This is a genomic window from Microbacterium indicum DSM 19969 (assembly GCF_000422385.1).
GTDB classification, from domain to species: domain Bacteria; phylum Actinomycetota; class Actinomycetes; order Actinomycetales; family Microbacteriaceae; genus Microbacterium; species Microbacterium indicum.
Genome location: NZ_AULR01000016.1, coordinates 1 through 56,137 on the forward strand (window position 1 = coordinate 1; position 56,137 = coordinate 56,137).

Here is a 56,137-nt window from a genome sequence, read left to right on the forward strand (position 1 = left end):
GACAGATACGCCGCCGCGCGGCGGAGGACCTCGTTCTCCTGCTCGAGCAGACGGTTCCGCTTCTTCAGCTCACGGATCTCCGCCGCCTCGGTCCGCGACTGGCCGGGCTTCGGACCTTCATCGATGTCAGCGCGACGTATCCACTTCTGCAGCGTCATTGGGTGAACACCGAAGTCTTTCGCGATCTGCTCGATCGTCACTCCGGGCTCACGGTTCCGCGCGACGCGCACAACGTCGTCACGGAACTCGGACGGGTAGGGCTTGGGCACAGCAACATCCTTCCAGGCCCACCCCGCGGGCAAGCCAAATCAGATGTCACCTATCCGTGCAGCAGTCCCGGTACCTACGAATACTTCATCTGCACCTCCAAGCAGCGACGGCTCTGCAGCACCCCGCGATCCGCATGGAGACCGTCGAGGCGCATGTCGCTGCCGAGGTCGCGAGGGAGAGCTACGACCCGAAGATGATCGACGGCATGAGCGAGCTGGTGAGCGGCGCCGTCGACGATCTTCTCGCCGCTGACCGAGAAGCCAAGGCGCAGATGCGCAAGCAGCTCGACACACTCGAAGCCCAAGAAGAGCGCCTGATCGACCTCGCAGCATCAGGCGCGATCGATGTCCCGAAGGTCAGAGAGAGGATCGAGAAGACGACACTCCAGAAAGCAGCACTGAAGGAGAAGCTTGCGCAGGCCAGCGACCGCCTCAAGTACGGAGCCGAGCAGGCGCTCGCCTACCTCGATCTCCTCCGCATTCCCGGCGAGCTGTACCAGCGCGCGCCGGTGGCTGCGCGTCGCGATCTTCTGACGGCGTTCTTCGAGAAGCTGTACATCCACGTCGAAGGTGATGCCATTCGCGTGAAGAGCGTACGGAGCAGCGCCAACGGCGCCATCCGTGAGTTCATGGAGCAACTCGAGGCGAGCGCCGACGAACGTGCAGAGAAAACAAGAACTCCCCGTGTACCGACGGGGAGTTCTTCAATTGCTAGCTCTAGTTCTCTCATCTCTGGTTTGAGGAAGAACGCTATGGCTGGGGTACCTGGACTCGAACCAAGAACAACTGAACCAGAATCAGCCGTGTTGCCAATTACACCATACCCCAAGGGCGTTCCGGCCTGTCGCCGTCACAAGGGACTACTTTACGCGAGACAGGCCGGTACGCCAAACCGGAACGGGATCCGGGGCGTGTCGCGCTACTCCCCCGCGGGCTGAGCGGCCGCGAAGGCGGCGAGGCGCGCGATCGTGCGCTCCTTGCCGAGCAGCTCCATCGACTCGAACAGCGGCGGCGAGACGCGGCGACCCGAGATCGCGACGCGCGGTGCGCCGTAGGCGACGCGCGGCTTGAGCTCCAGCCCGTCGATCAGGGCGGCCGCGAGGGCCTCCTGGATCGGCTCGGCGCGGAAGTCGGAGACGCCCTCGAGGGCCACGACGGAGGCCGCGAGGATCGCGGCGGTGTCGCCCTTGAGCCCCGACACCGCGTCGTCGTCGTACGCGATCTCGTCGGTGAAGAGGAAGCCCAGCATGCCCGGGGCGTCGCCCAGGAGCTGGAGGCGCGGCTGCACGAGCGGCGCGGCCGCCGCGACGAGCGCGAGGTCCTCGGCGCTCGGCGTCTCTCCCAGCACGCCGCCCTTCTGCAGGTACGGCACGAGGCGCGACGCGAAGTCGTCGGCCTCCAGCAGGCGGATGTGGTCGCCGTTGATCGACTCGGCCTTCTTCTGGTCGAAGCGGGCCGGGTTCGGGTTCACCTTCTCGATGTCGAAGGCCGCGACGAGCTCGTCGAGCGAGAACACGTCGCGGTCGGGGCCGATCGACCAGCCCAGCAGCGCGAGGTAGTTGAGCAGGCCCTCGTGGACGAAGCCCTTGTCGCGCTGCAGGAAGAGGTCGGCGCGGGGGTCGCGCTTCGAGAGCTTCTTGTTGCCGTCGCCGAGGACGAGCGGCATGTGGCCGAAGCGCGGGATGAACGTCGCGACGCCCGCCTCGATGAGCGCGCGGTAGAGCACGATCTGCCGGCCCGTCGAGGGCATGAGGTCCTCGCCGCGCAGAACGTGGGTGATCCCCATGAGCGCGTCGTCGACGGGGTTCACGAACGTGTACAGCGGGATCCCGTTGGGGCGCACGATCACGAAGTCGGGGAACGAGCCGGCGGGGAACGTGACCTCGCCGCGGATCAGGTCGACGTAGGTGATGTCCTCGTCGGGCACGCGCAGGCGCAGCGCGGGCTGGCGGCCCTCGGCACGGAACGCCGCGCGCTCGTCGTCGCTCAGGTCGCGGTCGAAGTTGTCGTAGCCCTGCTCCTTGGGGCGCCCGGCGGCCTCGTTGCGCGCGTCGATCTCCTCGCTCGTCGAGAACGACTCGTAGACGAGCCCCTTCTCGATGAGTGTGTCGAGCACCTCGCGGTGCAGCCCGTGGCGCTCCGACTGGCGGTACGGCTCGTGCGGGCCGCCGACCTCGACGCCCTCGTCCCAATCGATGTGCAGCCAGCGCAACGCCTCGAGGATCTGCTCGTAGCTCTCCTGGCTGTCGCGGTTCGCGTCGGTGTCCTCGATGCGGAACACGAGCTTGCCGCCGTTGTGGCGGGCGTACGCCCAGTTGAACAGCGCCGTGCGGATCAGGCCGACGTGCGGCAGGCCGGTGGGCGACGGGCAGAAGCGGACGCGGACGTCGCTTCCCGTGGCCGTCGTGGTGCGGGGATCGGGTGCAGAAGACATCACCCCGATCCTAGTCGCCCGACCTGCCCGATCCCCGGGGACCGCCGGCGCCGGGGTCAGGCGTCGCGCGCGGGGTTGCGCAGGATCCCGATGCCTGGGATCTCGACCTCGACGACGTCGCCCGCCGAGAAGGGCCCGACGCCCGCCGGCGTGCCCGTCAGGACGATGTCGCCCGGGAGCAGCGTGAACGCGGCCGTGACGTACTCGATGATCGTCGGGACGTCGAAGATCATGTCGGAGAAGGATCCGCGCTGCTTCTCGTCGCCGTTGAGGCGCGTGATGACCTCGCCCTTCGCGACGTCGAACTCGGTCTCGATCGCGGGGCCGACGGGGCAGAACGTGTCCATGCCCTTGGCGCGCGCCCACTGGCCGTCGGTGCGCTGCAGGTCGCGCGCCGTCACGTCGTTCGCGACGGTGTAACCGAAGATCACGCTCGCCGCGTCCTCCTTCGCGATGTTCTTCGCGATCGCGCCGATGACGATCGCGAGCTCGCCCTCCCACTGCGTGTCGTCGGACTGCGACGGGCGCACGATGGCGTCGTTCGGCCCGATGACCGAGGTGTTCGGCTTGAAGAACAGCAGCGGCTCGGCAGGCGGCTCGCCGCCCATCTCCTGCGCGTGGTCGCGGTAGTTCTTGCCGACGCACACGACCTTGGAGCGCGGGATCACGGGGGCGAGCAGCGCGACGTCGCCGAGTGAGACGCGCTCCCCCGTCGTGTCGAAGCCGGCGAGGATCGGATCCCCCGTCAGGACGACCAGCTCGGTGCCGTCGACGATGCCGAACTTGATGGTGTCCTGGTGGCTGAAGCGCGCGATCCTCACCGGCCCAACCTTACGCGTCGAGGCGGTACAGCCAGCCGTGCGTGTCCTCGCGGCGGCCGTACTGGATGTCGGTCAGCTCCTCGCGGAGCGAGAGGGCGAGCGATCCCGTGGGCTGTTCGTCGGAGAAGCCCGCTCCCTTGAGCTCGCCGATCGGCGTCACCACGGCGGCGGTGCCGCAGGCGAAGACCTCGACGATGTCGCCCGAGGCGACGCCGTCGCGCCACTCCTGGAGCGAGACGGGGCGCTCCTCGATCGTGTGGCCGCGGTCGGCCGCGAGCTGGAGGAGCGACGAGCGCGTCACGCCCTCGAGGATCGAGTCGCTCTGCGGGGTCACAAGCGTGCCGTCCTTCATGACGAAGACGATGTTCATGCCGCCGAGCTCCTCGACGTTGCCGCGCGAGTCGAGGAACACGACCTGGTCGCAGCCCTGCGCCGAGGCCTCCTGCTGGGGCAGCAGCGACGCGGCGTAGTTGCCGCCCGTCTTCGCGAATCCGGTGCCGCCGTCGGCCGCGCGGGCGTAGGTCTCGCTGAGCCAGATCGACACGGGCTTGACGCCGCCCGAGAAGTACGCGCCCGACGGGCTGCCGATCACGTAGAAGTTGTACTTCTTCGCGGGGCGCACGCCGAGGAACGCCTCCTTCGCGAACATGAACGGGCGCAGGTACAGCGTCTGGTCGTCGCCCGAGGGCACCCAGTCGCCGTCGACCGCGATGAACTCCTTGAGCGCCTGCAGGAAGAACTCCTCGGGCAGCTCGGGCATCGCGAGGCGGCGGGCCGAGCGGTTGAAGCGGCGCGCGTTCATCTCGGGGCGGAACGTGTAGATCGCGCCGTCGGCGTGACGGTACGCCTTCATGCCCTCGAAGATCTCCTGAGCGTAATGCAGGACGGCCGCGGCCGGATCCATCGCGATGGGACCGTACGCCTGGACCCGCGGGCGGTGCCAGCCGCCACGGTCCGACCAGCAGATGTCGACCATGTGGTCGGTGAAGACCGTCCCGAAGCCCGGGTCCTCGAGCAGCGCGGCGCGCTCCTCGGCGCTCCGCGGCGCGGGGTTGGGCTTCACGAGGAAGGTCAGCTGGTCGGGCTTCGGGGGAAGGAGGTTCAGTTCCATGGTCGTCCTGTCTCAGTTCATCCGCGTGCGGTGCGCGGGAGTCGTCATGCGGCGAGCCGCGCCGCGATGGCCGATCCGATCTCGGCCGTGGTCCGGGGCGCGTCGCCGCGGTCTGCGATGTCCTCTTCGATCGCACGCGTGAGGTTGCGCGCCTCGCTCTCGAGCCCGAGGTGTTCGAGCAGGAGCGCGACGGATCCGATCGCGGCCGTGGGGTCGGCCTTCTGGAGGCCCGCGATGTCGGGAGCCGAACCGTGGACGGGCTCGAACATCGACGGGTGGTCGCCGGCGGGGTTGAGGTTGCCGGATGCGGCCAGACCGATGCCGCCCGTGATGGCGCCGGCGAGGTCGGTCAGGATGTCTCCGAAGAGGTTGTCGGTGACGATGACGTCGAAGCGCGAGGGGTTCTGGACCATGTGGATCGTGGCCGCGTCGACGTGCATATAGTCTACGGCCACTGCGGGGAACTCCCCGCCCACCTCGCGGACGATCCGCGCCCAGAGCTTGCCCGCGTTGACCATCACGTTGGTCTTGTGCACGAAGGTCAGGCGCCCCGATCGCTTCGCCGCGAGGTCGAAGGCGTAGCGGACGACGCGCTCGACGCCGTGCGCCGTGTTCACGCCGAGCTCGTTCGCGATCTCGTGCGGGGTGCCCTCCCGGATCACCCCTCCGTTGCCGACGTACGAACCCTCGGTGCCCTCGCGGACGACGACGAAGTCGACCTCGCCCGCGTCGGCGAGCGGGCCCGGAACGGTCGCGTAGAGCTTCGACGGGCGCAGGTTGACGTAGTGGTCGAGCGAGAAGCGCAGCTTCAGGAGCAGCCCGCGCTCAATGTTCGCGTCGCGCAGGCGCGGGTCGTTCGGAACGCCGCCGACGGCGCCCAGGAGGATCGCGTCGTGCGCGTCGATCGCCGCGAGGTCCTCGTCCGTCAGGACGTCGCCCGTCGCGAGGAAGCGGTCGGCGCCGAGCGAGAAGCGGGTCTTCTCGAAGAGGACGTCGCTGCCCACCGTCGCGGCGTCGAGCGCCTTCTCGGCTTCGGCGATGACCTCGGGGCCGATGCCGTCACCAGGGATGACGGCGAGCTTCACGACACGGGACATTGCACTCCTTGATTCAGTGACGACGGCGTCGTTCCAGGGTAGTCGCCGCGACGACGCCCGCCGCGACGGTGAGGACGGCGCCGAGGATCGAGGTCGTGACCACTCCCCCGTCGAACGCGTCGGCGGCGGCCGCGCGCAGGCTCTCGCCCACGGGCCCGCCGATCGCCTGCGCCTCGTTGACCGCGCCGGCGAGCGTCTCGCGCGCCTGCGCCGCCGATTCCTCCGGCACGCCGGCCGGCAGGACGAGGTGGCCGCGGTACCAGGCGGTGAGCGCGCCCCCGAGGATCGAGGTGCCGAGGACGGCGCCGAACTCGTACGCCGTCTCGCTCACCGCGCTCGCGGCCCCGGCCTTCGCGGGAGGGGCGGACGAGACGATGAGCTCGCCCGAGATCGCCTGCGCCGCGCCCGTCCCGCCGCCGATCAGCATGAACGCGACGACGATCGCCCAGAGCCCGTGCGCGCCCGCGAGCGCGACGAGGAGGAAGCCCGCGACCGCGAGCACGAGGACCGTCGGGACGACGATCGACGCACGGAAGCGGCGCGCGACGGGCGTGATCGCGAGCCCCGCGATGATCGAGACGACGGCGCCGGGGATCAGCGAGACGCCCGCCATGAGCGGCGAGAGGCCGACGATCATCTGCAGGTGCTGCGACACGAAGTACAGGAACCCGACGTAGCCCATGATGCAGCAGAGGTTCGTCGCGAGGGACCCCGCGAAGGTCGGGCGGCGGAACAGGCCCATGTCGAGCAGCGGGTGCGCCGAGCGCAGCTGGCGGCGCACGAAGATCCAGCCGAAGCCGAGCCCGATGGCGACCGGGACGAGGCCGATCCATCCGCTCACCGCGATCTCCTTGATGCCGTAGGCGAGCGGCGCGAGCGCGAGCATCGAGATGAGGATGCTCCAGCCGTCGATCGGGCCGGGCTGCGGGTCGCGGCTCTCCGTCACGAAGGCCGGGGCGAGCGCGAGGAGCAGCACGAGGATCGGGACCGCGACGAGGAACACGCTCTGCCACGGGAAGTGCTCGATGAGGACGCCGCCGAGGATCGGGCCGAGCGCGCCGCCCGCCGAGAACATGCCCGCCCAGATGGCGATCGCGAGGCGGCGCTGGTCGCGCTGGCGGAAGATCGAGCGCAGGAGCGACATCGTCGACGGCATGAGGGCCGCGCCGAAGACGCCCATGCCCGCGCGTGCGGCGATGAGGGCGATCGCCGTCGGGGCGAACGCCGCCGCGACAGAGAGGACCGTGAACCCGACGGCCCCGATGAGGAGCATGCGCCGCCGCCCGAAGCGATCGCCGAGGGATCCCGCTGTCACGAGCAGGCCGGCGAGCACGAGCGAGTACGCGTCGATGATCCACAGCTGCTCGGCGCTCGTCGGCTCGAGGTCGCGCGCGATCTCGGGGATCGCGAAGTTGAGGATGGTGTTGTCCATCGACACGAGCAGCACGGGCAGCATGAGCACGGCGAGCGCGACCCAGCCGCGCCAATCGGCCTTGGGGCCATCGGTCGCGATCTGATCGGTGGGGGTCATGCTCATGATGCGCTGCTCTTCTGGTGGGGTGCGGGCGCGGGAGCGCCCCGCCGACCGGATGACCGACGGGGCGCCTCGCGGCGAGGCGTCAGGCCTCGGTGATCTCGATCTGGCGGATGAGGCGGGCCTCGACCGTCGTGCCGAGCTCGGCGAGGAGCTCGTCGGGGACGCGCGAGTCGACCGTGATGACCGACAGCGCCTCGCCCGAGGTCGCGTGCGGCGCGACCTGCAGGCCCGCGATGTTGATGCCGGCGCGGCCGAAGGTCTCGCCGTAGACGCCGACGATGCCGGGGCGGTCGGTGTAGACCATCACCACGTGGTGCTCGGCGAGCGGGACGTCGAGCTCGAAGCCGTTGATGCCGACAAGCTTCTGCACCATGCGCGTTCCCGCGAGCGTGCCCGCGACCTCGAGGACGGATCCGTCGGAGAGGGTCCCGCGCAGCGTCGTGAGGTTGCGGTACTCGGGGCTGTCCTTCTCGACCGTCAGGCGCGACTCGATGCCGCGCTGCTCGGCGAACAGGGGCGCGTTGACGTAGGAGACCGACTCGCTGACGACGTTCGTCAGGACGCCCTTGAGCGCCGCGAGCTTGTAGACCGACACGTCGTAGTCGGCGAGCTCGCCGCGGACCTCGATCTCGAGGTCGGTGAGGCCCGCCTGCGTGAGGCCGCTGAAGACCTGGCCGAGCTTCTCGACGAGCGCGATCCCGGGGCGGACGAACGGGTCGATCGCGCCGCCCGCGACGTTGACGGCGTCGGGGACGAGGTCGCCCTCGAGCGCGAGCTTGACCGACTTCGCGACCGAGACGCCCGCCTTCTCCTGGGCCTCGTCGGTCGAGGCGCCGAGGTGCGGCGTCGAGACGACGTTCGCCCGACCCGTCAGCGTCGTGTCGGCCGGCGGCTCGCTCGTGTAGACGTCGAGGCCGGCGCCGGCGATCTCGCCCGCGTCGAGCGCCTCCGCGAGCGCCTGCTCGTCGATGAGGCCGCCGCGGGCGACGTTGACGACGTAGGCCGTCTTCTTCATCGCCTTCAGCTGCTCGGCGCCGATCATGCCCGTCGTCTCGGGCGTCTTCGGCATGTGGATCGTGAGGAAGTCGGCCTGGGCGACGAGTTCGTCGAGGCTCAGCAGCTCGACGCCCAGCTGCTGGGCGCGCGCGGCCGACACGTAGGGGTCGAAGGCGACGACGCGCATGCCGAACGCCTGCATGCGGGCCGTGACGAGCGCACCGATGCGGCCGAGGCCGACGACGCCGAGCGTCTTCTCGAACAGCTCGGTCCCGGTGAAGGAGCTGCGCTTCCAGGCGCCGGTCGAGAGCGACGCGTCGGCCTGCGGGATGTGGCGCGCGAGGCTCACGATGTGGCCGCACGTCAGCTCGGCGGCCGAGATGATGTTCGACGTCGGCGCGTTGACGACCATGACGCCGGCCGTGGTCGCCGCCTTGATGTCGACGTTGTCGAGGCCGACGCCCGCGCGGGCGATGACCTTGAGGTTCGGCGCGTGCGAGATCGCCTCGGCGTCCATCTTCGTCGCCGAGCGGATCAGGACGGCGCTCGCCGTCTCGAGGGCCGAGAAGAGCGACGAGCGGTCGGTTCCGTCGACCGATCGGACGTCGAAGTCGGGGCCGAGCGCCTCGATCGTGGCGGGAGAGAGCTGTTCGGCGAGCAGCACGACGGGTTTGGACACAGGCGGATCCTTTGTGTGACACGACGGGGGTCACGACGCGCCGCACGCGGGGCGCACCGTGGATCCAGCCTAGTGCTTCAGGAGAAGACCACCTGCGTCGACGTCAGCGCCTGCACGTCGAGCCAGAACACGCCCGTGAGCGCGAGCCCCGTGAGCAGCATGAGGCCGAGGGCCCAGAGCGCGCGCCCGCGCCCGAGGATCGCCGACGCCGCGTACGAGACGACGGGAACGACCATCGTCATGATCATGGCGATCCAGGCGACGGGGGTGAGGGATCCGCCGTAGGCCGACGCCGTCGACGCCATGACGATGAGATAGGTGATCCCCGCCCAGATCGCGTAGGCGTAGAGGACGCCGAACACGATGAAGACGACGCCGCGGAGCCAGATCGGCGCGGCGCGGCGCGCCGCGGTCTCGGTCGCCATCAGATGCCTCCCACCATGGCGAAGGGCCACGGGATCGTGAGCAGGGCCCCGACCGCGAGCGCGAGGAAGCGCGCCCCCGCCGAACGGTTGCGCGTGAGCCAGAGCGTCGCGACGAACCACACGATGGGCGCCGCGATCGCGAGGATCATGCTCGCGAGGAACATGACGTCGGCCGAGGTGCTCGTCGCCTGCTCGATCCAGGCGAGGAGGCGCGTGGATCCGAGGACCCATCCGGCGGTCCACAGCGCGTAGACGCCGCCGAGGATCCCGTAGCCCACGAGCGCGAGGTTCCCGGGGCCCGAGGGCTCCTCATCGGCGTCCTCGTCGTCCCCCGCCTCGTCCTCGTCGGGATCCGGCTGGAGCTCGGGCGGGAGATCGCCCTCGGGCTCGACCGTCTCTTCGTCCGAACGGACCTGCAGGGTCGGGTCGTCGTCTCCGCCCCAGCTCAGTGCGTCGTCGTCGCGCGAGGCCATGCGATCAGTCGTCGCTCTTGCGCTTGCGCCAGCGGATCCCGGCGTTGATGAAGCCGTCGATGTCGCCGTCGAAGACCGTCGCCGGGTTGCCGACCTCGTAGCCCGTGCGGAGGTCCTTCACGAGCTGCTGGCCGTAGAGGAAGTAGGAGCGCATCTGGTCGCCCCAGCTCGCCGTGATCGTGCCGGCGAGCTCCTTCTTCTTCGCGGCCTCCTCTTCCTTCTGCAGCAGGAGGAGGCGGGTCTGCAGGACGCGCATCGCGGCGGCGCGGTTCTGGATCTGCGACTTCTCGTTCTGCATCGAGACGACGATGCCGGTCGGGAGGTGCGTCAGGCGGACGGCGGAGTCGGTCGTGTTGACCGACTGGCCGCCGGGGCCCGACGAGCGGAAGACGTCGACGCGGATGTCGTTCTCGGGGATGTCGACCTCCTGCGCCTCCTCCATGACGGGGATGACCTCGACGGCGGCGAACGACGTCTGGCGCTTGTCGGCGGATCCGAAGGGGCTGATGCGGGCGAGGCGGTGCGTTCCGGCCTCGACCGAGAGCGTGCCGTAGGTGTAGGGCGCGTCGATCTCGAAGGTCGCCGACTTGATGCCGGCGCCCTCGGCGTAGGACGTGTCGAGGACCTTGGCCGTGAAGCCGCTGCGCTCGGCCCAGCGCAGGTACATGCGCATGAGCATCTCCGCGAAGTCGGTCGCGTCGTCGCCGCCCGCGCCCGAGCGGATCGTCACGACGGCGCCGCGCGCGTCGTACTCGCCGTCGAGGAGGGTCTGCACCTCGAGGTCGCTCACGACCTTCTCGAGGGCGGCGAGCTCGGTGCGCGCCTCGGCGGCCGTGTCCTCGTCCTCCATCTCGTTGGCGAGGTCGACCATGACCTCGAGGTCGTCGAGCCGCGAGCCGACGCGGTCGACCTTCGCGACCTGGGACTTCGCGTGGCTCAGCGCGCTCGTGACCTTCTGCGCGTTGGCCTGGTCGCTCCACAGGTCGGGGTCGGCGGCCCGCTGCTCGAGGCGCTCGATCTCGGCGTGCAGGGCATCGACGTCGACCACCTCTCGGATGTTGTCGTAGGTGGTGCGCAGCGACTGGATGTCGGCGGACAGATCGAGCTCAAGCATGACGGCTCAGCCTATCGCGTCCGTGTTCGGAGCGAGGTGGGTGCCGGGTAACGTAGGCCGAGATGAGCCCGAAGCGTGGATCCGCAGCCGACGCGATCTTCCGATACGGGCCCATGGTCTACGCCCCGACCGCGATCTACTCGATGGGCCAGGGCGCCGTCGTGCCCGTGCTGCCGTCGATCTCGACCGGGCTCGGCGCGCCCCTGTGGGTCGCCGCCCTCGTCGCGGCGGCGCTGCCGGTCGGTCAGCTCGCGGGGAACATGCCGGCCGGGGTCCTCGTCGGGCGGGTCGGCGAGCGGAGGGCGATGATCCTCGCGTCGGCAGTCTCGTCGCTCGGGATCCTCGCGATGGTCCTGGCGCCGACGATCGGGGTCCTGGGGCTCGCGGTGCTCGTCCTCGGGGCGTGCGGCTCGGTCTTCGCGCTCGCGCGGCACGCGTTCATGACGGCGCGGGTGCCGCTCGCCTACCGCGCCCGCGCGCTCTCGCTCGTCGGCGGGTCGTTCCGGCTCGGAACCTTCACGGGGCCGCTCATGGCCGCCGGCCTCATCGCCCTCACCGGCAGCGAGCACTCGACGATCTGGTTCTTCCTCGCCTGCGCGGTCGGCGTGGGGCTGCTCGTGCTCTTCGGGCCCGACCCCGAGGCCGTCCCGGCGGATCCGCGTCCCGCGACGGGCGCCGTGCCCGTGATCGTCCCTCGTGAGGGCCTCTTCGCGACGACCCGGCGGCACCGGGGCGTGCTCGCACGGCTCGGCCTCGCGGCGGCCTCGCTCGCGGCCGTCCGCGCCGGGCGGCAGGCGATCTTCCCCGTGTGGGGCGTCTCGATCGGCATGGACCCCGCGTCGATCGCGCTCTTCGTCGGCATCGCGGGAGGCGCCGAGTTCGCGCTGTTCTATGCGAGCGGCCAGATCATGGACCGCTTCGGCCGCATCTGGGCGAGTGTTCCCTCCCAGCTGCTCATGAGCGCCTCGCTCCTCGTCCTGACCTTCACGCACGACCTCGACGCCGCCGAGGTGTGGTTCGCGGTCTGCGTCATCGCGGTCGGCATCGGCAACGGCCTCTCGTCGGGCGTGCTGCTCACCCTCGGGTCCGACGTCGCGCCGCGGCACAACACCGCGTCCTTCCTCGGGGCCTGGCGCACCATGACCGACGGGGGCGCGTCGCTCACGCCCGTCCTCGTGTCGGCCATCACGGCCGTGGCCTCGATCGCGTTCGCCTCGGGCATCGTGGCCCTCATCGGCCTCGCGGGCGCCGCGGCCTTCATCCGGTGGATCCCGCGCTACTCCCCGCATTCTCGCCCGGACCCCGAGGCCCAGAGTTAGGGCGAGGGCTAGGGCGCGAGGCTCGAGCGGCTCGTCGCGCGGGACTCGAGCGCGACGGCACCCGGCGCCGCGAAGCCCAGGAGGAACGGGTGCCACTCGGCGCGGATCGTCACGCGCGCCGATGCCGCGTCGGCGGTGTCGACGGAGACGAGCTCGGCCTCGGTCGGCGAGACCGCGAGGACCTCGAGCGCCTGGTCGGCCGCCTCGTCGCGGTCGAGGGCGATCCGCACGCCGTCGCCCGACGCGACGATGTCGAATCCGTCCGCCGCGGCGAGCGCAGCCGCCGAGGCGAGCCCGTCGAGCTCCTTCCGAGCGAGGTAGAGCGACGTCGCGTTGACGCAGACGAGGACGAGCGCGAGGCAGAGCGCGACGTAGGCGACGATGAGGGGCAGCACGCTGCCTTCGTCGTCGCTCACGGCGCCTCCCACAGCCGCGAGACCTTGGCGGTCGCGGTCGCGTCGACGGGGACCGACAGGGCGTCGCCGATCCCGAAGGCCTCGGGGACGAGCGGGAGGTCGACCAGGTGGCCGACCGTGACGACGACGGTGGATCCTGCAGACGGGCACGCGGCCGCCGCGGGCGTGCAGGCGACGCGCATGTCGAGGGATCCGGGATCGATGCCGTAGTCGGCGGCGACGGTGCGGAGGACGAGGTCGGGGTCGGTGTGCGTCGTCAGGGCGCGGGCGACGAAGCGCGCGGCGGCCTCCGCGGCGAGCGCCGCGTTCTGCACCTCGCCGAGCGCGACGACGAGGTACACGAGCGGGACGAGCAGCAGGACGCCCGCGGTGAGGAACTCGAGCGACGCGCTGCCGTCGTCGTCATCCCACGGTCTCGACGGGAGCATGTGCCACGGCCTCCGTTCCCTCGGGGGCTCCGACGAGCCCGATGATCGGGAGGGTCGCGCGCAGCGTGACGACGACCATCCGGGCACCGCCCGCGACCGTCTCCTCGACGACGACGGCGTCGAGGACGTCGGCGCCGAGCGCGCGGGTCACGGCATCGCGCGCACGGCTCTCCCCCGCCGCGAGGTCGACGTCGGCGAGCGCCGCGTAGTGGGCGGCCTCGACCGCCGCGTCCTGCACGACGTTGCGCACGTACACCGCGAAGCCGAGCTGCATCACCGCGAGCGTCAACGCCGTGAGAAGCGCGGAGACCATCACGAACTCGGCGGGCGCCGATCCGCGCTCGCCACGGGGGTCGACGTGCATCACATGCCGGTCACGCGGTCGATCGCCTGCTCGAACACGCCCGTCAGGGTCGGCCCGGCGAGGGCCCAAATCACGACGACGAGGCCCGCCGTCATGAGCGTGATGAGCACCCAGCCCGGCACGTCACCGCGCTCCTCGCTCGCGAGGTCGCCCCAGGCGGTGCGGAGGCGGATGAGGCGGGCACGGGCCCGCGTGTGGATTCGTTCGATCATGGTGCTTTCCTTTCGTAGGGTCAGAACCCGAGCCGCAGCATGGCGATGCCCGGGAAGATGGCGAAGAGGACGCTGAGGGGCAGCAAGCCGAACACGAGCGGGATCATCATGAAGATCTCCTTGCGCCCGGCCTGCTCGATGAGGGTGCGCTGCGCCTGCTCGCGCGCGTCGGCCGCCTGCGCCTGGAGCGTCTGCGCGAGCGGGGATCCGCGGTCGATCGCCGCGACGACGTGGTCGACCGCGCGAGTCAGGACGGGTGCGTCGAGGCGCCGCGCCATCGCTCCGAGCGCGTCGGTGAGCGTCGCACCGGTGTCGACCTCGACCGTGACGGCGCGCAACTCGGCCGTGAGCTCACCCGACCCGACCTGCGCGACCCGCCGCACGCTGCCGAGCACGCCCTCGCCCGCCGCGAGGCAGAGCGAGAGGAACTCGAGGACGGTCGGGAGCTCCTCGCCGATGCGGGCGACGCGCGCCTTGGCCTGCGACGAGAGCATCATGTCGCTCCCGATCGCGCCCGCGACCGCGCCGACGACCGGGAGGACGACCGACGGGGGCTGAAAGCGCCCCGCGACGATCACGGCGCCGAGGAGGACGGCCCCGAACGCCGCGCCGACGAGCCCCCAGGCGAGCTGATCGCCCCGGAAGGCGGCGACGTCTCCCCCGCGGCCCGCCTGTTGGAGCCGGCGCTCGATCGACGCGCTCGTGCCGAGACGCAGAGCGAACCGGCGCTGCGCCCGGCGCCACACGCCGCCCGCGCCGCGCGCGAGCACGGCCGTGGGGTCGACGACGCGCACGGGCAGGCTGCGACCGGCGGGATCGGTGACGTCGCGCACGTAGGGACCGACGCGGTCGACGAGCGCGGGCGCCCGCCAGGACGGGAGCGCGGCGAGCGCGAGCCACGCCCCGCATCCGAGGGCGCCGCCGAGCAGCACCGCGAGTGCGACGTCGGTGATCGCGACCGTCACGCGAACCACCTCCGCGGCTCGGGCAGGCGGCCGACGCGGATCATCGCGCGATACGACGCGATCGAGACGACGGCGCCGACGACGATGATCGTCACCCCCGTCGGAGACGCGTACGCCTCGGCTCCCTCGGGGCGCAGCGACAGCATGCCGAGGATCACCCACGGCGCGACGACCCCCAGGATCGCGGCGCCCCGCGTCCACGACTGCCGCGACTCGACCTCGGCGCGCAGCGCGGTGTCCTGCCGGATCGAGACCGAGAGGGCGCGGAGCACCCCGACGAGCTCGGTCCCGCCGACCTCGCGCGCCATGCGCAGCGTCTCGACGATCCGGTCGGCCATGGGATCGGCGAGCACCTGCTTCAGGCGGTCGATGCTCGACCCGAAATGACCCGAAGCCCGCATGTCGCGCGCGAAGCGATCGAAGGCGGGACGCAGCGCCGGCGGCGCCGACTCGGCGAGCCCCGACACCGCGTCGGGGAGCGAGAGCCCCGCTCGCACGGACCCGACGAGCAGGTCGCACACGTCGGGCCAGAGCGCCCGGCGGGCCCGCAGCAGCCGCGCGACGCGGCCGCGCAGCCAGAGCACGGGCGCGGCCGCCGCCGCGAGGGCGGCGAGGAGCGCGAGGACGCCCGCGCCCGTGACGAGCCACGCAATCGCCGCGGCCGCGAGGGCGAGACCGCCCATCCACACGGCGAGGACGCGCGGGGCGACGTGGGCGAAGCCCGCTCGGCCCAGGAGCGCCTCGGCCCGCCGTTCGATCTCGTGCGACCGGCGCGGGCCGCGCCCCGACGCGCGATCGCGCGGCCACAGCCACGGCGACGCGACGAGCACGACGCCGGCGGCGAGCAGGACTCCGAGGATCGCGGTCATGCCGCACGCTCCGCGATCCGCTGCGACCGCCGCGGGCCCGGCCGCGGATCGCCCTCCGTGAGGGGCTCGGCGCGGAACACCTCGCGCGTCTCGGCGGCGCCCGCGACGACCCGCCCCGTCGGCTCGACGATCTCGGACACGTACCGGCGCCCGTCGTCGTCGCGCGTGCAGTGGATCACGAGGTCAAGCGACGAGGCGACCGCGGGGAGGACGAAGTCGCGGTCGATGTTGCGGCCCGCCAGCAGCGGCAACGCCGAGAGCTTCACGAGCGCGTCGTCGGCGGAGTTCGCGTGGATCGTCGCGGCGCCCGGAAGCCCCGTGTTGAGGGCGAGGAGCAGGTCGAGCGCCTCGGCGTCGCGCACCTCGCCGATCACGAGCCGGTCGGGCCGCATGCGCAGCGACTCCTTCACGAGCCGCCGCAGCGTGATCTCTCCCGTGCCCTCGAGGCTCGGCTGCCTGCCCTGCAGCGCGACGAGGTCGGGCGCGTCGATCGACAGCTCGAACGTCTCCTCGACCGTGACGATCCGCTGGTCGGGCCGGCAGGCCGACACGAGCGCGCCGAGCATCGTCGTCTTGCCCGCGTGCGTCGCGCCCGAGACGAGCACCGACTTCCCCGCCCGCATCGCGGATCCGAGCATGCGCGCGACGTCGCCCGGGAGCGACCCGAGCCCGACGAGAGCGTCGAGCGAGCGCACGCCGGGAACGAATTTTCTGAGGTTCAGAGCCCAGTGACCGCGGGCGATCCCGGCGAGGACGACGTGCAGGCGGGAGCCGTCGGGCAGCGACGCGTCGACGAACGGCTGGCTGAGATCGATGCGCCGCCCGGTCGTGTGCAGCATGCGCTCGACGATGTCGCGCACCTGGTCGTCGGTCATCTCGAGCGGGACCCGCTCGGAGACGCCGGCCCGCGCGACGAACGCATCGTCGGGCCCGTTGAGCCAGATCTCCTCGATCTCGTCGTCGTCGATGAGCGGCTGCAGCGGGCCGTACCCCGCGACCGTCGCGACGACCCGCCGCACGCACTCGTCGGCGTCGTCGATCAGCCGATCGCCGCGCGCGAGCGCGTAGTCGTTGTGGCGGCGGACCTCGGCGAGCGCGATGCGCCGCACCTCGTCGGCCGTGACGTCGGCGCGGCCCAGCCGGACGTGGTCGTCGCGGACGCGCTCTCGCACCCGCTCGATGATCGCCTGCTGTTCCGTCGCCATCCGGACAGCATGGCGGATTCCGCGGATCGGCCTCGAAAGTTATCCACAGGACGGGCGGAACCCGCCCTGATCAGCCCTTTCCAAGGGTTCGGATCGCCGCCACGACGCCGTCCGCCCCCTGCTCGACGAGGTCGAGCGTCTCCTCGAAGTCGCTCGCGTCGCCGTACCAGGGGTCCGAGACGTCCTCCGAGGAGGCCCCGGGGACGAACTCCATCCAGAGGCGCACGCGCTCGGGATCCGCGCCCCGGCGGACGAGCGCTGCCCGGTGCTGCCGCGTCATCGCGAGGAGGAGATCGGCCGCGAGGTCGTCGGCGCCGACCCAGCGCGCGGTGCGGTCGGGAACCGCGTATCCGCGCGCCCCGAGGGCCCGCGCCGCGCGCCGGTCGATGGGGTTCCCGAGCTCCTCGGAGCTGATGCCAGCCGATGCGACGTGCGCCTCGACGCCCGCATCCGCGAGCCGGTCGCGGAGCACGACCTCGCCCATCGGCGAGCGGCAGATGTTGCCCGTGCAGACCACCACGATGTTCGGCTTCGCGTCACTCACCCCTCTAGGCTAGAAGCCGCGCGGGCGTGGTGGAATCGGTAGACACGCAGGATTTAGGTTCCTGTGGCCCCGGCTGTGCGGGTTCGAGTCCCGCCGCCCGCACCCTTCGGCCGACGGCGGGACCCGGTTCAGCCCTTGCGCGGGATCCGCACGTTCTCGGTCATGTCCTCGAGCTCGACGCCCTTCGTCTCGGGCACGCGCCACAGGACGAAGAAGAACGACAGCAGCGACATGGCCGCGTAGATGCCGTACGCGAAGGACAGCCCGATGTCGCTGAGCCACGGGAACGTCGTCGACACCGCGAAGTTCGCGATCCACTGCGCCGCCGCCGCGACCGCGAGGGCGCTCGCCCGGATGCGGTTCGGGAACATCTCGCCGAGCAGGACCCACACGAGGGGACCCCACGTCGCGCCGAAGCCGACGATGAAGAGGTTCGCGAAGACGAGCGCGATGAGCGACCACGGCTGGGGCAGTGTGACGCCGTCGCCCGTCGAGGTCGAGAACGAGAACGAGAGCGCCATCATGCCGAGCGAGACCGCCATGACGACGGATCCCGTGAGCAGCATGCGGCGGCGGCCGACCCGGTCGACGAGGAGGATCGCGACGATCGTCACGACGATGTTCGTGATCGAGCTGATGACGCTCGTCGTCATGGCGCTCGACTCGTCGAAGCCCACCGACTGCCACAGCGTCGTCGAGTAGTAGAAGATGACGTTGATGCCGACGAACTGCTGGAAGACACTCAGCAGGATGCCGACCCACACGATGGGCTTGAGCCCGAGCGAGTGGCCGAGGATGTCGCGCAGCGACTCCTTCTCGGCGCTGCGGAGCGACTGCTTGATCTGGCTGATCCGCCCCTGCACGTCGATCTCGCCCGTGTAGTCGTGCAGGACGCGCGCGGCCGTGACCTCGTCGTCGTGGAGCACGAGATAGCGGGGCGACTCGGGCAGGCGCAGCGAGATGAGTCCATAGACCAGCGCGGGCACGGCCTCGGCCATGAACATCCACCGCCAGGCTGGGAGGCCGAACCAGAGGATCCCCGTCGCGCCGCCGCCGATCGCGGCGAAGACGGCGTTCGAGAGCAGCGCGGCGAAGATGCCGAGCACGATCGCGAGCTGCTGCATGGATCCGAGGCGACCGCGGACGTTCGCGGGAGACACCTCGGCGATGTACGCGGGAGCGATGACCGAGGCGGCGCCGACGCCGAGGCCGCCGATGACGCGCCAGACGATGAGGTCGACGACGCCGAAGGCGAGCCCCGACCCGATCGCCGAGACGAGGAAGAGGATCGCGGCGACGACCATGACGGGGATCCGCCCGAACCGGTTCGCGATCGAGCCCGCGAACCAGGCGCCGACGGCGCCGCCGAGCAGGGCCGACGACACGGCGAAGCCCTGGAGGCCCGCGCCGAGCGAGAACTGGTCGGCGAGCGCGTCGACCGCGCCGTTGATGACCGAGGTGTCGAAGCCGAAGAGGAAGCCGCCGAGCGCCGCCGCGACGGCGATCCCGGTGACGTGGCTGCGGATGGGCGATGACTGCGCCATCTCTGACCTTTCGAAGGGGCTGTTGTTCAGAGACCCGACAGGATCGGTGCGAGCGCCTCGAAGGCGCGGGCACGGTGCGAGACGGCGTTCTTCTCGTCGGCGGTGAGCTCGGCGACCGAACGCGTCCCGCCTTCGGGCACGAATACGGGATCGTACCCGAAACCGCCTGAGCCCCGGGGCACCGTCGCGAGCGTTCCGGGCCAGATCCCCTCGACGGTGCGCTCCTCGCCCGCGGGCGTCACGAGCGCGATGACCGAGGTGTAGTGCGCGCCGCGGTCCTCGGGGCGCGTGAGATCGCTCAGCTGGTCGAGCAGCAGCGCGAGGTTCGCGGCGTCGTCCTTCGCGTGCCCGGCCCAGTAGGCGGAGAACACGCCGGGCGCGCCGCCGAGGACGTCGACCGAGATCCCCGAGTCGTCGGCGAGCGCGGGGAGCCCCGTGTGCGCCGCCGCGACGCGCGCCTTGATGAGCGCGTTCGCCCGGAACGTCGTGCCGTCCTCGACCGGCTCGGGGCCGTCGTACGCGACGACCTCGAGGTCGGGGCGGACCCGCGACACGATCGCCTGGAACTCGGCGACCTTGTGCGCGTTGTGGGTCGCGAGGACGACGCGATCGGTCATCGGCCGAGCGCCTCGCGCTGCAGGACCGCGAGGTCGGCGCAGCCCTGGGCGCCGAGCTCGAGGAGCCGGTCGAGCTCGGCCTTGTCGAAGGGAGCTCCCTCGGCGGTGCCCTGGACCTCGACGAACTTCCCCGATCCCGTCATGACGATGTTCATGTCGGTCTCGGCGCGCGAGTCCTCGACGTACGGCAGGTCGAGCATGGGCGTGCCGTCGATGATGCCGACCGAGATCGCCGCGACGCTGTCGCTGAGCGGCTGCGCCTTCTTCGCGACGAAGCCCTTCTCGCGGCCCCACTCGATCGCGTCGGCGAGCGCGACGTACGCGCCCGTGATCGACGCCGTGCGGGTCCCGCCGTCGGCCTGGAGCACGTCGCAGTCGAGGACCAGGGTGTTCTCGCCGAGCGCCTTCGTGTCGACGACGGCCCGGAGCGCGCGGCCGATGAGGCGCGAGATCTCGTGGGTGCGGCCGCCGATCTTCCCCTTGACGCTCTCGCGCTGGCTGCGCTCGTTCGTCGCGCGCGGCAGCATCGCGTATTCGGCGGTGACCCACCCGCGCCCCTTGCCGGTGAGCCAGCGCGGGACGCCGTTCGTGAAGGACGCCGTGCAGAGCACGCGCGTGTCGCCGAAGCTGATGAGGGCCGATCCCTCGGCCTGCACGCTCCACCCGCGCTCGATCGTGACGGGGCGGAGCTGGTCGGTCCGGCGGCCGTCGGCGCGCTGTGTCATGGAGGGGTCCTTCCGGGTCGGTGTCAGCCCTGCGCCTCGCGCAGGGTGCGGAGATCGATCTGGCCCGTGCGGACGAGGCGCACGTCGCGCACCTCGGATCCGAGCAGGCGGTTGGCGAGGTCGATGAACGGGGCCGAGTCGGCGCCCGTCGTCTCGTAGGTGCGCGTGGCCTTCGCGGTCGGGGCGGCGAGGAGGTCGCCGCTCACGAGCTCGCGGTAGACGTCCTTCGCCGTCTCGCTGTCGCTCGAGACGAGCGTCACGCCGGGGCCCATGATGTAGCCGATCGCGCCCGCGAGGAACGGGTAGTGCGTGCACCCGAGGACGAGGGTGTCGACGCCGGCGTCGCGCAGAGGCCGCAGGTACTCGGCCGCGACCTCGAGCAGCTCGGGAGAGTCGGTGACCCCGGCCTCGACGAACTCGACGAAGCGCGGCGCGGCGGCGGCGAAGACCTGCGTCCCCGGGGTGAGCGAGAGCATGTCCTGGTACGCGCCGGACGCGATCGTGCCCTGCGTCCCGACGACGCCGATGCGGCCCGAGCGGCTCGCGGCGATCGCCGAGCGGACGGCGGGGCGGATCACCTCGACGACCGGGACGTCGTAGCGCTCGCGCGCGTCGTGCAGCAGGGCGGCCGACGCCGTGTTGCACGCGATCACGAGCATCTTGACGCCCTCGGAGACGAGCGTGTCGAGCACCTCGAGACCGTAGCGGCGCACGTCGGCGATCGGCTTGGGCCCGTAGGGCGAGTGGAGCGTGTCGCCGATGTAGACGATCGACTCGCGGGGCAGCTGGTCGCGCACGGCGCGGGCAACCGTGAGGCCGCCGACGCCCGAGTCGAAGATCCCGATCGGCGAATTGTCCACGCCCCAACCCTACGCTGGGGGCCGTCGGGGCACGGCTAGGCTGACGACATGACCGCCTCGACCGCCCTCCTCACGGACCGTTACGAGCTGACGATGCTCGATGCCGCGCTGCGCGACGGCACGGCGTCGCGGCGCGGCGTCTTCGAGCTCTTCGGGCGCCGCCTCTCGGGCGGGCGCCGCTTCGGCGTCGTCGCGGGCCAGGGGCGCCTCCTCTCGATGCTCCGCGACTTCCGCTTCGACGAGGACGTCCTGCGCTTCCTGCGCGACGAGGAGGTCGTGAGCCCCGCCGCCGTCTCCTACCTCGCGAACTACGAGTTCTCGGGCTCGATCACGGGCTACCGCGAGGGCGAGCTGTACTTCCCCGGATCCCCCCTCCTCACGGTCGAAGGGACCTTCGCCGAGGCCGTCGTCCTCGAGACGATCGCGCTCAGCGTCCTCAACTACGACTCGGCCGTCGCGACCGCCGCGGCCCGCATGAGCATCGCCGCGGGCGACCGTCCCCTCGCCGAGATGGGATCGCGCCGAGCCCAGGAGCGCAGCGCCGTCGCCGCCGCCCGCGCCGCGTACATCGCGGGATTCTCGGCGACGTCGAACCTCGAGGCGGGCCGCGAGTGGGGCGTCCCGACCATGGGCACGGCGGCGCACGCCTGGACGCTGCTGCACGACACCGAGGCCGACGCGTTCCGCGCACAGGTCGACGCCCTCGGGCCCGACACGACCCTCCTCGTCGACACCTACGACGTCCCGCAGGGCGTCCGCACGGCCGTCGAGGTCGCGGGCCCCCGCCTCGGCGGCGTGCGCATCGACTCAGGCGACCTGCCCCTCGTCGCGGCCGAGGTGCGCGCTCAGCTCGACGGCCTCGGCAACCGCGACACGACGATCACGGTGACGAGCGACCTCGACGAGTACGCGATCGCGGCGCTCGCCGCGTCGCCCGTCGACTCGTACGGCGTCGGCACCTCGCTCGTGACGGGATCCGGCTATCCGACGGCGGGGCTCGTCTACAAGCTCGTCGCCCGTCAGGACGCCGCCGGCGGGTGGATCCCTGTCGCGAAGACGGCGCCGGGCAAGGGCTCGCAGGGCGGGCGCAAGTCGGCGTTCCGACGCATCGAGCACGGGCGCGCGACGGCCGAGGTCGTCCGCGTCTCGGACTCCTTCGACGTCGCGGCCGGCGCAGGCCCCGACCACGACGACCGCGCGCTCGAGGTGCCCTACGTCGTCGAGGGCGAGATCGACTCCGCGTACGAGGGCGCCGCGGGCGTCGCGGCGGCGCGCGAGCACCACCGGCGCGTGCGCGACGAGCTGCCCGTGCGCGCCCTCGCGCTCAGCCGCTCGGATCCGGCGATCCCCACGCTCTACATCGAGCCGTGAGGCGCCGGGTCGCTACTTGTTGAGCGACTCGTATATCTCCTTGCACGTGGGGCAGACCGGGAACTTCTCGGGGTCGCGCCCCGGGGTCCACTTCTTGCCGCACAGCGCGCGGACGGGCTTGCCCGTCATGGCCGACTCGAGGATCTTCTCCTTCTTCACGTAGTGCGAGAAGCGCTCGTGGTCGCCCGGCTCCTGGGTCTCCTCCCGGAGGAGCTCTTCGAGCTCGCGGTCGAGGACTGCGATGTCCCCGTCTCCGGGTGCGTCAAGTGGCGTGCTCATGCTTCGAGTGTAGGGCGGCGGGGGCGGCCCGGCGCGGCGGGATCAGGCCGCGCGCGTCGCCGACTCGAGGATCCGGTGCCCGCGGCGGTCGAACACCGCCGCCCCGATCGCGAGGCCGGCGGCGAGCACGACGACGCCGACCGCGCCCCCCGCGACGAGGGCGACGAGCGGCGAGCCCTCGCCCGCGAAGACGAAGCGCCCCGCCGGGATCAGAGCGGGCAGCCCCGCCGCGATCGTGAGCGCGAGGACGATCGTCGGCGCGACAGAGGCGCGGGATCCCGAGCGCTGCGGCTGACGGAACGGGCTGTCGCCCGGTCGCGCGACGGCGTACGGGGCGACGACCGACGCGACGCTCGAGAGCCCGAGGCCCGAGAGGAAGAGCGCCACGGCGACGCCGATGAGGGCGGGAGCCGCGTCCCAGCGCCCCGACACCGCGCAGGTCGCGATGACGGCGACGGCGAGGAGCGGGATGCCGATGACGAGGACGGGGACGAGGCGGCCGGCGCGGTCGGCGGCGCCGCGCACCCCCGTGACGAGGTGGATCCACACCGCCTCGGAGTCGTAGGCGAGGTCGTTGTGGGCGATCCATCCGAGGAAGGTCGCGACGATCGGGAGCGGGACGAAGGCGACGATCGACGCGGGGACCCCCGCGACGAGCAGCGGCACGACCGGCAGGAGCCCCGCGAGCGGGACGATGACGACGTTCGCGAGATAGCGCACGTCGGTCGCCCAGTAGAAGAGGGACCGAGCGCCGATCACGCCCGTCGCGTCGCGCGGCAGTACGGCGAACCAGCCGAGCTGGGTCTCGCGGCGCTCGGCCTCGCGCGGCAGCGAGCGGATCCCCGCGCGGACGATGAGGAACCACACGCCCGCGAGCGCCGCGACGGTGACGACGGCCGCCACGGCAGGGCCCGGCGCGGGGACGACGGCGAGCGCCGCAGCCGCGCCGAAGGGCGTGACGGCGAGCGCGCGGGCGACCGCCTCGGCCTCGGCGGGAGCTCCCCCGCCCCAGGGCAGCGCGAGGGCCGCGACGGCGACGCACGCGAGGAGGAAGGCGCCGATCGCGGCGACGATCGCGGCTGACTCCGCCGAGCGCCGCCCGCGCAGCAGCCGCCCGGCGGCGGCGAAGCCCGCGCGGGCCGCGAGCGCGCACGTGACGAGATGCACGAGGGCGGCGACGACGACGATCGCGATGGGCGCGCCGTGCGCGGCCGAGGCGACGACGATCCCGGCCTCGAGGGCGACGGCCGCCGCGACGGGCGCGCTCACGAGGCTCGCGAGACCGAGCCGCGCGGCGGCCGACGGCGCCGAGACGGGGAGCGTCGCGAGCACGTGGGGATCGACCGGATCGCGCGGCGTCACCGCGAACGGCACCGCGAAGAAGACGGCGACGAGCGCGGATCCGATGCCGACGATCGCCACCGCCGCGGTGCTGGCCGGCGCCAGGGCGAGGGATCCGACCCCGATCGCGGCGGCGAGGACGACGACCGCGGCGAGGGCCGCGCGGGCGATGCGCGCGGGCGACGCGCGGTGGATCCGGGCGCCCGCCGCGGCGAACCTCAGACCGACGAGGTGTGCAGCCACTCGAGGGCTCCCCCCTCGTCGCTCGCGCCGCTGAGGTCGATGAAGCGCTGCTCGAGCGTCATCTCGCCCCGGACCTCGTCGAGCGTGCCCTCGGCGAGGACCTGCCCCGTCACGAGCACCGCGATCCGCGAGCACATCGTCTCGATGAGCGACATGCTGTGACCCGAGAGGATCACGGTGCCGCCGCCCGCGACGTAGGTGCGGAGCACGGCGAGAAGCCGCTCGGAGGAGACGGGGTCGACCGACTCGAACGGCTCGTCGAGCACGAGGAGACGCGGCGCGTGGATCATCGCGGCCGCGAGCATGAGCTTCTTCGTCATGCCCGTGGAGTAGTCGGCGACGGCGCGGCCCAGGGCGCCCTCGATGTCGAAGGCCGCGGCGAGCTCGTCGATCCGCTCCGCCGCGACGGCGGGCTTGAGGCCGCGCAGCGCGCCGAAGTAGGTGAGCAGCTGGCGCCCGCTCAGCCGGTCGAAGGTCCGCATGCGGTCGGGAAGGACGCCCATGAGCCGCTTCGCCGCCCGCGGGTCGCGCGCCGCGTCGACGTCGAACACGCGGATGTCGCCGCGGTCGGGGCGCAGGAGGCCCGAGATCATCGACAGGGTCGTCGTCTTGCCCGCGCCGTTGGGCCCCACGAGGCCGTAGAACGCGCCGACGGGCACCGAGAGGTCGATGCCGGCGACCGCCGGCTCGCCACCGTAGGTCTTGACGACGCCGGTGAGCTGAAGCGCCGTGGCGCCGTCGCCCGATGGCGCCTGCTGCTGGTTCTCATCACCGGGCTCGAGCGTCACGACGACCAACCTACCCGGGCCGCGAACCGCCGCCCTGCGGCCCGTCCGGGTGTCGCGCGCATCGGATCCGATCCTCACGACTCCCCGGGAGATGCCAGCATCGCGGAGCGCGCGCAGGTAGCATCTCAACGGACTCCGGTTGAACACTGCGTGAATTCATGGATACACACAGGTATCGCGCATCGCCTCCGGGGCGTGTCGGGGCACCCGCCCCGCTCACACGAAGGAGCTATCCGATGACTCTTCAGACCGTGATCCTGGCCGCCGGCATGGGCACGCGCCTCGGGCGCGCCCTGCCGAAGTCGCTGACGACTCTCGCCGACGGCCGCAGCATCATGCGCCAGCAGCACGACAACATCCGTGCCGCCTTCGGGACGGACGCGCGCATCACGACCGTGGTCGGCTACCGCGCCGAGACGATCATCGACGCCTTCCCGGGCGCCGACTACGTGCACAACGAGCAGTACGACGAGACCAACACCTCGAAGAGCCTGCTGCGCGCCCTCGTCGCGACGGGCCGCGACGGCGTCCTGTGGATGAACGGCGACGTCGTCTTCGACCCCCGCGTCCTGGGCCGAGCCATCTCGCTCATCGAGGCCGAGCAGTCGTTCGTGACCGTGAACACCTCGAAGGTGAGCGACGAGGAGGTCAAGTACACGCTCGACGCGAACGGGTTCGTCGACGAGCTGTCGAAGACCGTCGTCGGCGGGATCGGCGAGGCCGTCGGCATCAACTACGTCTCGCGCCACGACAAGCGGGCCCTCATCCAGCAGCTGCAGCGCGTCGACGACCAGGACTACTTCGAGCGCGGCCTCGAGCTCGCGATCGCCGAGAACGGCGTCCGCGTCGCCGCGATGGACATCAGCGACCTGTACGCGGTCGAGGTCGACTTCGCCGAGGATCTCGAGCGCGCCAACGAGGTCATCGCGTAGCGCCTGATCCCCCGCGGCGGACCCCCGGCATCGTTCCGATGTCGGGGGTCCTTCGTATCGTTCGGGCATGTCCCCCGCTCCCGCGACGCCCGCCCCTCCCCTCGCCTACGCCGTGCCATGGCACGTGACCCGCGACGGCCCGCACCCGCTCGTGACGAACGCCTCGGCGGAGCCGCTCGAGCACGTGCGCGCGCTCCTCACCGACGCGACGCCGCGCGTCGCGCACGAGCCCTGGGGCCTCGTGCTCCCGGGAGAGGAGGTCGAGATCTGCCTCTGCGACTTCGAGGAGGCGAGCGCCGCCGTCGTGCTCAGCTGGTTCCGCACGGCGGGCGACGAGGAGTACCTCTGGCGGTTCGTCCTCTGATCAGGCCCACTCGCCGCCGCGCTGGCGACGGCGGTCCGCCCGGTGCGTGTACCCGTACGGGTCGCGACCGTTCTGCAGGTCGGCGACCTGGAGACCCTCGACGAGGTCCGAGACCTCGATCTCGAGCGCCACGGCGATCTGCAGCAGCGTCGAGATCGTCGGGTTGCCCTCGCCGCGCTCGATGCGCTGGTAGTTCGTGAGGTCCATGTCGGCGCACTCCGCGATCGCCCGCGCGCTCATGCCTGTCCTGCCGCGGAAATGGGCGATCAGGCGCCCCACCTTCACGCCGGCGTCGGAGTGCTTCTGGGCCATCGTTCGATGGTCAGCGAGCCGTGTCCCTTTCGCCTAAGCACCTATGCGCATGCTTTTATGCCACCCTCGGGAAGCGGGCGGGCGCGCCGGCCGTCACTCGGACGAGCGCGCGCTCCAGGCGTCCCAGCGGTCCATGAGGTGCTCGATCGCCGCGCGGAAGCGGGCGGTCGGCGCGCCGGGCGCCGTGTCGCCGAAGTACCGCTGCGACCAGTGCGCGAGCCGGCCCGTCGTCTCGGGGTCGCCGAGGACGCGCTCGATCTCGGGGATCACGTCGGCGGCCGCGTCGGCCGTGAGCCACTCGCACGCGCCGAGGTAGCCGCCGTCGTCGACCTGCGCCGCGGGGTCGGCCGGCCGTGTGACGAGCAGCGGCTTGCCGACGGCGAGGCGGTCGTACACCATGGCCGAGATGTCGACGATCGCGGCGTCGGCGGCCGCGAGCTGCCAGCCGAGCTCGGGGCCGTCGTCGTACACATGCCGGGCCTCGGGATCCGCGCGGTTCGCCGCCGCGATCGCGTGGACGATGCGCCGGTTCGCGTGGCCGAACTCGGCGTCGACGACGCCGCTTCGCGGGTGGGGGCGATAGATCACGCGGTAGCGCGGGTCGGCGAGCAGCCGCGCGACGAGCGCCTCCCCGTGCGTCGCGACCGACCCGTAGTGCGCGGCGGGCCTGTCGCCCTCCCACGTCGGGGCGTAGAGGACGACCGTGCGGTCGTCGTGGGCGAAGGGCGTCTCACCCGAGTAGTGATCGGCCTGAGGACGGCCGATCTCGATCGCCTTCTCGTCGAGGTCGACGTCCCAGAGGGTGCGCTCCAGGCGGTCGCGCGCCGCCTGCCCCGCGATCAGCGCGAAGTCGTACGCCTTGATCTGGTTCGTCGTCATGTACATCTTGTCGGACTCGCCGTGGTTGATGAACACGTGCCAGCGCTCGCCGTAGCGGAACATCTGAAAGTTGCGGGTGTTCTGGTTCACGTAGAGCACGATCCGGATCGGCTGCGTGTCGAGGAACTGCTCGATCTTCCCGACCTGCGGCACGAACGCCACGGGCAGCTGACCGTCCTCGAGCAGCGCCTGCGCGCCCGTCGCGTTGCGCGCCATGACGACGACGGGCCAGCGCTCGGCCAGCTCGCGCAGCGGCGCGTACCACTGGCGCATCTGGTACATGTTCACGTCGCCGTCGGCGAAGTACACCGCGATGCGGAAGTGCTGCCGCGGCAGCGGCCCCTGCGCATGCGCCAGGTGCCTGACGGCGAGATGCGCGGTGCGCGAGTGCGCCGCCTTGCGTACGAGTGCTACGGCCTTCTTCGCGTCCCCCAGGAGTCCCACCCGCCCAGGCTAACCAGGCATCCTGACGCGACCCCGTGGGATGATCGACGAATGCGCAACGATCCCGGATCCATCCGCGCCGCCGCGGCCCGCCGGGACGCCCCGTCCGTCCCCCCGGGATCGGGCGTGTCGTTCGTCATGCCGGTCCTGAACGAGCGCGGATACCTCGAGCGCGCCGTCCGGTCGGCTCTCGTGCAGGAGGTCGACGGGCCCGTCGAGCTCGTCCTCGCCCTCGGCCCGTCGACGGACGGCACAACGGAGCTGGCCCGAGAGCTCGCGGCCGCCGACGACCGGATCGTGCTCGTCGACAACCCCGCGGCCGATATCCCCGTCGGGCTCAACGCCGCGATCCGGGCGTCTGCTCACCCGACGATCGTGCGCGTCGACGCGCACTCCGAGCTCACGCCGGGCTACACGTCCCGCGCCCTCGCGACCCTCGACCGCACGCGGGCGGGCAACGTCGGCGGCGTCATGAACGCCGAGGGCACGGCCCCGTTCCAGCGCGCCGCCGCAGCCGCCTACAACTCCCGCATCGGCCTCGGGGGCGGCGCCTATCACGGCGCGTCCGAGGAGTCCGAGGCCGAGTCGGCGTACCTCGGGGTCATGCGCCGCGCCGTGCTCGACGAGGTCGGCCTCTTCGACGAGTCGATCCGCCGCGGCGAGGACTGGGAGCTCAACCTCCGGATCCGGCAAGCGGGGTACCGGGTCATGTTCGACCCCGAGCTCTCGGTGACCTACCGCCCGCGCGAGAGCTGGTCGCGCCTCGCGCAGCAGTTCCTCGCGACGGGCCGCTGGCGCGGCGAGCTCGTGCGCCGCTACGGGGCGCGCAACTCGCTGCGCTTCTTCGCCCCTCCCGCCCTCGTCGTCGTCGTCGCCGCGGCCGTGCTCGTCGGCGCCCTCCAGGCGCTCCGCGTCCTGCACGGCGTCGCGGCCCTCGTCGCCGGCGTCGTCTTCCTGCCGCTCGTCGCCTACGCGGGCGTCATCGCCGCCGCGGCGGCGACCCGGCGGGGCGCGTCGCTCGCCGATCGGCTCTGGACCCTCGCGGTCCTCCCGACGATGCACCTCGCGTGGGGCGCGGGATTCCTCGCGGGCGTCGCCCTCGGTGCGCGCGACGCCGTCGACACCTCGCGGCTCTCGGGGCGCAACACCCCGCTCCCCTGAGCCGGCGGTCAGCGGGCGACGAACCCCTGGTCGAGGAGGCGCGCGACGACCCGCTCGGCGGCGCGCCCGTCCTCGCGGCGGTTGAACCGCGCCCGCCACGACGCGTACCGGTCGGCGTAGGCCGACGGATCCGCGGCGAGCGCCGCCACGAGGTCCTCGTGCGTGCGCACGAGGGGCCCCGGCGCGCGCTCAGCGAGGTCGAAGTAGAAGCCGCGGAGCGCCCCGCGATAGTGCTCGAGGTCGGGCACGAGGAAGTACATCGGCTTGCCCGTGACGCTGAAGTCGAACATGACCGACGAGTAGTCGGTGATGAGGGCGTCGGCCGCCGCGAGCAGCCGCGAGGTGTCGGCGAACCCCGTCACGTCGATGACGCGCGGCCCGTCGGCGTCGCGCCCGGGCTGCAGCGTGCGGCTGTGCCCGCGCACGAGCACGACGGATCCGGTCTCGGCCGCGAGGCGGGCCGGATCCACGAAGTCGACGATCTCGGACCGGTCGTCGCGCCACGTGGGGGCGTAGAGGAGGACCCGCTCGCCGGTGTCGATCCCGAGGCGCGCGCGGGTGCCGTCGTCGCGGCCCGACGCGAGGACGTCGTTGCGCGGGTAGCCCTCGATCCACACGGGGCGGCCGAGGAACGCGTACGCCCGCGACAGGGTGCGCGCGGCGTAGGGGTTCTGGGCGAGGAGCACGTCCCAGCGGCGCGACTCCTTGACGATGGCGCCCCAGCGGCGCGGGTCGAAGCCGCGGCGATGCAGCGCGAGGCGCTTGAGCGGCGTGCCGTGCCACGTCTGCAGCACGCGCTGGCCGCTGCGGCGCACGAACCGGCGGCGCAGCCAGTCGTTGACGACGAGCAGGCGGGCGGCACCGCGTGCGTGCCACCACTCCTCGGTGCCCTCGACGACCGGGATCGCCCCGTGCGGCACCTCGACCGAGAGGTCGACGACGCTCCAGTAGCGCGTGACGGCGGGCGCGATGCGCGCGATCTCGCGGTCGATCGCGAGCGGGTTGTCGCCCGCGACCCGGCCGTAGAAGCTCTCGAAGAACACGGCGTTCTCGAGGGCGTCGGTCCGATCGGCGTACCTTCGCTCGAGCGCCGCGCGGCCGTCCGGCTGCTCGACGGCCGGGTCGACGGGCGGGCCGATCGTCACGTCCGACCCGTCCACGGCGACCCGCAGATCGTCGAGCAGGGTGAGCGGCGCGGATCCCGCGACCTCGGCGCCCGGGATCTCGATCCGATACGCCCCACTCGGCAGCGGCAGGTCGGCGCCGCCCCAGCGCGACACATGCAGCGGGAGGCGGGCCTTCCAGGTCCTGCCGCGCCCCGTGATCCGGGCCGCGACGCGGGCGCGGGATCCGACGAGCCACGCCTCTGATGGGGCCGCCCCCTCCCCCGCGACGACGATCTCGCGGCGGGCGTCGTCGACGCCGTGCACCGTGACTGCGCTCATGCGGTGGGGGCCTTTCGGGTGCGGGCGAGGATCTCGTCGAGGACGCGGCGCGTGCTCCCGCCGTCGCGGAACGCGTGGACCCGCGCGCTGATCGCCCGGGAGTGCTCCGCGAGCCTCTCGCGCTCCTCATCCTGCCCGAGGAGCCGCTCGAGACGCGGCAGCAGCTCGCCCCATGTCGCCGACTGCTCGCCGCCCGTGACCTCGTCGTAGGTGCCGTAGAAGCCGCGGCTCTCGGCGTAGGACCGGACGTCGGGGGCGAGGAAGAGGGTGGGGAGCGGCACGAGGGATCCGTCGTACACGAGCGACGAGTAGTCGGTGATGAGGGCGTCGAAGGCGGGGAGCGCCGGCGTCACGTCGGGGACGAGGTCGGCGCCGAGCAGGACGACGCGCGGCGTCTCCTCGGGCGGCGCGTAGGCCCCCTCGCCGAGTCGGTGGGAGCGGACGACGAGCTGCGCGCCGTGGCGCGCGAGGAGGGCGTCGATCGCGCGCCACTCGTCGGGAGTCGGGACCGCGGGATCCGCTTCGCCGTCGCGCCACGTGGGGGCGTAGAGCACGAGGCGGGCGTCCGGACGGATTCCCGGCTGCGCCTCCGCGACGAGCGCGCGGGCGCTCGCGCCGCGGTCGTCGGCAGATCCGCGGGCGAGGACGTCGACGCGCGGCTCCCCCGTCACGACGACCGATGCGTCGGGGATCCCGAACGCCGACTCCAGGCGGCCGCGCACGAGGTGCGACGCCGCCGGGATGAGCCCGATGCGGCGCGCGGATCGTCGATACGCCCAGGCGAGGAGCCCGCGCACGGCGCGCGACCCGGGCAGGAAGGCGCTGCGGACGAGGGCGGGCGCGTCGAGGCCGATGCGCTTGAGCGGGATGCCGTGCCAGAGCTGCGCCACGAAGGCCCCCGACACGGCGTAGGGGTTCACGTCGCCGAACCCGTGCGTCACGACCACGACGCGGGCGCGGGCCGTCGCCCAGAACCCGCGCCAGGACATCTTGGGGAGGGTCGGGATGCCGAGCGCCGCGGCGTCGCGCGCCTCGCGCTCGGTCGTCGCGAGCCAGACCGCGTCGATGCCGCGCTCGCGCGCCGCGTTCCACACCTCGAGGGCGCCGTCTGCGACGCCCGCGCCGCACCCGAAGACCCACAGCCGGCCCCTCGGGACGACGGCCGTCGCGACGCGGCCGAGCGCGTAAAGCGGGATCCGCGCGAGCTTGGCGGCGTTGCCTGATCCGAATGAGAACGACGCCACCCCGTGATCCTACGGGGTGGCGTCGTCGGGTTCGTCTCAGGACAGGGTGCCGAGGGTGACCGTCGTCTCCTGCTCCTTGCCGTTGCGCAGGTAGGTCACGGTCGCCTCGGATCCGCCCGCCGCGGCGCGCACCTGCGCCGTGAGGTCGATCGCGTCGTTGACGCGGACGCCGTTGAACTGCGTGATGACGTCGCCCTGCTCGAGGCCGGCCTTCGCCGCGGCCCCGTCGGACGGCACCTCGGCGAGGTACGCGCCCGTCGTCGTCGCACCCTGGACGCCGCTCGCGGGCTGCACGCTGGCGCCCAGGAGGCCGTGCGTCGCCGATCCGTCGGCGATGATCTCGTCCGAGACCCGCTTCGCGATGTCGGAGGGGATCGCGAAGCCGAGTCCGATGGATCCGCCCTCCTCGCTCGACGAGGACGACGACGCGGTCGCGATGGCCACGTTGATCCCGATGAGCTTGCCGTCGGAGTCGAGCAGCGCGCCGCCCGAGTTGCCGGGGTTGATGGCCGCGTCGGTCTGGAGGACGGCGATCTTGATCGACTCGCTCGTCGTCTGCTGCTGCGACTGGTCCTGGCCGGGGATGTCGAAGAACCACGGCAGGTTGTCGCCGCTGTCGCTCGAGTCGCTTCCGTCGCCCGAGTCGGTCGACGAGTCGTCGGGGGCGGCGGACGAGGCGATCTCGATCGACCGGTTGAGGTTCGAGAGCACGCCCGTCGTCACGGTGTTGTTGAGGCCCATGGGCGAGCCGATCGCGACGGTCGAGTCGCCGACGTTGACCTTCGACGAGTCGGCGAACTCGATCGGCTGGAGCCCGCTCGCGCCGTCGAGCTGGATCACGGCGAGGTCGTACGTCGGGTCGGTGCCAACGACGGTCGCGTCGTAGAGCGTGCCGTCCGACATCGTGACCCGGATCACGGGATCCGACACCGCGCCGCCGAGGGTGACGACGTGCGTGTTCGTGAGGACGTAGCCGTCGTCGCTCAGGACGACGCCCGATCCGCTGCCCGCCGTCTGGCCGTCGGCCGAGGAGACCTCGATCGAGACGACGCTCGGCATCGCCGAGGCCGCGACCGCCGCCGTCTGGTTGATGTCGTCGGGGTTGTTGATCGTGATGCTCTGCGTGCCCGAGCCCGACGTCGCCGAGGACGACGAGGAGCCGCCGAAGACGCTGCCTCCGAGCCAGGCGCCGCCGAATCCGACGCCGCCGCCGATGAGCGCGGCCGCCAGGACGAGGGCCGTGACCTTGCCGCCGGTGAATCCCGTGCGCGGCTTCTTCGCCGGCACCGTGGCCGCCGGCGCCCACGCGTAGGTCGGCTCAGCCTGGGGCTGCGGGCCGTAGGCCGGCGGGTACGCCGCCGTCTGCTGCTGGTCCGCCCCCGCGCTCGCCGCCTCCGCCGCCGAACGCTCCGGAAGCGGAGGGATCGGTGTGGCGCTGTCGTTGCTCATGAATGCTCCTTCTGCTGAGTCACGAGTCATCGTGCGCGCGAAATCTATGTCGACGCTATGACGAGGGTACGTCGCCGGTGTGAGGACGGGCCCCTATCGTCGAAGGCATGACGAACATCTCGGGCGCGTGGCGCCGGACGGCGGCGGGCGCGGGCCTCCTGGGCCCCGAGGGAGAGGTCTCCCCCACGATATTCGCCGAGATGTCGGCGCTCGCGGCGCGCACGGGGGCCGTCAACCTCGGGCAGGGATTCCCCGACGAGGACGGCCCCGCCGAGGTGCTCGTGGCGGCGCGGCGCGCGATCGCGGACGGCGCGAACCAGTACCCGCCCGGGCGCGGGATCCCGGGCCTCCTCGCGGCCGTGTCGGAGCACCAGTCGCGCTTCTACGGCCTGGGCTGGGATCCCGGGAGCGAGATCCTCGTGACGGCGGGCGCGACGGAGGCGCTCGCGGCGACGCTTCTCGCCCTCATCGACGGGCCCGGCGACGAGGTCGTCGTGTTCGAGCCGTTCTACGACGCGTACGCGGCGGCCGTCGCGCTCGCGGGCGGAACCCTCGTCCCCGTGCCCCTCGCCTGGCCGGACTTCCAGCCCGACCTCGACGCCCTCGGCGACGCCGTGACCGACCGCACGCGGATCATCCTCGTCAACGACCCGCACAACCCGACGGGCGTCGTGTTCTCGGCCGAGACGCGCGAGCGGATCGTCGCTCTCGCCGAACGACACGACGCGGTGATCGTGACCGACGAGGTCTACGAGCACCTCACCTTCGACGCCCCGCACGTCCCGATCGCGACGCTTCCGGGCGCCCGCGAGCGCACGGTGTCGATCTCGTCGGCGGGCAAGACCTTCCGCACGACCGGCTGGAAGATCGGCTGGATCACGGCCCCCGCCGACCTCGTGACGGCGATCCTCACCGTCAAGCAGTTCCTGACATTCGTGAACGGCTCGCCGTTCCAGCCCGCGATCGCCGCCGGCCTGCGCCTCGGCGACGACTTCTTCTCGGGGATCCGCGAGGACATGCGCCGGAGGAAGGACGTGCTGGGAGCGGCCCTCGCGGCCGCGGGCTTCGCGGTGTCGCGTCCGGGAGGCGGATACTTCACGGTCGCCGACGCGGCGCCCCTCGGCGCCGACGACGCCGTGCGCTTCTGCCGCGAGCTGCCGGACCGCGCGGGCGTCGTCGGCGTCCCGCTCACGGCGTTCGCGACCGAGCCGCACCGTGGGGCCTACGCGACGCTCGTGCGGTTCGCGGCGTGCAAGCGGATCTCGGTGCTCGAGGACGCCGCGGCGCGGCTTCAGTCGCTCGGCTCGACCCGGTAGCGGCGCAGCGCGAGGGCGGGGTTCGCGGCGCGCACCTCGTCGATCCGCTCGCGCGAGGCCCAGGCCACGGCGACTCCCGTCTCGCCGCCGAGCCCCGCGAGCGTCGTGCCCCGGGGATCGATGACGGCCGAGAGCCCGACGCCGATCGGCGGGGCGTGGTCGGCCGCGGCGACGTAGACGGTGTTCTCGATCGCCCTGGCTGCGAGCAGCGTCTGCCAGTGGTGCTCCTTCTGCGGACCGCGCACCCACTCCGACGGCACGAGGATCGCGTCAGCCCCCGCGTCGACGAGCGTGCGCGCCACCTCGGGGAACCGCAGGTCGTAGCAGGTCATCATGCCGAGGCGCAGGCCGTCGACGTCGACGAGCTGCGGATCCCCGAGCGGCGTGCGCGCGAACCATTCGCTCTCGCGCTGGCCGAAGGCGTCGTACAGGTGCTGCTTCGGCGAGGTCGCGACGACGCCCGTCCCGTCGACGGCGACGACGACGTTGCGCACGAGCGGAGCCTCGGCGAGCGCCACGAGGCCCGCGACGACGACGACGCCGTGTTCGGCCGCGATCGCCCGCAGGCGGCGCGCGAAGGGCCCGTCGAGCTCCTCGGCGTTCTCCCGCATGCGCTCGTCGAAGGGCGCGACGAAGAAGCTCGCGTACTCGGGCGCGACGACGACGCGCGCGCCGCGCCCCGCCGCGTCGGCGGCGGCGCGCTCGATCGCGCGGAGGTTGGCGTCGCGATCGTCCGACGGGACGAACTGGGCGACCGCGATGCCGACGGGGGAAGCTGCCATCCCCCCATCGTGGCACGCGCTCAGCGATCACTCAGACACTCCGAGAGGGGCGCCCCGATTTGCATCTGCGTGAACGGGGCGTAAAGTTATCTCTTGTGCCGCGGGGTGGAGCAGTTCGGTAGCTCGCTGGGCTCATAACCCAGAGGTCGTCAGTTCAAATCTGGCCCCCGCAACCAAAATCGAAGGTCCGGTTCCCATTTCGGGAACCGGACCTTCGTCGTTTCGCGGGGATCCCGGCCCCGTCGAGCGCCGCACCGAGACGACGGCGGGGCCCCAGATCAGAGGATCCGGAGCCCCGCGTGCGCCGTGCGACCTACTGGCCGTCCTCGAGCGCCAGGAGCTGCTCGACGGCGTCGGTCAGGTCCTGGTCGGCCTCGGCGTACGCGACCATGTCGCCCGCGTCGAGCGCGTCCTGCTTGGCCTGCAGGGCCGTCTGCGCGTCCTCCAGCAGCTGAGCCTGCGTGCCCGACGGCGTCGCGGATCCCTGATCGGGCTCCGTCGTCGAGCCCTGGTCCGACTGATCGCCGCCCGTCTCGTCCGGGTCGACGGGGACCACATCCTCGTCGCCGGTCTCGGCGCCTGAGTCGCCGCCGAAGAGCGTGTCGAGGGCCTCGGCGAGGGTGTCCTCGAAGGCGAGCTCGTCGCCGAACGACACGAGCACCTTGCGCAGGAGCGGGTACGAGGTGGATCCCGTCGAACGCACGTACGCGGGCTGCACGTAGAGCAGACCCTCGCCGACCGGCAGCGTCAGCAGGTTGCCCATCGTGACCGTCGAGTCGCCGATGTTCAGGAGGTTGAGCTCCTGGGCGATCGCCTGATCCGAGTTGAAGGAGTTCTGCACCTGGCCCGGCGCCGGCACGGTGCTCGACGAGGAGATCTCGAGCATGCGGAGCTTGCCGTAGTCGTCCCGCACCTCGCCGGCCGTATCTCCCGCGTCGGAGTCGACGCCGAGGTAGCCCATGAGCACCTGACGCTCGCCGCCCTCGGGGATGAAGGTCGTGAACATCGAGAACGTCGGGTCGTCCTGGCCCGGCATCTGCATCGTCAGGTAGTACGGCGGCTGCAGCGTGTCGTTGTTCGTCGGGTCGCTCGGGGTCTCCCACGCGTTGTCGCGCTGGTAGAACGCGCTCGCCGTGTCGACGTGGTAGGTGCCGAGCATGCTGCGCTGCACCTTGAACAGGTCGGTCGGGTAGCGCACGTGGCTCATGAGGTCGGCCGACATGTCGGACACCGACTTGAGCGTCGTGGGGTACACGTTCTGCCACGTCTGGAGCACGGGGTCGTCCTCGTCCCAGGCGTAGAGCGTGACGGATCCGTCGTAGGCGTCGACCGTGGCCTTCACCGAGTTGCGGATGTAGTTGACGTCGTCGACCAGAAGGTTCGGCTGCGGGTTCGTGGAGTCGCTGATCGCCTGCGAGAGGCTCGTCTGGGACGAGTACGGGTAGGTCGAGCTCGTCGTGTAGCCGTCGACGATCCAGACGATGCGCCCGTCGACCACGCTGGGGTACGGGTCGCTGTCGAGGGTCAGGTACGGCGCGACCTTCTGCACGCGCGTCGCGGGATCGCGGTCGTAGAGGATCTGCGAGTCGGAGTTGATCTGATCCGAGAACAGGATCTGCTCCGACTGGAACTTCAGCGCGTACAGCAGGCGGTGGAAGTAGTCGCCGACCGTCGGGCCGCCGTCGCCCGAGAAGGTCGTGTACGTCTGGGCCGCCTCGCCGGATCCCGTCGCGTAGTCGAGCTCGAGCGGGTCGGCGCCCTCGGGCGCCCCGACGATCGAGTACGCCGGCGAGCTCTCGCCGAAGTAGATGCGCGGCTCGTACTCCTGGTCGCTGAGGAAGCCGCTCGCGGGGATGTCGCCCTCGATGAAGACCGGCTCGCCCTCGTTGGTGCGCTCGTTGCCGCGCGCCGCGACCATGCCGTAGCCGTGGGTGTAGGTCATCGTCGTGTTGACCCAGCTCTGGGCGTCGCCGAGGCCCGCGAGGTCGAGCTCGCGCAGCGCGACGACGGTGTCCTGCGACTGGCCGTCGATCTGGTACCTGTCGACGTCGAGGTCGTCCTCGAAGCTGTAGTACGGGCGGTACTGCTGCAGCTGCTGCACGGTCGGGCTGATGATCGCCGGGTCCATGAGACGCAGCGACGCCGTCGTGTTCGCGTCGTCGCGCAGCTGGCCGGGCTCGGCCGTCGTCTGCGCGTCGTACTGCACCGTCTCGATGTCGTCGAGGCCGTACGCGTCGCGCGTCGCGTCGACGTTGCGCTGGTAGTAGTCGAGCTGCAGGGCGCGCTCGTTCGGCGTGACCTGGAACGTCTGGACGCCCCACGGAAGCGCGACCGTGATGACGAGCGACGTCACGATGAGCAGGCCCGTCGCGACGAGCGGGTAGCGCCACTTGCCGATCCACGCCGTGACGAGGAAGAGGACGGCGACGAGCGCCGCGACGACCGCGAGGATCGTCTGCCCCGGGATCAGCGCATTGGCCGACACGTAGTCGGGGCCCGTGATGCGGCCTCCCGACGTGACGAGCTCGTTGTAGCGGTCGAGCCAGATGCTGCCCGCCTGCAGGAGGAGATAGAGGCCGGCCGTGACCGCGATCTGCACGCGGGCGGCGCGCGAGATCCGCATCTCGCCCTGGCCGATCCGGACGGATCCGTAGAGGTAGCTCACGAGCGCCGTCACGATGAGCGAGATGAGGACGACGGCCGAGGCGAAGCCGGCGAGCCCGCGCCAGAACGGCATCGCGAACATGTAGAACGAGGCGTCGAGGCCGAACTCGGCGTCGGTCGTGCCCGACGAGACCGCGTTGAAGAAGAGCCAGGGCGTCTGCCACTGGGCCGACGCCGCGAACCCGGCGAAGATGCCGAAGAGCGCCGGGATGCCCCACATCGCGAGGCGGCGCAGCGGCTCGATGACCTCCTGGTAGCGGTCGAGCTGCGCGCTGAGGCGCGCGTAGACCGGGCGCATGCGGTATGCGAGGTTGATCGCGACCCACACGGGGACCGCCATGCCGACGAATCCGACGACGAACATCACCGCCCGGCCGATCCACTGCGTCGTCAGGACCCCCGTGTACCCGAGCTGGTCGTACCAGAGGTAGTCGGTGAAGAGGTTCGAGAAGCCGAAGAAGAGCACGAGCAGCGCGACGATCGCGATCACCGTCACGACGATGACGCGTCGCGTGCTGCTGGGCGTGGCCGAGTTCTGCGTTGAGTTCGTGGTCACCCGCCCATCCTACGGGCGGCGTTCTGATGGAGGGCCTGTGTATACCGTCAGCCCGCGGTGCACGCGGGCAGGCTGTCGGCGTTCCCGTCGGCGATCGCCTCGACCGCCTGCTCCGCCTCGTCGAGCGTCGAGACCGGCGTGACCTGCAGCCCGTCGGGGATGTGCCCGACGACCTCGTCGCAGTTCGAGGCGGGGGCGATGAAGTAGTCGGCGCCGTCGCGGCTCGCCCCGTAGAGCTTCTGGCGGATGCCGCCGATCGCGCCGACGGCGCCGTCCGCCGTGATCGTGCCCGTGCCCGCGATGTGCTCGCCGCCCGTCATCTCGCCCGGCGTGAGCTCGTCGATGATGCCGAGCGCGAACATCATGCCCGCGCTCGGTCCGCCGACGTCGTCGAGCTGGATCGTGACGTCGATCGGCAGGTCGTACGACTCCGTGAGGCTCACCCCGAGGGCCCAGGACTCGGATCCGTCGATCTCCTGCTTCGTCGGCGTCACCTCGACCTGCTGCTCCTCGCCGTCGCGATCGATCGTCAGCGCGACGGGCGCGCCGTCGAGATCCGCGATGCGCGAGCGCAGGTCGTCGGTGCTCTCGAGCGCCTCCCCGCCCGCGGCCGTGATGACGTCGCCCTCCTGGAGGATCCCCTCGGCGGGCGATCCGTCGACGAGCCCCGCGACCGTCAGCTGCGCGGGCACGTCGTATCCGAGCTGCAGGAGGGCCGCGGCCGAGGCGGCGCTCTGCGAGTCGGTCATCATGACGGCGTTCTCGGCGTCGCGCTGCTCGGCCGTCTCGCCCTGCGGGTACACGCTGTCGATCGGGAGGATCGCCGTCGACCGGTCGAACCACGCGAGGGCGAGCTGCACCCAGGAGATGCGGTGCTCGCGGTCACCCCGCACCTGGACGGTCGTGAGGTCGAGCGCGCCCGAGGTGTCGTAGGTGTCGGCGCCGGAGACGCTGATCAGGGGCACGATCTCGTCGTCGGCCGTCGTGACCTCGCCGATCGTGTTGTAGACGGGGCCCGGCTCCTCGAGCACGTAGTCGGTCGGGAGGAAGCACGAGACCACGAGGAGGGCGAGGGCGACGCCGAACGCCGAGACGCCGGCGACGGTGCGGCGCGGCAGGCGCGCGCGGGTCGTGGCCTCGGCGGCGTGGTCGTCGGACGTCACGGTTCTCCCTCTCGCGCTCCGGGGTGGGCGGGTCTCGTCGGGTGCGTTCGCGCGCGGCGTACAGCTTCGGCCGCGTTCCGAGCCCGCAGATCGGCGCGCCAGATTAGCGTAGGACGTGATCGCAAGGGCGGGCTGAGAGCCCGCATCAGGGCGTGCGGAAAGGCGACGACGTGAGCGACGACAACACCCCAGAAGACGACTTCCAGGAGATGCTGCGCCGCCTCCTCGGCGACGCGGGCGGAGACGCCGCGGGGCTCGAGGGGATCGACCTCTCCCAGCTCGGCGCCGCGGGCATCGACCCCGCGATGATGCAGCAGATGATGGGCGCCCTCCAGGCGGCTTTCCGCAACGAGAGCGACGAGATCTCGTGGGACTCGACGCGCGTCGGCGCCCTCCACCTCGCGAACCGCGACGACCGCGGCATCGCGTCCGGCGACCGCGCCGACCTCGACCAGGCCTTCCACCTCGCCGACCTCTGGCTCGGCGAGGCGACCGAGATCCCCGCCCTCGCGGCCTCCGCGCGCGTCATCACGCGCGGCGAGTGGGTCGAGATGTCGCTCCCCGTGTGGCAGGAGCTCGCCGAGCCCGTCGCCACGAGCATCGCCGACGCGCTCACGCGGGCCATGCGCGAGCAGGCGCCCGACGACATGCAGCAGTTCGTGCAGAACGCGGGCCGCATGCTCCGCCAGGTGGGCGGATCCCTGTTCGCGGCGCAGCTCGGCCAGGTGATCGGCAAGCTCTCGCTCGAGGTCGTCTCGGGCGGCGACGTCGGGATCCCCGTGCTCCCCGCGGGCACGGCCGCGATCCTGCCACAGAACTTCGCCGACCTCGGCGAGGGCCTCGAGATCCCCGCCGACCAGCTCGCCCTCTACGTCGCGGCGCGCGAGCTCGCCCACGCGCGTCTGTTCGCGCACGCGCGCTGGCTGCGGCTGCACGTCATGAGCCAGGTGACCGACTACGCCCGCGGGCTCGAGGTCGACACCGACTCGCTCGAGGATCTCGCGACGCGCTTCGACCCGTCGCACCCCGAGGAGCTGCAGGAGGCGCTGAGCTCGGGCGCGCTCCTCCCCCAGCAGAGCGAGGCGCAGACGCAGGCCCTCGCGCGGCTCGAGACGATGCTCGCCCTCATCGAGGGCTGGGTCGACGTCGTCTCGTCCGACGCGACGAAGCGCGTCCCCCAGCTCGCCCGCATCGCGGAGGCGATCCGCCGACGCCGAGCGGTCGGGGGCCCAGCCGAGGACGCCCTGAAGTCGCTCGTCGGCCTCCAGCTGAGGCCGCGCCGCCTCCGCGAAGCGGCCGCGATGTGGCGCTCGATCGGCGACGCCGTCGGCGCCTCCGCGCGCGACGCCCTGTGGGACTACCCCGACCTCGTCCCGACGGCTGAGGACATCGACGACCCGAGCGCCCTCATCGCCCGACTCGAGGCCAGGGCCCGCGGCGACGAGGCGCCGCGCGACACCATGGACGACGAGATCGCGAAGCTCCTCGCCGACGCCGCGGGAGAGGGCTCCGAGGGCGACCAACAGCCGGGCGGACCGACGCCCGTCTGAGATCCGCGCCGGATCGATCTGTGGATAACCCCTTCGGGGCGCCGTGAGGCGAGCATGATCTCCGCATGGCCCTCATCGAGATCGACCCCGCGTTCCCCGTCCTCTGGCGCGGCCCGCGCGCGCTGCAGATCGGCGAGCCGCCCGTGTGCCCCGTCGTCGAGGACGCCGCGCGCTGGCAGGTGCAGCTGATCGAGTCGCTCGTCTCGGGGATCCCCGACGGGTACATCGCCGGCGTCGCGACGGCGTTCGGGGCGCAGCCCGCCGAGGCGGCGGCCTTCGTCGCCGCGCTGGGGCCAGCCCTGCGCGAGGCGCCGGTGCAGCGCGCCCTGACGGTCGTCGTCGCCGACGAGGTCCCCGAGGAGGCTGTCCTCGGCGTGCTCGACGCGCTCGACGCCGCCGGGTTCGACGCGACGCGCGCGACGGCCGCCGAGGCCGCGGCCGATGCGTCGCGCCTCGCCGTCGTCGTGGGCGGCGCCGTCGTGCCTCCCCACATCGCGCACCGGCTCATGGCCGCCGACCGGCCGCACCTGCCGATCGCGCTGGCTCCGCATGCCGCGACGGTCGGACCACTCGTGCGCCCCGGCCGCACGGCCTGTCTCGCGTGTCTGTGGGAGCACGAGCGGGAGCGGGATCCGCTCTATCCGACGATCGCGGCGCAGCTCGTCGCTCGGGCCGAGTCGCGGCTCATCCCGCGGTCGATCGCGAGCGCGGCGGCCGGGATCGTGGCGCGGATCCTCGCCGCCGACGACCCACACGCGGAGCGCACGCGATCCGTGCGGATCACCCGCGACGGGCGGCGGCGCTGGCGCTCGCATCGCCCGAGCGCAGCGTGCCTGTGCCGATCTCCGCGAGGAAGCGAGATGCCGATCGTTCGTATCGTCCCGAGGAGCGCGCCCACGACAGCGACAGCGAGCGCTCGGCCCGCGTGATCCCCACGTAGGCGAGGCGGCGCTCCTCGTCGATCGCCTCGAGTCCCTGCGCGTAGGAGATCGGCAGGAAGCCCTCCGACATCCCGATGAGGAAGACGTGCGGCCACTCGAGGCCCTTCGCCGCGTGGAGCGTCGCGAGGGTCACGGTGCGCATCTCGGGCTCGTGCTGATCCTGCGCTCGCGCGAGGAGGGCATCGGCGAAGCCCCGCATCGTCGCCCCCTCCGTCTGCTCGCCGGCGAGGCGGAGGATCGCCTGCCGCGCCTCCCACGCGTCGCGCAGCGCTCCCCCGGCCTCCGGCGCGTCGTCGGTGTGGCCGAGGCCGCGGAGGACGTCGCGCACCTGGTCGGCGAAGCTCTCGTCGGTCGGTGCGACGGCCGCGGCGCGGATCGCCATGACCGCCTGGCGCACCTCGGGGAGGTCGAAGAAGCGCCGCCCGCCGAGGACCTGCGCGGGGACGCCGGACGCCGCGAGCGCCTGCTGCAGGGCGGCCGACTGCGCGTGCGATCGGTACAGCACCGCGATCTCGCTCGCGGCAGCTCCCCCGTCGAGCAGCTCGCGGATCCGCGACGCGACGGCGCGCGCCTCGGCCTCGTCATCGGGGAAGGCCGTCACGGTCGGCGGGGCAGCGGCGGCGGGCGCCGTGGGGGACGGCGCGAGAGTCAGGGCGCCTGGCCTGTCGCGCATCAGGGCGTTCGCGACGCCGAGCACCTCGGGCGCCGACCGGTAGTTGCGTTCGAGGCGCACGATGCGGGCGTCCGGGTAGCGCCGACCGAAGTCGAGGAGGTGGCGCGCCTCGGCTCCCGCGAAGGAGTAGATCGTCTGGCTCGGGTCGCCGACGACGCAGATGTCGCGCCGCTCGCCGAGCCACAGCTCGAGCAGACGGTTCTGCAGCGCCGAGACGTCCTGGTACTCGTCGACCGTGAAGTGGCGGTACTGCTCGCGGACCGCGACGGCGACGCGCGGCTCCGATTCGATCATGCCCGCGCACGCGAGGAGGACGTCCTCGAAGTCGAGCTGGCGGCGCTCGTCCTTGAGCTTCTCGTACGCGGCCATGAGGTCTGCGAGGGCGGCCGCCGAGATCTGACCGACCGACCGACCGAGCGTCGCGTACTCCTCGATCGAGCGCATCGTGACCTTGCGCCACTCGATCTGCGCCGCGACGTCGCGGAGGGTGTTGGTGTCGGGCCGGAGGCGCAGCGAGTCGGCGGCGTGCGCGAGGGCGCGCACCTTGTTGTCGATGATCGACGGCGCCGTGTCGCCGGCGACCGTCGGCCAGAAGTAGTTGAGCTGCGAGAGCGCCGCGGCGTGGAAGGTGCGCGCCTGCACGCCGACGACGCCCATTGCGCGCAGGCGCCCGCGGAGCTCGCCGGCGGCCTTCGTCGTGAACGTCAGCGCGAGGACCCTGTTCGGCGTGTAGGCGCCCTCGTCGACGCCGTGCGCGATGCGGTGCGTGATCACGCGGGTCTTGCCCGCGCCCGCGCCCGCGAGGACGGCGACGGGCCCGCGCAGGATCTCGGCGGCGGTGCGCTGGCTCTCGTCGAGCGCGTCGAGGACGCTGCTCACGACGCGACGGGCGTTCCGTCGTACCAGGCGCGGATGATGCGGTGCGCGATCGACGTCGCGCCGGGGAGCCCGACGTCCCCCTCGCCGCGAAGGCCGCGGCCGATCTCCTCGCGCGTGAACCAGCGCGCCTCGACGATCTCCTCGCCGTCGGGCGTCACGTCGTCGTCGTCGACGAGACCGGCGTGGTAGCCGAGCATGAGGGAGCGCGGGTAGGGCCACGCCTGGGATCCGAGGTAGGTCGCCTCGCGCACCGTCGCTCCCGCCTCCTCGTGCAGCTCGCGGCGGAGAGCCTGCTCGGCCGACTCGCCGGCCTCGACGAATCCCGCGAAGCACGAGAACATGCGGCCGCCCCAGGCCGCGTTGGCGCCGAGGAGGATCCGCTCACCGTCGGCGCTGACGATGCCGACGATGATCGCCGGGTCGGTGCGCGGGAAGTGCTCCCGCCCGCAGGCGGCGCAGCGCCGGGACCAGCCCGCCTGGCGGATCTCGGCGTCGCCTCCGCAGGCGGGGCAGAACGCCGAGTCCCACAGCCAGCGTCCGAGCGCGACGGCCTCGGTCAGGAGGTCGGACTCGATCTCGGGGAGCGCGGCGCCGATGATCCGGTGCGAGCGCAGATCGCGCGCGGCGAGGGCGGCGGGCCGTTCACCCCGCCCGGGGAAGGCGGCGAGGAGCACGCCGCGACCGTCGGCGTCTCGGCCGAGGAAGGCCCAGCGGGACCCGTCCGGCACCTCATCGGGGGCCGCGAAGTCGAGGGCGATCGCGTCGCCCGACGCCGGGGCCTCGTCGCCCGCGACGAGGAGGACGCGGGTCCCGGGATCGGCCCGCAGCTCCTCGAGGAGGCCCGGCCGGTCGCGTTCCCCTGCGCTGCGATCGAACACGGCGGGGGCGGCGGACGCGGTCATGGACTCCCTCTCTCCGGGGCGTGGCGCGGTGTGCGCGCGCAGGGCCCGACCTAGTCTGGGACCTATGTCGCGATCCCCCTTCACTCTAGCCGCGGCCGCCACGGCGGCCGTCCCCGGAGTCGAGATCACGGGGGCGCGCCCGCTCACCTCCGGCGGTTCGGGCCGCTTCGACGCCGCAGTCGCGACGCGCGCCGACGGATCCGAGGTCGTCGTCCGCATCCCCGCCGACGAGAGCGCGCTCGCCGACGTCGAGAGCGAGCTCATCGCGCTGCGCGCCCTCACGGCCGGCGTGCGCGACCTGCTGCCGTTCGCGGCGCCCGAGGTCGTCGGGCAGACGGCCGCCGACGAGACGCGCGTCATCGTGACGACCTATCTCCCGGGCTACCAGGTCGAGGCCGCCCACATCCCCGCCGGGCGCGGCGTCGCGCGCGAGATCGGCGAGGCGATCGCCCGGGTCCATGCCCTGACGCCCTCGGTCGTGCGTTCGGCCGGGCTCGTCGAACGCTCCCCCGCCGAGGTCCGCGCCGAGCTCGAGCGGCTGCTCGACCTCATCGGGCGCAGCGGGCGCGTCCCCGTGCGGCTCATGGTGCGCTGGCGCGAGGCCGTCGAGGACGACCGGCTGTGGTCGTTCGAGTCGACCGTCGTCCTGGGAGGCGCGCAGGCGACGTCGTTCCTGCTGCGCGACGACGCCGCGGGCGCGCCGCGCGTCGCGGGGGTCCTCGACTGGCAGGGCCTCGCGATCGGCGACCCCGCGGTGGATCTGCACTGGACCGAGTCGGCGCCCGACGCGGCCGACGACGTGTTCGCGGCTTACGGCGACGCATCGCTGCGCGCGCCCGACCACGCGCTCCGCGTGCGCGCCCGCCTGCACGCCGAGCTCGAGTTCGCGCGCTGGCTCGTGCACGGCATCGAGAGCCACCAGCCGCAGGTCGTCGACGATGCGGCCGAGCTGCTCGAGTCGCTGTCGGCCGGCCTCGCCGACGACGCTCTCCTCGCCGATCTCCCCGCCCGGGAGCGCGCCGACGTCAGCGAGGCGATTGCGCTCCTCGATCGCGTGCCCCGCGGTGCGCGGACCGAGACCGACACCTCGATGCACACCGACGCATACGGCCCGGAGGAGCTCGGCCTCCACGCCGAGGAGAGCTGGGGCCTCGGCGAGCACGCCGCGGCGTCGACCGACGACACCCAGCCCGTCGCTCCCTCCGACGTCACGGACGACACGCAGCCGCTCGACCGGTCCTGACCCGGAGCCTGCTCCTCAGAACGGTGCGGCGGTCGCGCTCAGGTCGCGGAAACGCACGGCGGAGCCCGGCATCGTCGTGCGCCCCGGGAAGCGGCACGTTCCGTCGCGCGCGACGAAGATCCGATCCCACGTCGGGGTGAGAGCCGCGAGCCGCCTCGCCTCGGCGGCGCCGATCGGCTGATCGTACTCCAGGAGCGGTCGCCCTCGGGGCCGCCCCGTCACCTCGCCCGTCATCAGCCCCACCGGGATCATCACCTGGACCGCCGCTCGGATCTCACCAAGGGCCGTGCCGCCTGGTGTGTGCAGCTGGTGCGCGGTCCGGTGCGCATGCGCGACCCGCCGCCCCATCGTCGTGAGCCGGTCGAGAGCACCGCGGATCACCGTCGATTCGGCGACGGCGTACAGCTCGCTCATGCCGTCGCCGAGGTCGCGCACCGAGACGCGACGGCGGGCCTTCGCCTGCGCGTGCGCCTGCTCGACGTCGCGGTCGAGGAGGCGATCGGCGATCACTCGGGCCGCGGTGCGCGTCTGCGGCGCAGTCGACACCCGGGCGACGTCGAGGCACTCGCATTCGTAGGCGACCCGTGCCGCGTCGTCGGCCGCGAGCGCCGAGCCCTCGGCGAGGAGCGCACGCACGTGCTCCTCGGAGATCGCCCCCTCACGCAGGGCCTGCTGCGTCGCGGGGTAGGACCGCGCGAGATCTGACGACTCGCGGAGCCTCGCCGAAGCGACGTGCCGCGACACCCGCATGGCCGACGCGACCTCCTCCGCCATCGAGCGATACGGGAGGTCGCGCGCATCTCCCGTCGACGGGATCCTGCGGGCCTGCGCCTCGGCGATCCTGTCGGGCACGGCTTGGGCGGACGCCGCAAGCGAGTCGGCGCCGGCGCGCAGCTGCCGCGCCGTCTCGAGGGCGGCGAGCGCCCCATCGGCGCGCTCGCGCTCTTCGGGAGTCATCTCCCACGAGATCGCACCGCGCACCTGTACGGCGATTCCGTCGAGGTCAGGAGCCCACCGCGGTGTGCCAGCGCGCGACGAGCTCCTCCTCGCTCATCACGCGGTCGTCGCGCAGGACGAGGTCGTCGGCGACGTAGTAGAGCGCGACGTCGATCCTTTCGAGCGGGACCCCGAACCGGCGGTGGTAGGCGAGGCGATAGAGGGCGAGCTGGAGCATCCGGTCGGCCCGCTCGGCGTCGCTGCGCGGAGCGCGCCCCGTCTTCCAGTCGACGATCTCGACGCGATCGCCCCGGCGGTACACGGCGTCGAGCTTGCAGATCACGAGGCGCGGCTCGGATCCGTCGAGCCCGGGAAGCGGGAAGTCGACCTCGGTCTCGACGAGCTCGGGCTGGAGCTCCGCCCACTCGCTGCCCTCGAAGGTGCGGCGCAGGCGCGCGAGGTCGGCCTCGTCGGCCGCCTGCTCGGCCGTTCCCGTGCGCTCGTCGAACGCGTCGTCCCCGTCGATCTCCCACAGGGCGTCGTCGGGCGACGGCCCGCCGCCGACGAGGCCCGAGCGCTGCTCGACCCACTGGTGGAAGAGCGTGCCGAGCCGCGTCTGGCGGAACGGGCGCTCGGGCATCGGCCGATCGAGCTCGGCGAGCGCGGCGTCGGGGTCGGTCACGTAGTCCTTGAAGCGCGACGCCGGGACGCGGGTCGGCACGCGCGGCGCGAGGCCCGCCTCCCGCTCGGCGCGCTCGCGCAGCAGGCGGGCGAGCTCGGGCGACGGGGCCGCGGCGGGCGCGTCGCGCACGAGCCGAGCGGCCTCCGCGACGCGCGCGCGGCGCGCGCCGAGCGGGTCGAGCGGCCACCGCGCCGTCGCCCCGTCTCCCGCGTACGGGTTCTCGGCGTCGTCGGCGGGCGGTTCGACGGGATCCAGCCCGAGGTGCTCCTGGATCTCCTCGAGGAACGGGCTCGGCCGCCGCGGCGTCTTCTGCCCGGACCAATGCGACCCCGTGAGCAGAAGCCGGCCGCGGGCGCGCGTGACCGCGACGTAGGCGAGCCGCCGCTCCTCGGCGAGCTGGTGCTCGCGGTTCGCGTCCTCGAACGCGTCGAACGCGGCCTTCAGCTCCTTCTGCTGCGCCCGCTTCTCCTTCGCGTCGGCGGCGGGGGCCGGCGCGATCCACTCGAAGGTCGGCAGCGCGCGGGCGTCGCCGCGGAAGCGCTCGGGCAGGCGCCCGAAGCCGAATCCCCCGCGGACGCCGCGCGATCGCGTGGGGAGCTCGCCGTCGACGAGGCGCACGACCGCGACGGCGTCCCACTCGAGCCCCTTGGACCCGTGAATCGTCAGGAGCTGCACGACGCCGGGCTCGGGCGGCTCGGTGCGCGGCATGAGGTCGTCGGCGCGCTCCGCCTGGTCGATCCAGGCGAGGACGCTCGAGAGCGTGCCCCGCTCGTCGACGTCGAGGAACGCGCGCACCTCGTCGCCGAAGGCCCGAAGCTGCGCAGACGCCGTGCGTCCCGCACCCCGCGTCTCGTTCGCCGCGAGCTCGATGTCGAGCCGCAGCTCGCTCTCGATGAGCCGCAGGAGGTCGGGGACGGGCTGGCCCGCGGCACGGCGCAGGCGGTCGAACATCTCGCCCGCTGCGCGGAGCCGCGCGCGGCCCTCGGGCGTGATCCGGGCGAGCAGCCGGTAGTCGTCGCGGGCCGTGCGCACGACGTCGAGGGCGTCGACGATCGACACCTGCTCGTCGATGCCGGCCGACTGCCGCACCTTCTCGCGCAGCTCGTCGGGCAGAGGCGCCATGCCGCCGTCGCGCTGCGACAGGTCGGCCGCCAGATCGTAGAGCGCCGCCATGTCGGCGACGCCGATCGAGAAGCGCGGCCCCACGAGAAGGCGGATGAGCGCCGACCCCTCGGTCGGGTCGTGGAGCACGCGCAGGGCGCTCACGAGGTCGACGATCTCGGGCGACGACAGCAGGCCGCCGAGGCCGAGGATGCGATGCGCGATCCCGCGAGCCGCGAGCGCGTCGGCGAAGGCCTGCATGTGCTTCTTGGAGCGGAAGAGGATCGCTCCCGTGAGCGGATCCTCGCCCTCGTGCGCCTGCTGGAGGCCCGCGAACCAGTCGGCGACGCCGGCCGTCTCCTCGTCGATCGTCTGCGGGAAGAGCACCTCGAGGCGGCCGTCGGCGGCGCCGGGGCGCGGCTCGAGCTCGTGGACGTCGATCCCGCCCGCCGCACGGAACGGCTCGACGACGCTGTTGGCCGCGGCGAGGACGACGCGGTCGTTGCGCCAGCTCGTCATGAGGTCGTAGCGCCCGGCCTCTCGCTCGCGCGCGAACTCGACGGGGAACGCCGGGAGGTTGTCGGCGCTGGCGCCCCGCCAGCCGTAGATCGACTGGTTCGGATCGCCCACCGCCATGACGGCGCTGTCGCGGAAGAGCCCCGCGAGCAGCCGCGTCTGGAGGACCGAGGTGTCCTGGTACTCATCGAGCAGCACGACGCGGTGCTGCTCACGCAGCTCGCGCGCGATGTCGGGCGCCTGCTCGACGACGTCGAGTGCCCCCGACACCTGGTCTGCGAAGTCGAGCACGCCGCGGCGGCGCTTCTCGGCGCCGTATGCCTCGACGAGCGAGAGCAGCGAGGGCAGCGCCGTGAGAGCGGCGTGCGCGCTCTCCCAGGAGCGCACCGACAGCACGGAGTCGTCGACGAACGGGGCGAACTCGGCCGCCTGCCGCTCGGCCCAGCGCCGGAGCGCGGCCGGGCTCACGCGATGGTCGAGGAGGTCTCCCGCGAGCCGCTGGATCGCCTGGACGATGTCGCCGAGCGAGTTGTCGAGATCCTCGAGCCCCACCCCGTCTGCCGCGATCGCGACCTCGCGGGCGAGCATCCACGACGCCGTCGCCCCGAGCATGCCCGCGTCGGGGTCGCGCCCGATGCGCGCCGCGTTCTCGCGGACCAGTCCGTCGGCGAACGCGTTGTAGGTCGAGACGCGCGGCCGCAGCAGCAGCGCGTCGATCCTGGGGCCGGATCCCGAGTCCCATCCCGTCGCATAGTCTCGGGCGAGCTCGTCGAGGACGGTCTGGCGGACGAGCTCGCGCTGCGCGCCGGCGCGGGCGTCGGCGATGCGCGCGAGGCGGCCGGAGGCGACGATCTCGTCGAGATGCGGGAGGAGCCCGCGCCGCCCGTACGCGTCTATCTGGTCGAGGCGACGCCCGATCCGCTCGGCCAGCTCGCCGGCCGCCTTGCGGGTGAAGGTGAGGCCGAGGATCTCGTCGCGCGACACGTGGCCGTTCGCGACGAGCCACACGACCCGCGCCGACATCGTCTCGGTCTTGCCGCTGCCGGCGCCCGCGACGACGAGCGCCGGTTCGTCGGGAGCCTCGATGACGCGGCGCTGCGCCGGCGTGGGCCGGAACTGCCCGAGGGCGTCGGCGATGACGTCGGCCGACAGGGAGAGGGGACCGTTCCAGCTCATGCGCTGACCGCCTTCACGGTGTGGATCCGGCAGATGGGCGCCCACTGCCCCGCGGTGCAGTGCGCCTCGACCGACGCCTCGAACGTCGACGCCGCCATGCCGCGGGCCGCCGCTCCGAGGCGCGCGAGGAACGCGTCGCGGTCGTCGCCCGCGAGCGTGTGCTGGTGCGCGATGCGGTAGGGGCTCTTCGCCGTCGTCTTCGAGACCACGACGAGGCGCGCGCCGCCGAGGCGCTCGGGAGGCGCCCCCGCGACGAGACCCGCCTCGACGGCCAGCTGGTACGCCGCGAGCTGCGCGTCGTCGCGGACCTTGGCGTCGGCCGTGCGCTCCTCGTTCTTCCCCGTCTTGAGGTCGGCGACGACGATCGCGCCGTCGGGCGCCGCGGCCATGGCCTCGTAGCCGCGACCGCGGGCGAGCGGATGCTCTCCCGCGCCGGGCGGGTACTGCTCGACCCGGTCGATCGTCCCGCGGATCACGGCGCGTCCCGGCGCCGCCGCGTCGGGTCCGGCGTGGACCGCACCGTCGTCGAGCGAGACCGCGAACCGGAACTCGGCCTCGGAGGCGACGACCCGGCCGCCGTCGGCCCGCACGCTCGCGAGGTAGGAGTCGAGCCGGTGCACGTACTGGTCCATGCGCCGGCGCTCGCGCGCACCGAGCCACGCCGTCTCGAAGTCGAGCTCGCCCCACCGCTCGTCGACGACGCGCTCGAGGGCGTCGACGCCGCCGTCGGGCGCGTGCTCGAGCGCCGCGTGCAGGATCGTGCCGAGCCCCGCGCTCGGCGAGATCACGGTGTCGCCGCCGAGCGACGCGATCGCCCAGCTCAGCCCGCACTCCTCGAAGCCCTCGATCCGCGACGGCGAGACGCGCACGGGCTCGGCGGCGAGGTCGCGGAGCGGCGCCTCGGTCGTCGCGGGGGCGATGCCGTACCACTCGCCCGGATCCGCGCCCGGGACGCCCGCCTCGGCGAGGACCCGCAGCTGGCCCGCCGCCTCGCGGCGCTCGGCTTCGTCGCCCGAGGTCGTGAGGGTGCGGCGGTGATGCGCGACGAGCCCGCGGAGGGTGAGCGGCCGCGCGTGCGCGTGAAGGGGACGCTCGTCCGGAAGCGACGCGAAGAGCGGGCTCGGCGCCTGGTCGTCGTCGCGCGTCGCGGTGACGAGCACGCCGATCCGCGCGCGCGACACGGCGCGGACGAAGAGCCGCAGCTCGTCGAAGAGCGCCGCCCGGCGCCGGTCGATCGCGGGGTCGTCGTCGGGATCGGGGTCGTCCGAGCGCAGGGCGCGCAGCGCCGCCGGGAGCCGCCACGCCCCGAGCATGCCGCCGCGCAGGCGCGTGTTCGGCCACACGCCGTCCTGCAGCCCCGCGATGACGACGACGTCGAACTCGGTCGACAGGGCGTTCGCGGGGGTCAGGAGCGTGACGAAGCCGTCGCGTTCGGGCGCCGACAGCATGTCTTCGGGGACGTCGCTGCCGAGGATCTCGCGCACGAACGGCAGCGGGCCCTCGTGCGGAGCGCGCTCGATGCGCAGCTTCGCGGCCGCGAAGAGCGCGACGAGGCCGTCGAGCGAGCGAGCGGTCTCGGCCGACTGCGGTCCGGGCGAGGTCGCCACGCGGCGCCACACCTCGGACAGCCGGCGGCCCGCGAGCGTGCGCGATCGGTCCCACGCGAGCCAGAGCAGCTCGTGGATCGTCGCGCCGCGCGCCGCGCCCTCGCCGATCTCGCGCAGCGTGACCGCGAGGCGCTCGGCCGAGCGCCCCTCCGCCGTGTCGAGGGCCGCGAACCGCACGGGGTGGGCCATGGCCTCGCGCAGCAGCTCGCGCGCGGGGCGCACGCCGCCCGCCGCGAGCTCGGCGTGCCGCAGCCGCGCGCGCAGGCGCCGCAGCGCGACGCCGTCGAAGCCCCCGTACGGCGAGCGCAGGGCGTCGACGAGGGCCTCGTCGGATCGTTCGGCCGCCGGCGTGAGACCCAGGAGGACGAGCTCGACGATCTGGCGCACGGAGCGCTCGGACCCGAGGGGGCGGGTGACGCCTGCCGCGCGGGTGGGGACCTCGCGCGCCGCGAGCTCGGCCTCGAGCGTCGCGATCTGGCGCGTGTCGTGGGCGACGACCGCCATGCGCGACCAGGCGACGCCGCGGCTCAGGTGCCACTCGCGCAGCTGCCAGGCGATCTCGTCGATCTCCTCGTGCGGCGAGGGCGCGATCGCGACGGCCACGTCTCCCCCGTCGTCGGGCCTCGGCCCCGGCGCGTGCCGGTGGTCGACCCGGCCGCCCGCGCCGATGAGCTGCGTGATGCTGCGCGTCACCCACGCGATGCCGCCGCGGGCGCGGTGCTGGCCGCGCAGGACGTGCACGGGGCCGAGCGCGCGCTGGAGGTCGCCGAAGATGTCGGGTGTGATCCCCCGGAAGGCGCCCGACGCGATATCGGGGTCGCCGAACGCGACGACCGCGACGCCCCGCGCCGCGAGGGCCTCGAGGAGCAGTGCGCCGCCGCGGGTCAGCTCCTGCGCGTCGTCGACGAGGACCGCGCGCAGCTCGTCGACGCCCGGGAGCGGGGCGCCCGACCGCAGCGCGTCGATCGCGCCGCGCGTGAGCTCCGCCGCGTCCCACGCCGCGTCGCGCATGCCCCGCGCCGCGCCGGCGTAGTCGGCGAGGAGGCTCGCGACGGGGGCCCATTCGCCCCCGCGCATCGCCCGCAGCTCGTCGCGCGACACGTCGAGCTCGACGGCCGCGTCGAGGAACGCGCGCAGCTCGGAGCGGAACTCGCGCGACCGGCGGACGGCCGGAGGCAGGTGCTCGGGCCACGCGATCCGCTCGTCGTCGATGTCGCCCTCGACGAGCTGGCCCAGCAGCCGGTCCTGCTCGGCTCCCGTGAGCAGCTGCGGCGCCGCCTCTCCGCGCGAGAGCGCGTCGGCCCGGACGACCTGGAACGCGAAGGATCCGATCGAGCGGGCGAGCGCGCCAGGGGTCGCGATGCCGACGCGCAGCCCCAGGCGATCGCGCAGCCGCGTCGCCGAGGCCCGCGAGGGCGTGAGGGCGAGAACGGCCTCGGGCGCGAGCGCCGCCTCTCCCGTGAGGAGGCGCGCGACCCGCTCGACGACGACGGCCGTCTTGCCGCTGCCCGGCGCCCCGATCACGGTGCCGGATGCCGCCGGGTCGAGCTCCATGACGGCCCGCTGCTCGGCGTCCCAGGAGGTGCTCGTCGTCATGATCCCCATCCTCCCGGGAAGCCCCGACAAACGAAGGCCGCGGCGCGCGCGTTCGCCCTGAGCGTCAACGGATCCGGCTCATCAGCTCGTCCCATAAAGTTGTTGCGAGCGCCCCGCTCGGGGCAGCGCATCGCGCGACGAAAGGCACCTCCATGGACATCCGCATCGGCATGAAGAACACCGCCCGCGAGCTGAGCTTCGAGACGGACGAGGCACCCGAGGACGTCAAGAAGAAGGTCGCCTCCGCGCTCGAGGTCGGCGCCCCCGCCGAGTTCACCGACATCAAGGGCAACACGTACCTCGTCTCCGGCAGCGTGCTCTCCTACATCGAGATCGGCACGGCGGAGACGCGCCGCGTCGGCTTCGTGGCCTGACCGGGGGCGCGAATGCACATCCTCCTCGCGCTCGTCTTCGCCGCGGCGGTCGGGGCCGGCCTCCACTACCTCCTCCCCGCGCGCGATCTCCGCGGCGTGCTCCTCGCGCCCGCGGTCGCGGTGGGTTCGGCCGCCGCGATCTACGCGGGCCTGACCTGGGTGTGGGGCGAGGCCAGCTGGCTCACCTGGCTCTCGGCCCTCGTCGCACCCATCGCGATCGCGATCGCGTGGCTCCTCGTGTCGACGGCCGTGCGCCGTCGGAGCGACGCCGCGTTCCTCGCCGCCGCCTGATCGATCAGGCCGTCAGCCCCAGCGCGTCCATGCGCTGGGAGTGCGCCGACAGCAGCGCCGTGAAGACGGGCTCGACCTTCTCCTCCTCGGAGCGGTCGAGCCCGTCTTCGCGCAGGGCGGAGCGCGCGACGAGCAGGGTGTCCCCGACGAGCCGCCTGGCCCACATCGACAGCAGGCCGCGCATCTCTTCGTCCGAGTCGGCCGTCGCCCGCAGGAGGTCGGCCAGCTGCTGCCTGTCGTGGTCCTCGCGCAGGACCCGCGCCGCGCGGCGGCCGGGCTCGCCGTAGCTCGAGGCGAGCGCGAGGTAAAAGTCGTCGAGCAGGCCCGCCGTGATGTGCACCGTGAGCATCGTCTCGCGCGGCCGCGCGCCCAGCGTGCGGCGGCGGAACGCGTCGAGCGGCGCCTGGAAAGGGCGCATGAGCTCGGCGGGGTCGTCGCCGCGATCGCGGATGATCTCGACGAGCCCGCGGTGCTTGCGGAGAGCCGCACCGGCCGCGAGCGAGAGCGCCTCCTTCTCGGCGAGATCCGGCGTGCGCTGGATCAGCCGCGTGAGCGTCTCGAAGTAGCCGAGCTGCAGGTACGCCGCCTGGCCGAGGAACACCTCGGCGTCGGGCGCCAGCTCGGCGAAGTCGACGCGCGTGGCGTCGCCGAGCTCACCGCGCGACCGGAGGCGCAGGACGCGCGTCGGGCGGGCCCGACGCCAGAACCAGTTGACCACGCACGACAGCCTACGGCGATCCCGGAACGCGGCCGGGTAGGCTCGGTGCCAGCCTCGTCATCGGAGCGGGGCACCGCGCCTGGGCTCAGAAAGAGGCGTGGACGCATTTCCACGGCGGCAGCCGCGCGCTCCCGCGCCGCGCCGCCGAGAACAGGCACCATCACATGACATCGTTCGCCGAACTCGGCATCGATCAGGACATCGTCGACGTCCTCCAGGCGAAGGGGATCGCCGACGCGTTCCCGATCCAGGAGCAGACGATCCCGATCTCCCTTCCGGGCCAGGACGTCATCGGCCAGGCGAAGACGGGAACGGGCAAGACCTTCGGCTTCGGCATCCCCGTGGTCCAGCGGCTCGGGAAGGACCCCGAGCCCGGCGTCAAGGCGCTCATCGTCGTCCCGACGCGCGAGCTCGCCACCCAGGTCTTCGAGGACATGGACCTCCTCACGAGCGGCCGCTCGACGCACGTCGTCGCGATCTACGGCGGCAAGGCATACGAGGGCCAGATCGAGCAGCTGCGCGCCGGAGCGCAGATCGTCGTCGGAACCCCCGGCCGCCTGATCGACCTCGCGAACCAGCGCCTCCTCGACCTCTCGAACGCGACCGAGGTCGTGCTCGACGAGGCCGACAAGATGCTCGACCTCGGCTTCCTCGCCGACATCGAGAAGATCTTCCAGAAGGTCCCCTCCTCGCGCCACACGCAGCTGTTCAGCGCGACGATGCCCGGGCCGATCGTCGCCCTCGCGCGCCGGTTCATGTCGAACCCGATCCACATCCGCGCCTCGGACCCCGACGAGGGCCTGACGCAGGCGAACATCCGCCACGTCATCTACCGCGCGCACCAGCTCGACAAGGACGAGGTCATCGGCCGCATCCTGCAGGCCGAGGGCCGCGGCAAGACCGTGATCTTCACGCGCACGAAGCGCGCCGCGCAGCGTCTCGTCGACGAGCTCAACGACCGCGGGTTCAACGCGGGCGGCGTGCACGGAGACATGGGCCAGGAGCAGCGCGAGCGCTCGATGGCCGCGTTCAAGGCCGGCAAGAAGGACGTGCTCGTCGCGACCGACGTCGCGGCCCGCGGCATCGACGTGACCGACGTGACGCACGTCATCAACCACACGATCCCCGACGACGAGAAGACGTACCTGCACCGCGCCGGCCGCACGGGCCGCGCGGGCAACGAGGGCATCGCCGT

The 56,137-nt window shown here is 72.5% G+C and carries 52 protein-coding genes and 3 tRNA genes (1 of these 55 cut by a window edge); 13 read left to right on the forward strand and 42 right to left on the reverse strand.

Annotated elements, in window-relative coordinates; genetic code table 11:
* From H576_RS16995 to prfB, 13 genes are all read right to left on the reverse strand, one after another.
* The coding region (locus tag H576_RS16995) for an IS3 family transposase (protein WP_029150933.1) at positions 1-269 on the reverse strand (269 nt) is incomplete at its 3' end.
* Positions 270-343: 74 nt separating this feature from the next.
* Positions 344-574: a hypothetical protein gene (locus H576_RS0110710; protein ID WP_029150934.1), complete on the reverse strand. Its 231-nt coding sequence runs from the start codon at positions 572-574 to the stop codon at positions 344-346.
* A gap of 27 nt (positions 575-601) precedes the next feature.
* Positions 602-907 (reverse strand): hypothetical protein, encoded by a 306-nt coding sequence (locus H576_RS0110715; protein WP_029150935.1) that lies wholly within the window; start codon positions 905-907, stop codon positions 602-604.
* 115 nt (positions 908-1,022) lie between these two features.
* Positions 1,023-1,097: transfer RNA gene (locus tag H576_RS0110720), tRNA-Gln, on the reverse strand.
* Between the two features lie 91 nt (positions 1,098-1,188).
* Positions 1,189-2,703, reverse strand: a complete 1,515-nt coding sequence (gene gltX / locus H576_RS0110725; RefSeq protein ID WP_029150936.1) for a glutamate--tRNA ligase — start codon at positions 2,701-2,703, stop codon at positions 1,189-1,191.
* A gap of 56 nt (positions 2,704-2,759) precedes the next feature.
* The gene (locus H576_RS0110730) at positions 2,760-3,524 is read right to left on the reverse strand and encodes a fumarylacetoacetate hydrolase family protein (RefSeq protein WP_029150937.1); all 765 of its coding nucleotides are present in this window, start codon (positions 3,522-3,524) and stop codon (positions 2,760-2,762) included.
* 10 nt (positions 3,525-3,534) lie between these two features.
* Positions 3,535-4,635 (reverse strand): branched-chain amino acid aminotransferase, encoded by a 1,101-nt coding sequence (locus H576_RS0110735; protein WP_036320578.1) that lies wholly within the window; start codon positions 4,633-4,635, stop codon positions 3,535-3,537.
* 44 nt (positions 4,636-4,679) lie between these two features.
* Positions 4,680-5,732, reverse strand: coding sequence for a 3-isopropylmalate dehydrogenase (locus H576_RS0110740; RefSeq protein WP_029150939.1), 1,053 nt, complete (start codon positions 5,730-5,732; stop codon positions 4,680-4,682).
* A gap of 13 nt (positions 5,733-5,745) precedes the next feature.
* Positions 5,746-7,263: an MFS transporter gene (locus tag H576_RS0110745; RefSeq protein ID WP_036320581.1), complete on the reverse strand. Its 1,518-nt coding sequence runs from the start codon at positions 7,261-7,263 to the stop codon at positions 5,746-5,748.
* Positions 7,264-7,351: 88 nt separating this feature from the next.
* Entirely contained in the window at positions 7,352-8,944 is a 1,593-nt protein-coding gene (serA, locus tag H576_RS0110750; RefSeq protein WP_029150941.1) for a phosphoglycerate dehydrogenase, read from the reverse strand.
* A 77-nt stretch (positions 8,945-9,021) separates the two neighbouring features.
* A complete protein-coding gene (locus tag H576_RS15450; RefSeq protein ID WP_036320583.1) occupies positions 9,022-9,369 on the reverse strand; it encodes a hypothetical protein in 348 nt (115 codons plus the stop codon).
* Complete coding sequence (locus H576_RS15455; protein WP_051172648.1) at positions 9,369-9,842, reverse strand: hypothetical protein; 474 nt, start codon at positions 9,840-9,842, stop codon at positions 9,369-9,371. Before H576_RS15455 ends, H576_RS15450 begins: the two co-directional genes overlap by 1 nt.
* 4 nt (positions 9,843-9,846) lie before the next feature.
* Positions 9,847-10,956 carry a peptide chain release factor 2 gene (gene prfB, locus H576_RS0110765; RefSeq protein WP_029150942.1) on the reverse strand — a complete coding sequence of 370 codons (1,110 nt, stop codon included), beginning with the start codon at positions 10,954-10,956 and terminating at the stop codon, positions 9,847-9,849.
* 62 nt (positions 10,957-11,018) lie between these two features.
* Here prfB and H576_RS0110770 point away from each other — a divergent pair, with 62 nt between their 5' ends.
* On the forward strand, positions 11,019-12,275 hold the full coding sequence (locus tag H576_RS0110770; protein ID WP_029150943.1) for an MFS transporter: 1,257 nt from the start codon (positions 11,019-11,021) through the stop codon (positions 12,273-12,275).
* A gap of 8 nt (positions 12,276-12,283) precedes the next feature.
* Here the strand turns inward: H576_RS0110770 and H576_RS0110775 are convergent, their stop codons facing one another.
* From H576_RS0110775 to H576_RS0110810, 8 genes are all read right to left on the reverse strand, one after another.
* Complete coding sequence (locus H576_RS0110775; protein ID WP_029150944.1) at positions 12,284-12,691, reverse strand: pilus assembly protein TadG-related protein; 408 nt, start codon at positions 12,689-12,691, stop codon at positions 12,284-12,286.
* The gene (locus H576_RS0110780; protein WP_029150945.1) at positions 12,688-13,119 is read right to left on the reverse strand and encodes a hypothetical protein; all 432 of its coding nucleotides are present in this window, start codon (positions 13,117-13,119) and stop codon (positions 12,688-12,690) included. Before H576_RS0110780 ends, H576_RS0110775 begins: the two co-directional genes overlap by 4 nt.
* Entirely contained in the window at positions 13,094-13,483 is a 390-nt protein-coding gene (locus tag H576_RS0110785) for a TadE/TadG family type IV pilus assembly protein (RefSeq protein ID WP_036320586.1), read from the reverse strand. Before H576_RS0110785 ends, H576_RS0110780 begins: the two co-directional genes overlap by 26 nt.
* Positions 13,483-13,695 carry a hypothetical protein gene (locus H576_RS15460; protein WP_036320588.1) on the reverse strand — a complete coding sequence of 71 codons (213 nt, stop codon included), beginning with the start codon at positions 13,693-13,695 and terminating at the stop codon, positions 13,483-13,485. Before H576_RS15460 ends, H576_RS0110785 begins: the two co-directional genes overlap by 1 nt.
* A gap of 20 nt (positions 13,696-13,715) precedes the next feature.
* Positions 13,716-14,660: a type II secretion system F family protein gene (locus H576_RS0110795; RefSeq protein ID WP_036320613.1), complete on the reverse strand. Its 945-nt coding sequence runs from the start codon at positions 14,658-14,660 to the stop codon at positions 13,716-13,718.
* The gene (locus H576_RS0110800) at positions 14,657-15,529 is read right to left on the reverse strand and encodes a type II secretion system F family protein (protein WP_029150948.1); all 873 of its coding nucleotides are present in this window, start codon (positions 15,527-15,529) and stop codon (positions 14,657-14,659) included. Before H576_RS0110800 ends, H576_RS0110795 begins: the two co-directional genes overlap by 4 nt.
* A complete protein-coding gene (locus H576_RS15465) occupies positions 15,526-16,734 on the reverse strand; it encodes a TadA family conjugal transfer-associated ATPase (protein WP_084502694.1) in 1,209 nt (402 codons plus the stop codon). The genes H576_RS0110800 and H576_RS15465 overlap by 4 nt, the downstream gene beginning before the upstream one ends.
* Positions 16,735-16,804: 70 nt before the next feature.
* Entirely contained in the window at positions 16,805-17,278 is a 474-nt protein-coding gene (locus H576_RS0110810; RefSeq protein WP_029150949.1) for an arsenate reductase/protein-tyrosine-phosphatase family protein, read from the reverse strand.
* A 20-nt stretch (positions 17,279-17,298) separates the two neighbouring features.
* On the opposite strand from H576_RS0110810, the gene H576_RS0110815 reads away from it, so the two are divergent.
* Positions 17,299-17,380 (forward strand) — tRNA-Leu (locus H576_RS0110815).
* 26 nt (positions 17,381-17,406) lie between these two features.
* Here the strand turns inward: H576_RS0110815 and H576_RS0110820 are convergent.
* Genes H576_RS0110820 through murI form a run of 4 tightly spaced genes read right to left on the reverse strand, consistent with a single transcriptional unit; the run spans position 17,407 to position 21,024 of the window.
* A complete protein-coding gene (locus tag H576_RS0110820) occupies positions 17,407-18,822 on the reverse strand; it encodes a sugar porter family MFS transporter (protein WP_029150950.1) in 1,416 nt (471 codons plus the stop codon).
* Between the two features lie 26 nt (positions 18,823-18,848).
* Positions 18,849-19,439, reverse strand: a complete 591-nt coding sequence (rdgB, locus tag H576_RS0110825) for an RdgB/HAM1 family non-canonical purine NTP pyrophosphatase (protein WP_029150951.1) — start codon at positions 19,437-19,439, stop codon at positions 18,849-18,851.
* A complete protein-coding gene (gene rph / locus H576_RS0110830) occupies positions 19,436-20,164 on the reverse strand; it encodes a ribonuclease PH (protein ID WP_029150952.1) in 729 nt (242 codons plus the stop codon). The genes rdgB and rph overlap by 4 nt, the downstream gene beginning before the upstream one ends.
* A 23-nt stretch (positions 20,165-20,187) precedes the next feature.
* Positions 20,188-21,024, reverse strand: a complete 837-nt coding sequence (gene murI, locus H576_RS0110835; RefSeq protein ID WP_029150953.1) for a glutamate racemase — start codon at positions 21,022-21,024, stop codon at positions 20,188-20,190.
* A gap of 48 nt (positions 21,025-21,072) precedes the next feature.
* Between murI and H576_RS0110840 the strand changes: the two genes are divergently transcribed.
* Complete coding sequence (locus H576_RS0110840) at positions 21,073-22,395, forward strand: nicotinate phosphoribosyltransferase (protein WP_029150954.1); 1,323 nt, start codon at positions 21,073-21,075, stop codon at positions 22,393-22,395.
* A 12-nt stretch (positions 22,396-22,407) separates the two neighbouring features.
* Here H576_RS0110840 and H576_RS0110845 read toward each other — a convergent pair whose 3' ends face one another.
* Genes H576_RS0110845 through H576_RS15470 form a run of 3 tightly spaced genes read right to left on the reverse strand, consistent with a single transcriptional unit; the run spans position 22,408 to position 25,046 of the window.
* Positions 22,408-22,674 carry a DUF3039 domain-containing protein gene (locus tag H576_RS0110845; RefSeq protein WP_029150955.1) on the reverse strand — a complete coding sequence of 89 codons (267 nt, stop codon included), beginning with the start codon at positions 22,672-22,674 and terminating at the stop codon, positions 22,408-22,410.
* Positions 22,675-22,716: 42 nt separating this feature from the next.
* The gene (locus H576_RS0110850; RefSeq protein WP_029150956.1) at positions 22,717-24,258 is read right to left on the reverse strand and encodes a hypothetical protein; all 1,542 of its coding nucleotides are present in this window, start codon (positions 24,256-24,258) and stop codon (positions 22,717-22,719) included.
* Positions 24,234-25,046 carry an ABC transporter ATP-binding protein gene (locus tag H576_RS15470; RefSeq protein ID WP_036320592.1) on the reverse strand — a complete coding sequence of 271 codons (813 nt, stop codon included), beginning with the start codon at positions 25,044-25,046 and terminating at the stop codon, positions 24,234-24,236. Before H576_RS15470 ends, H576_RS0110850 begins: the two co-directional genes overlap by 25 nt.
* Positions 25,047-25,282: 236 nt before the next feature.
* Between H576_RS15470 and H576_RS0110860 the strand changes: the two genes are divergently transcribed.
* Together H576_RS0110860 and H576_RS15475 are read left to right on the forward strand one after the other, a co-directional pair.
* On the forward strand, positions 25,283-25,978 hold the full coding sequence (locus H576_RS0110860) for a phosphocholine cytidylyltransferase family protein (protein WP_029150957.1): 696 nt from the start codon (positions 25,283-25,285) through the stop codon (positions 25,976-25,978).
* Between the two features lie 67 nt (positions 25,979-26,045).
* On the forward strand, positions 26,046-26,342 hold the full coding sequence (locus H576_RS15475; RefSeq protein ID WP_051172651.1) for a hypothetical protein: 297 nt from the start codon (positions 26,046-26,048) through the stop codon (positions 26,340-26,342).
* Here the strand turns inward: H576_RS15475 and H576_RS15480 are convergent, their stop codons facing one another.
* Positions 26,343-26,654: a helix-turn-helix domain-containing protein gene (locus H576_RS15480; protein ID WP_051172652.1), complete on the reverse strand. Its 312-nt coding sequence runs from the start codon at positions 26,652-26,654 to the stop codon at positions 26,343-26,345.
* Between the two features lie 93 nt (positions 26,655-26,747).
* The gene (locus H576_RS0110875) at positions 26,748-27,977 is read right to left on the reverse strand and encodes a CDP-glycerol glycerophosphotransferase family protein (protein WP_029150958.1); all 1,230 of its coding nucleotides are present in this window, start codon (positions 27,975-27,977) and stop codon (positions 26,748-26,750) included.
* A gap of 51 nt (positions 27,978-28,028) precedes the next feature.
* On the opposite strand from H576_RS0110875, the gene H576_RS0110880 reads away from it, so the two are divergent.
* Positions 28,029-29,138 (forward strand): glycosyltransferase, encoded by a 1,110-nt coding sequence (locus H576_RS0110880; RefSeq protein ID WP_051172654.1) that lies wholly within the window; start codon positions 28,029-28,031, stop codon positions 29,136-29,138.
* A gap of 8 nt (positions 29,139-29,146) precedes the next feature.
* On the opposite strand, the gene H576_RS0110885 is transcribed toward H576_RS0110880, so the two are convergent.
* From H576_RS0110885 to H576_RS15485, 3 genes are read right to left on the reverse strand one after another with little or no spacing between them, the layout of a single operon-like run.
* Positions 29,147-30,583 (reverse strand): CDP-glycerol glycerophosphotransferase family protein, encoded by a 1,437-nt coding sequence (locus H576_RS0110885; protein ID WP_051172656.1) that lies wholly within the window; start codon positions 30,581-30,583, stop codon positions 29,147-29,149.
* Entirely contained in the window at positions 30,580-31,827 is a 1,248-nt protein-coding gene (locus H576_RS0110890; RefSeq protein WP_029150961.1) for a CDP-glycerol glycerophosphotransferase family protein, read from the reverse strand. The genes H576_RS0110885 and H576_RS0110890 overlap by 4 nt, the downstream gene beginning before the upstream one ends.
* Before the next feature lie 36 nt (positions 31,828-31,863).
* Positions 31,864-33,276, reverse strand: coding sequence for a S1C family serine protease (locus tag H576_RS15485; protein ID WP_051172658.1), 1,413 nt, complete (start codon positions 33,274-33,276; stop codon positions 31,864-31,866).
* A 107-nt stretch (positions 33,277-33,383) separates the two neighbouring features.
* On the opposite strand from H576_RS15485, the gene H576_RS0110900 reads away from it, so the two are divergent.
* Positions 33,384-34,592: an aminotransferase class I/II-fold pyridoxal phosphate-dependent enzyme gene (locus tag H576_RS0110900; RefSeq protein ID WP_029150962.1), complete on the forward strand. Its 1,209-nt coding sequence runs from the start codon at positions 33,384-33,386 to the stop codon at positions 34,590-34,592.
* Here H576_RS0110900 and H576_RS0110905 read toward each other — a convergent pair.
* Positions 34,568-35,374 carry a nitrilase-related carbon-nitrogen hydrolase gene (locus tag H576_RS0110905; protein ID WP_029150963.1) on the reverse strand — a complete coding sequence of 269 codons (807 nt, stop codon included), beginning with the start codon at positions 35,372-35,374 and terminating at the stop codon, positions 34,568-34,570. The genes H576_RS0110900 and H576_RS0110905 overlap by 25 nt on opposite strands.
* Positions 35,375-35,473: 99 nt before the next feature.
* Here H576_RS0110905 and H576_RS0110910 point away from each other — a divergent pair.
* Positions 35,474-35,550 (forward strand) — tRNA-Met (locus tag H576_RS0110910).
* Positions 35,551-35,687: 137 nt separating this feature from the next.
* Here the strand turns inward: H576_RS0110910 and H576_RS0110915 are convergent.
* Positions 35,688-38,594, reverse strand: a complete 2,907-nt coding sequence (locus H576_RS0110915) for a UPF0182 family membrane protein (RefSeq protein ID WP_029150964.1) — start codon at positions 38,592-38,594, stop codon at positions 35,688-35,690.
* Between the two features lie 47 nt (positions 38,595-38,641).
* Positions 38,642-39,757 (reverse strand): YlbL family protein, encoded by a 1,116-nt coding sequence (locus H576_RS0110920; RefSeq protein WP_029150965.1) that lies wholly within the window; start codon positions 39,755-39,757, stop codon positions 38,642-38,644.
* Between the two features lie 170 nt (positions 39,758-39,927).
* Here H576_RS0110920 and H576_RS15490 point away from each other — a divergent pair, with 170 nt between their 5' ends.
* Positions 39,928-41,307, forward strand: coding sequence for a zinc-dependent metalloprotease (locus H576_RS15490; protein WP_036320595.1), 1,380 nt, complete (start codon positions 39,928-39,930; stop codon positions 41,305-41,307).
* Positions 41,308-42,087: 780 nt separating this feature from the next.
* Here the strand turns inward: H576_RS15490 and H576_RS0110935 are convergent.
* Both H576_RS0110935 and nudC read right to left on the reverse strand, forming a co-directional pair.
* Positions 42,088-43,800 (reverse strand): ATP-dependent helicase, encoded by a 1,713-nt coding sequence (locus tag H576_RS0110935; protein ID WP_029150967.1) that lies wholly within the window; start codon positions 43,798-43,800, stop codon positions 42,088-42,090.
* On the reverse strand, positions 43,797-44,702 hold the full coding sequence (gene nudC, locus H576_RS0110940) for an NAD(+) diphosphatase (protein WP_036320598.1): 906 nt from the start codon (positions 44,700-44,702) through the stop codon (positions 43,797-43,799). The genes H576_RS0110935 and nudC overlap by 4 nt, the downstream gene beginning before the upstream one ends.
* A gap of 64 nt (positions 44,703-44,766) precedes the next feature.
* On the opposite strand from nudC, the gene H576_RS15495 reads away from it, so the two are divergent.
* Positions 44,767-45,945, forward strand: a complete 1,179-nt coding sequence (locus H576_RS15495) for a phosphotransferase (RefSeq protein ID WP_051172659.1) — start codon at positions 44,767-44,769, stop codon at positions 45,943-45,945.
* Positions 45,946-45,960: 15 nt separating this feature from the next.
* On the opposite strand, the gene H576_RS0110950 is transcribed toward H576_RS15495, so the two are convergent.
* Genes H576_RS0110950 through H576_RS0110960 form a run of 3 tightly spaced genes read right to left on the reverse strand, consistent with a single transcriptional unit; the run spans position 45,961 to position 53,559 of the window.
* A complete protein-coding gene (locus tag H576_RS0110950) occupies positions 45,961-46,902 on the reverse strand; it encodes a DUF222 domain-containing protein (protein ID WP_156888205.1) in 942 nt (313 codons plus the stop codon).
* 46 nt (positions 46,903-46,948) lie between these two features.
* On the reverse strand, positions 46,949-50,356 hold the full coding sequence (locus tag H576_RS15500) for an ATP-dependent helicase (protein WP_036320601.1): 3,408 nt from the start codon (positions 50,354-50,356) through the stop codon (positions 46,949-46,951).
* Positions 50,353-53,559, reverse strand: a complete 3,207-nt coding sequence (locus tag H576_RS0110960; protein ID WP_036320604.1) for a UrvD/REP family ATP-dependent DNA helicase — start codon at positions 53,557-53,559, stop codon at positions 50,353-50,355. The genes H576_RS15500 and H576_RS0110960 overlap by 4 nt, the downstream gene beginning before the upstream one ends.
* A gap of 152 nt (positions 53,560-53,711) precedes the next feature.
* Between H576_RS0110960 and H576_RS0110965 the strand changes: the two genes are divergently transcribed.
* Positions 53,712-53,933 (forward strand): DUF3107 domain-containing protein, encoded by a 222-nt coding sequence (locus H576_RS0110965; RefSeq protein WP_029150971.1) that lies wholly within the window; start codon positions 53,712-53,714, stop codon positions 53,931-53,933.
* Positions 53,934-53,945: 12 nt separating this feature from the next.
* Positions 53,946-54,224, forward strand: coding sequence for a hypothetical protein (locus tag H576_RS0110970; protein ID WP_029150972.1), 279 nt, complete (start codon positions 53,946-53,948; stop codon positions 54,222-54,224).
* Between the two features lie 4 nt (positions 54,225-54,228).
* On the opposite strand, the gene H576_RS0110975 is transcribed toward H576_RS0110970, so the two are convergent.
* Complete coding sequence (locus tag H576_RS0110975) at positions 54,229-54,942, reverse strand: ferritin-like fold-containing protein (RefSeq protein WP_029150973.1); 714 nt, start codon at positions 54,940-54,942, stop codon at positions 54,229-54,231.
* A 164-nt stretch (positions 54,943-55,106) separates the two neighbouring features.
* On the opposite strand from H576_RS0110975, the gene H576_RS0110980 reads away from it, so the two are divergent.
* Positions 55,107-56,137, forward strand: partial view of a DEAD/DEAH box helicase gene (locus H576_RS0110980; RefSeq protein WP_029150974.1) — the 5' portion only. 376 nt of this gene lie beyond the right edge of the window; the window shows 1,031 of its 1,407 coding nt (coding positions 1-1,031); its start codon is at positions 55,107-55,109; the stop codon falls past the right edge of the window.

What these genes read in the sequence shown, in the direction of transcription:
- gltX (WP_029150936.1), bottom strand. Translation starts at nt 2,703, where the DNA reads ATGTCTTCTGCACCCGATCCCCGCACCACGACGGCCACGGGAAGCGAC.
- H576_RS0110735 (WP_036320578.1), bottom strand. Translation starts at nt 4,635, where the DNA reads ATGGAACTGAACCTCCTTCCCCCGAAGCCCGACCAGCTGACCTTCCTC.
- H576_RS0110740 (WP_029150939.1), bottom strand. Translation starts at nt 5,732, where the DNA reads ATGTCCCGTGTCGTGAAGCTCGCCGTCATCCCTGGTGACGGCATCGGC.
- H576_RS0110745 (WP_036320581.1), bottom strand. Translation starts at nt 7,263, where the DNA reads ATGACCCCCACCGATCAGATCGCGACCGATGGCCCCAAGGCCGATTGG.
- H576_RS15450 (WP_036320583.1), bottom strand. Translation starts at nt 9,369, where the DNA reads ATGGCGACCGAGACCGCGGCGCGCCGCGCCGCGCCGATCTGGCTCCGC.
- H576_RS15455 (WP_051172648.1), bottom strand. Translation starts at nt 9,842, where the DNA reads ATGGCCTCGCGCGACGACGACGCACTGAGCTGGGGCGGAGACGACGAC.
- prfB (WP_029150942.1), bottom strand. Translation starts at nt 10,956, where the DNA reads ATGCTTGAGCTCGATCTGTCCGCCGACATCCAGTCGCTGCGCACCACC.
- H576_RS0110770 (WP_029150943.1), top strand. Translation starts at nt 11,019, where the DNA reads ATGAGCCCGAAGCGTGGATCCGCAGCCGACGCGATCTTCCGATACGGG.
- H576_RS0110780 (WP_029150945.1), bottom strand. Translation starts at nt 13,119, where the DNA reads ATGCTCCCGTCGAGACCGTGGGATGACGACGACGGCAGCGCGTCGCTC.
- H576_RS0110785 (WP_036320586.1), bottom strand. Translation starts at nt 13,483, where the DNA reads ATGCACGTCGACCCCCGTGGCGAGCGCGGATCGGCGCCCGCCGAGTTC.
- H576_RS15460 (WP_036320588.1), bottom strand. Translation starts at nt 13,695, where the DNA reads ATGATCGAACGAATCCACACGCGGGCCCGTGCCCGCCTCATCCGCCTC.
- H576_RS0110800 (WP_029150948.1), bottom strand. Translation starts at nt 15,529, where the DNA reads ATGACCGCGATCCTCGGAGTCCTGCTCGCCGCCGGCGTCGTGCTCGTC.
- H576_RS15465 (WP_084502694.1), bottom strand. Translation starts at nt 16,734, where the DNA reads ATGGCGACGGAACAGCAGGCGATCATCGAGCGGGTGCGAGAGCGCGTC.
- H576_RS0110820 (WP_029150950.1), bottom strand. Translation starts at nt 18,822, where the DNA reads ATGGCGCAGTCATCGCCCATCCGCAGCCACGTCACCGGGATCGCCGTC.
- rdgB (WP_029150951.1), bottom strand. Translation starts at nt 19,439, where the DNA reads ATGACCGATCGCGTCGTCCTCGCGACCCACAACGCGCACAAGGTCGCC.
- rph (WP_029150952.1), bottom strand. Translation starts at nt 20,164, where the DNA reads ATGACACAGCGCGCCGACGGCCGCCGGACCGACCAGCTCCGCCCCGTC.
- H576_RS0110840 (WP_029150954.1), top strand. Translation starts at nt 21,073, where the DNA reads ATGACCGCCTCGACCGCCCTCCTCACGGACCGTTACGAGCTGACGATG.
- H576_RS0110845 (WP_029150955.1), bottom strand. Translation starts at nt 22,674, where the DNA reads ATGAGCACGCCACTTGACGCACCCGGAGACGGGGACATCGCAGTCCTC.
- H576_RS0110860 (WP_029150957.1), top strand. Translation starts at nt 25,283, where the DNA reads ATGACTCTTCAGACCGTGATCCTGGCCGCCGGCATGGGCACGCGCCTC.
- H576_RS15475 (WP_051172651.1), top strand. Translation starts at nt 26,046, where the DNA reads ATGTCCCCCGCTCCCGCGACGCCCGCCCCTCCCCTCGCCTACGCCGTG.
- H576_RS15480 (WP_051172652.1), bottom strand. Translation starts at nt 26,654, where the DNA reads ATGGCCCAGAAGCACTCCGACGCCGGCGTGAAGGTGGGGCGCCTGATC.
- H576_RS0110880 (WP_051172654.1), top strand. Translation starts at nt 28,029, where the DNA reads ATGCGCAACGATCCCGGATCCATCCGCGCCGCCGCGGCCCGCCGGGAC.
- H576_RS0110885 (WP_051172656.1), bottom strand. Translation starts at nt 30,583, where the DNA reads ATGAGCGCAGTCACGGTGCACGGCGTCGACGACGCCCGCCGCGAGATC.
- H576_RS15485 (WP_051172658.1), bottom strand. Translation starts at nt 33,276, where the DNA reads ATGAGCAACGACAGCGCCACACCGATCCCTCCGCTTCCGGAGCGTTCG.
- H576_RS0110900 (WP_029150962.1), top strand. Translation starts at nt 33,384, where the DNA reads ATGACGAACATCTCGGGCGCGTGGCGCCGGACGGCGGCGGGCGCGGGC.
- H576_RS0110905 (WP_029150963.1), bottom strand. Translation starts at nt 35,374, where the DNA reads ATGGCAGCTTCCCCCGTCGGCATCGCGGTCGCCCAGTTCGTCCCGTCG.
- nudC (WP_036320598.1), bottom strand. Translation starts at nt 44,702, where the DNA reads ATGACCGCGTCCGCCGCCCCCGCCGTGTTCGATCGCAGCGCAGGGGAA.
- H576_RS15495 (WP_051172659.1), top strand. Translation starts at nt 44,767, where the DNA reads ATGTCGCGATCCCCCTTCACTCTAGCCGCGGCCGCCACGGCGGCCGTC.
- H576_RS0110950 (WP_156888205.1), bottom strand. Translation starts at nt 46,902, where the DNA reads ATGACTCCCGAAGAGCGCGAGCGCGCCGATGGGGCGCTCGCCGCCCTC.
- H576_RS15500 (WP_036320601.1), bottom strand. Translation starts at nt 50,356, where the DNA reads ATGAGCTGGAACGGTCCCCTCTCCCTGTCGGCCGACGTCATCGCCGAC.
- H576_RS0110960 (WP_036320604.1), bottom strand. Translation starts at nt 53,559, where the DNA reads ATGACGACGAGCACCTCCTGGGACGCCGAGCAGCGGGCCGTCATGGAG.
- H576_RS0110965 (WP_029150971.1), top strand. Translation starts at nt 53,712, where the DNA reads ATGGACATCCGCATCGGCATGAAGAACACCGCCCGCGAGCTGAGCTTC.
- H576_RS0110970 (WP_029150972.1), top strand. Translation starts at nt 53,946, where the DNA reads ATGCACATCCTCCTCGCGCTCGTCTTCGCCGCGGCGGTCGGGGCCGGC.